Here is a 56,731-nt window from a genome sequence, read left to right as displayed (position 1 = left end):
ATCCCAGGATTCCGGACCAGCGGCCGGTACGCCCTCGACGCGGCGGCCACCCCACGGGCACGGTCGTCGGCATGACGCCCCTGAAACCCGTACCCCCGACCGCCTGGCACCGTGTCCCGCACCGCTGGCCGGGCGCGCTCGGGCCGGCCGCCGCGGTTCTCCAACTCGCGACCGGCGTCGAGCGGGAGCCGGTGGCGATCGTGCTGTGTGGGGCCGCGCTGTGTTACCTCGGCGCGGCGGCATTGGACCGGCCATGGATCGCGTGGGCCGGGTCCGGGCCACCGGCCCGGCCTCAGCGTCCGGGCAGAGGTCCCGCGACCGTGTCCGGAAGCCTGCCTGGACAGCGGGCCGCGGGAGCCGGCCGGTACGGGCCTGGGATGGCTTCGCTCTTCGGGGGCATCCGGTGGGGCATGGCTACTGCAACGGCACAGGGACAGGTCCGCCGCGCGGCGCGTGGCAGAGCGATCACGACGGCGGCCCGTGCGGGATTCGTCGGCCGTGGAGTCATCTATGTGCTGATCGGCGTCCTCTCCCTGAGGATCGCCTTCTCCGGTGAGGAGGAGCAGGCCGACCGGGGCGGGGCGGTCGCCGAGATCGCCCAGAAGCCCTTCGGGACACCGCTGTTGTGGCTGCTGGGGATCGCTCTGGCCGGTATGGCCCTGTGGCGGCTGTCGGAGGCCGTCTTCGGACAGGCCGGCCCCGACGGGGACAAGCCGGGCAAGAGGGCGACGGCCGCGGGCCGTGCCCTCTTCTACGGATTCGTCACGTACTCGGTGCTGCGCTACGCGGCCGGTGACACGGGCAGCGGCAGCGGAGGTTCCGACGAGAGTTCCCGGGACTTCACGGCGAGGGCGCTGAACTGGCCCGGCGGGCAGTGGATCGTCGGCGTCGCCGGTGCCGCGGTGACCGCGGCCGGCCTGTGGATCGCCGTGCGGGCTCTGCTGCGGAGGTTCGAGAAACACCTCCGGACGGCGGAGATGTCCCGCCGGGTCCGTCGGGCCGTCTCCTTCGTCGGCGTGTTCGGCGGTACGGCTCGCGGCGTCGTCTTCGCCACGGCGGGCGGTTTCGCCGTCGCCGCGTCCGTCCAGCACCGGCCCGGCACGACCAAGGGCTTGGACAACACCCTGCGGACGTTCGCCGAGAGCCCGGCCGGCCCCTGGCTGCTGGCCCTGATCGCCGCCGGCCTCGTCGCCTTCGGGATCTTCTCCTGGGCGAGCGCGCGCTGGCGGGACGTCTGACCGGCGGGGCGAGCGAGGCGCGGGGCCGGTGAACGGGGGTGGACGCGCCCGGTGTTCCTGGTCACCCCTCGCGGTGTGCCGTGTAGACGGTCGCGGTCATCGGCGCCGTGACAGGTCCCGCGCCGAGGCGTCGCGTCATGCTCCGCACGACGGCGTCCCGGATGGTCCGCGCGTCCTCGCGGGCGTCCACGGTGGCGCTCACCGGCGTGCCGGTGAGAAGGCCGGTGGCGACGGAGGCGGCCGACTCCGCGACGCCGTCGAGCGTGACCTCCTCGGCGCCGGCCGGGGACAGGCCGGCGGCGGTGAGATCGGCGGCGACGACGGCCGGATCGGTGTAACCATGGGGGACGTCGCGCAGGAACGCGGGCGCGCCGTCCGGCATCGCCTCTTCCACGGCGGTCTGGAAGGCGGCCCCGAAGCCGTGCGAGGCCAGCGGGCCCCAGCTGTTGAACAGGAACCGTCCGCCCGGCGCGAGGACCCGGCGCACCTCGGCGTAGGCGGCGGGCCGGTCGGGGAAGAACATCACCCCGAACTGGCACACGACGAGGTCGAACTCCCCGTCCCCGAAGGGCAGCCGCTGGGCGTCCGCCTGCCGCCAGACCGCCCGCGGCTCCCGTACCGACCCGGCGCTCACCATCGCCTCGTTGAGGTCGGTCGCCACCACCGGGACCCCGGGCAGCGCGGCGAGCAGCGCCGAGGTCAACGCCCCTGTCCCGGCGGCGAGTTCCAGGATGCTTCCGGGGCGCGCCGCCGCCGCACGCGCGGCCAGGTCCTCGGCGAAGGGCTGGAAGAAGACCGGCACCAGGTGGCGTTCGTAGGCGTCGGGCATGGCCCGTGTCCACCGCCGGTTCACGTCGTCTGCGTTCACGCGGCAGACACTAGCCACGCCGACGGCCCGTCACCGGGAACCCGCCGTGCCGGGGCCGCCGAACGCCCGTACGGCCGGGGCCCCTCAAGGCGTCGGTCAGCGCTGAAGGGTCAGCAGCCCCGGCCGGTACGGCAGCCTCTCGTACGGCGTGCCCTGCGGCGTCCTCGGGTCGTACCCCTGGTAGAGGAACTGGAGGTTGCAGGGGTCGACGGTCATGGTCTGGTCGGGGTTGGTGCGGACCAGGTCACCGTGGCTGATGTCGTTGGTCCAGGTGGCTCCGCTGTTGGCCTTGCCCGCGAAGGGGCTGCTCTCGCTGCCGGCCTGCTCGCTCCACGCGCCGTTCAGGTCGGTGGCGGTGAAGGAGCGGAAGTAGCGCCCGCCCGCCCCCATCGCCTCGACGATCATGAGGTACTGGTTCTGGCCCTGGACCTTGTAGACCTCGGGTGCCTCGAACAGCCGCTCCTTCGTGTCCCGCAGGACCGTCGTGTACGAGGAGCCGAAGCTGGCGGGGAAGTCGGCGAGCGGCATGGTCGACTTGTAGATGCTGCCGTTGTCGTCGGCGAAGAACAGGTACATGGTCTGACCGTCGGCGATCATCGTCGGGTCGATGGGGGCGCCGGAGGGGAGGCTGCCGGTGAACAGCGGCTGCGCGGCGGACCAGCTGTTGGGGTTGGTGGGGTCGCTGGAGGTGCGGTAGACGAAGGGCCAGGCGGTGCCCCAGCCGTTGGAGGCCAGCACCCAGATGTTCTTGGTGGAGAGGTGGAACAGCTTGGGCGCCACCGCGAGCTGGCTCATGGTGGTCTGGGTGGCCGTCGCCATGTCCGACCAGTTCGTGAAGGGGCTGAACCCCATCGAGTGCCACGATCCGTCGGAGCTGGTCCCGTAGACCAGGTGCTTGCCGTTGTACGTCACGGTGGTGAAGTCCTTCAGCGAGAGCTGTCCGTTGGCCGGCTGCGCGAGCGGCCCGGTCGAGCTCCACCGGTACGCCGCCGGAAGGGCGCAGCCGTTACCCGTCCCGGACAGGCCGGTCCACTTCTGGTTGCCGCCGCCGCTGCACGACCACAGCTGTACGGCCGTGCCGTTGGCGGTGGCGGCGCCGCTGACGTCCAGGCACAGCCCGGACTGGACGGCGGTGATGGTGCCGTCGGCGTTCGCCCGCCACTGCTGGTTGGCGCCGCCGTGGCAGGTCCAGATCACCACGCGGGTACCGGAGGTGGCCGTGCCCGGAACGTCCAGGCACTTGTTGCCGTACACGGTCAGCCGGCCGCTGTCCGTCAGGGTCCACTGCTGGTTGGCCGCGCCGGTGCAGTCCCAGATCTGGAGGTTCGTGCCGTCGGCCTGGGCGGCTCCCGGCACGTCGAGGCAGCGGCCGGAAGCGACCGCGCGTACGGCGGCGGTGGTGGCCGCGTGGGCCGGGACGGCGACGAGCATCGCCGCCAGGGCGGCCAGTGCCGCGAGCGTGGCGGCGAGTGCGGCGGACAGATGCGTGCGGCTGCGGAAACTGCGTCTGCGCATGAGGACCTCGTCATCCTTGACCAAGCGGCTCCGGCGAGCCCCACGCGGAGGCCGTCCGGGATGGCGTGTGGTGCACCTTCGAGTCGTTCGAAATGTCGCACAAAGGTCGGAGTGTCGATCAATTGGATGATAGGGACGGGATGATCAACGTCAACACTTCTCACAGGATTCGCGAGCGGGAACGCCAACGGGCCGAAACCCGCCGCCGTCAGGCGCTCGCGCGGGCGACCAGGCGGGTCGGGAGGATCAGCGGGGTGGGGTCCTGGCCGTCGATCAGCGCGACGATCATGCGGGCCGTCTCCCTCCCGAGAGCCGTGATGGGCTGGTGGACGGTGGTCAGCGGCGGGTCGGCGATCCGGGCCACGGCGAGGTCGTCGAACCCGACCACGGCGACGTCGTCGGGCACCAGGCGCCCCGCCTCGCGCAGGGTGCGCAGCGCGCCCGCCGCCATGTTGTCGTTGGCGGCGAACACGCTGTCCAGGCCGGGGTGGCCGGCGAGGAGTACGGCCATGGCGGCGGCCCCGCCGGGCTCGGTGAAGTCCCCCTCCACCGGGGGAAGCGGCGTCAGTCCCGCGGCGAGCATCGCGTCCCGGTAGCCGCGGTGACGGGCCCGCCCGGCCTCGGTGTCGAGGCGTCCGCAGATCACGGCGACCCGCGTCCGGCCGCGCGCGATCAGGCGCTCGGTCGCCTCGCGGGCGCCACCGACGTTGTCGACGTCCACGTACCAGCGCGGGGCGGGCCCCACCGGACGTCCGCCGAACACGACGGGCAGCTCCGCCTCCTCGGCCATGCGCACCAGCGGGTCGCCCTCGCGCAGCGCCATCAGCATGACGCCGTCGACGCCACGGGAACGCAGCAGCGCCGCCACCCGTTCACGGCCCCGCTCGGAGGCGGCCAGACACAGCATCAGATGCAGGTCCGCCTCCTCCAGCGCGGCCGACGCCCCCACGATCACCTGGGCGAAGAAGGGGTCCGCGAAGATCGACGGGTCCTCTCCCGAGACGACCAGGGCAGCCGCTCCCGTCTGCCGGGTGGCCAGCGCCCGGGCCCGCGGATTGGGGACGTAGCCGAGTTGCCTCACGGCCCGCTCGACCGCCTGGCGCTTGACGCGGCTGACGTACGGGGCGTCGTTGAGGACGCGGGAGGCCACGGAGCGGGAGACTCCCGCGAGTTCGGCCACGGCTTCGAGCGTCGGCCGGCGGCGGGCTCCGTCTGCTGCCATGGACCGTGGACCTCCCGCGTCTGGAAGCGCTTCCAGGAACAGGACTGTAGATCCTCGCCCTCGCCGTGTGAAGGGCGGGTCGTACGGCTGCTCTTGACAGCCCCAACGGCTCCCCACACGATATCCACCACACCAGGAGGGCCTCGACACGACTGGAACCGCTTCCACTTTGGGAGCGCTCCCACACCGAGTCGCCGGTCGTCCGACGTGTCGTCCCACCGGAGAACTGCCGGAGAGCCGCCGGCACCGAGGGACGTGTACCGCCGCACTTCCTTACCGCGTCGCCCGTCCAGGACGAGGGCGGGCGACGCTCCCCCACCAGGAGGTACCTCCATGCGCCGAAAGCTCCGCGCCCTGACCGCGGCCCTGCTCGCCCTGCCGCTGGCGCTCGCCGTCGCTCCGTCCGGCCACGCGGCGGGCCCGGCCGTCAAGGCCAACGGGTTCTACGTGGACCCCAACTCCAGCGCGAAGCAGTGGGTCGCCGCCAACCCCAACGACGGCCGCGCCTCCGCCATCAACAACTCCCTCGCCAACACCCCCGCCGCCCGCTGGTTCGGTTCCTGGAGCGGGTCGATCGGCACCGCCGCGGGCTCGTACGCGGGGGCGGCGGCGAACGCGAACAAGCTGCCGATCATGGTCGCCTACAACGTCTACAACCGCGACTACTGCGGCGGCCACTCCGCGGGCGGGGCCGCCTCACCCTCCGCCTACGCCACCTGGATCTCCCAGTTCGCCGGCGGGATCGGCAGCCGCCAGGCCGTCGTGATCCTGGAACCGGACTCGCTCGGCGACTACGGCTGCATGAACCAGGCCCAGATCACCGAGCGCCAGAACATGCTCACCGGCGCGCTCTCCACGTTCAGCCGCCAGGCCCCCAACGCCTGGGTCTACCTCGACTCGGGCAACCCTGGCTGGGCCGATGCCGCGACCATGGCCCAGCGCCTGCACAACGCCGGACTGCGCCAGGCCCACGGCTTCTCCCTCAACATCTCCAACTACTTCACCACCGCCGAGAACACCAACTACGGCAACGCCGTCAACCGTGAACTCAGCGCCCGCTACGGCTACACGAAGCCGTTCGTCGTCGACACCAGCCGCAACGGCAACGGCTCCAACGGCCAGTGGTGCAACCCCGCCGGCCGCAAGATCGGCACCCCCACCCAGATGGGCGGCGGCGCCGAGATGCTCCTGTGGATCAAGACCCCCGGCGAGTCCGACGGCAACTGCGGCGTGGGCAGCGGCTCCTCGGCCGGACAGTTCCTCCCCGAGGTCGCCTACAAGATGATCTACGGCTACTGACCGCAGACAGCCGTGGCCCGGCCCGCCCGCACCGCGCGACCGGGCCACGGCGCACCCCTCGCCGCCGCCGGAAACCCGGGCCGGCAATTCGCCAGCACGCTCCGCGCACGGCCTACGCCGCCGTCGCGAACTTCTGGGTCCTGAAGCGGGCCTCAGCAAGGGCGTCGCGCGGGCCGAGGGCGGGGCAGGCTGCTCCTCATGCGCGTGCCGATGGTGGAGGACGACGAGGCCGAGGGGCTGGACACGGGGGCGGACAGCTGTCTGTCCAAGCCGTTCTCCTGCGTGGTCCTCACCGCTCGCCTCACGGTGCTCGTCCGCCGTGCCGGGCGACTCGCTCGCGCAGGTCATGCACGACACCCGGCCGCTGCCGCGCGCGGAACACCCGCACGGGATGGGCGACTTCGAGTACGACGGCCTGTTGACCGCCGACGCGTCGAAGCCGTGCGGTCAGCCGGTCACCGGCTGCCAGTGGTGTTCGTCGGTGGGGTGCCTGCCGTTGAGCCAGACCAGTGTCCCGCCGACGAGCCCCGGTCTGTCCCGGGTGGCGAGGGCCGGTGCTTCGAGCATGTCGGCGGTCTCCTCCAAGTAGGTGACGAGGGTGTCGAGTTCTTCGCCGGGGGGGTTCGTTGTACCGGGACCAGCGGCCCAGGTATCCGGTCGCGGCGTCCAGGTACAGGCCCGACGTGGTGTCGGCCGGCCCGAAGGCGACCACCGGGATCCGGGTGGGCGCCCATGCGGTGATCCGGTCCTCCTCGCAGAGGCCGGCGTTGTCGACGTCGAGCCCGGCCTGGATGTCCGTCTTCAGCCGGTGGACGTCGGCCACGGCGTCGACCGGCATCAGCGCGCGGTTGCCGGGCAGGCAGCCCCCGTCGTCCCCTGCCGTGAGCGTCCACAGGACGCGCAGTTCGACGGGCAGGCGGATGCCCAGCTCACCTTCCAGCGCGGCCAGGGTGCCGAGGCCGGCGCCGGGGCGCAGCGCGGCGTAGGAGTCGGGGGCATGGTCCCGGAGCCAGCTGGTGATACGCCGCCAGGCGTCGGCGACCTGGCGTGCAGTGGTCGCCTCGGCGACGGGGTCGGGGCGCTCTTCGGGTTCCTCCTCGGGCTCGGTCTCGGTCTCGGGAAGGGGTTCGGCGGGGCGGGCCAGGGTCAGGAACCGGATCTGTATCCGGTCGGGCTCGCGGATGTAGCCGATGGCCAGGGCCGGGCAGTCCTCGATCACGTCGTCCTCGATCCTCACGGTGAGGATTCCGGGCAGGCCGGAGGGATGCCCCAGGTCGGGATCATCGACCAGTTGTCCCGCCACCGCCTTCAGCGCGTAGGGGACACCGCCGCCGAGTCGGGTGGCGATGTCGTGTACGTCCTGGGGGATCTCGACGTCCACAGTCCTGTGCTCCTTGCCGGTCGAATACCTGAACGACGCTCAGCACACCGTAGAACGTGGGGAGTTGACCGCACCGCCTGACTTCCGGTGCCGTTCCGTCGGGTTCCGCCCTCAGCCCCGCCCCGGCGCCCCCGCGCGCAGGCCGTCCATGACGATGTCCAGCAGCCGGGTGGCCTGGGGGTGCCAGTCGCCGCTGATGTCGATCTGCCAGATGCCGGCGATGGCGCGCAGGAAGTCGCCGGCGGTCACGCCGGGGCGGATGGTGCCGGCCTCGTGGTTGGCGGCGAGCAGGTGCTCGATCGACCCGAGGACCATCGCGTACCCGGACGGCTCCGCGCCCTCCGTCGCGCCGGCCGCCTGGCGCAGCGCGTCGGCCAGCCCGGTCTTGGCCATGATGAAGCGGGCGAGGCGGTCCATCCACACGCGAAGGGCGAGGTCGGGTTCCATCGTCTTCAGCAACTCGGCCGCGCCGTCGGTGAGTTGCCGCACCTCGTGCTGGTACGCCTCCAGGACGAGCGCCTCGCGGTTGGGGAAGTTGCGGTACAGCGTCCCCTGCCCGACGCCCGCCTTCTTGGCGATCGTGCTCAGCGGGACGTCAGCGGAGCGCGACAGTTCGACGAGCGCCACCTCCAGGATGCGCTCCCGGTTGCGCTGCGCGTCCGACCGCTGAGGCGCGCCGGTCCTCGACTCCACTGCCCCTCCTCCTGCTGGACGGCTGTCCGCTTACTCCTCCACCCTAACGCCCGCACGCGTACGCCGTCACCGGCCGATGCGGCACACCCCAGCGCCCCGATCTCACCCACGAAACCGCAGCTCACACCACTCCTCGGCGCCACCCGTACAGATCCCCCCTGCACCTTCGGATCTCTTGTGCGCACCTTCATCCCCGCAAACAAAACGGACAGCCGTCCATTTCTGACCCCTGATCCAGTACGGTCCGACCTCCAAGAACGGGTCGCCGCTGCGCGTCACGCTGGTCCGCTCCGCCGAGGCGCGGCCGGCCTCGCCCGTGCCGACGTCGTCCTGACGGCGTTCGAGACCGACGAGTACGTCGTACGGGCGCTGCGTGCCGGGGCGGGCGGGTTTCTCGGCAAGGCCGTCGAGCCGGGCGCCCTCGTCGGCGCCCGGTACCCGCACCGAGACCGAACTCCCCGTCAGTTCCCGGCTTTCTCCCCGGGTTTCCCCTGCCTCACCGGTCAGAGTCGATGCGTGCGCGGCCCAAGGACCGGGCGCGTACCGGAGCCGCCCCCATCGACCCTCACCTCCCGAGGAACCCATGACGCGGACATTCAGTGGCACGCGTACGGCCCGGACCCCCCAGCAGCCCGCCCCGGACGTCACCCGCACGCCGACGGTCGAGGTCGTCATCCCTGTCCACAACGAGGAACGAGCGCTTCCGGGCTGTGTCCGGACCCTGCACGCGCGATTACGCGACGAGTTGCCCTACACCTGGCGGATCACGGTCGCGGACAACGCCAGCACGGACACGACCCTCGCCGTGGCCCGCGAACTCGCCGAGGAGCTGCCCGGCGTCGGTGTCGTCCACCTCGACCGCAAGGGGCGCGGGCTCGCGCTGCGCACGGTGTGGGGGGCGAGCGACGCGGAGATCGTCGTCTACATGGACGTCGACCTGTCGACCGGCCTCGACGGGCTCCTCCCCCTGATCGCCCCGCTCGCCAGCGGCCATTCCGACCTGGCGATCGGCAGCCGCCTGGCCTCCGGCGCGCGGACGGTGCGCGGCCCGCGCCGGGAACTGATCTCGCGCTGCTACAACGCGTTGATCAGGCTGACGCACGGCGCGCGTTTCAGCGACGCGCAGTGCGGGTTCAAGGCGGCCCGTACGGACGTCCTGCGCCCCTTGCTGTCGAAGGCCCGGGACGACGCCTGGTTCTTCGACACCGAGCTCCTCCTGCTGGCCGAGCACAACGGCCTGCGCATCCACGAGGTGCCCGTCGACTGGGTCGAGGACGTCGACACGCGGGTGGACGTCGTCCACACCGCTGCCGACGACCTGAAGGGCCTGTGGCGGATGGCCCGCCTCAAGGCGTCCGGCAAGGCCCGCGTCGCCGTCCCGGCCCGCCCGCGCCCGGCCGCCGAACACCCGGACGCGGTCCTCGCCCCGCACCAGGACCGGGCCCGACTCACCTGGCAGATCGCCTGTTTCGCGGTGATCGGCGTCGCCTCGACGGCGGGCCAGGCGCTCCTGTACTGGCTGCTGCGCGGCTGGTGGCCGCCGGCGGCGGCGAACTTCGTCTCCCTGCTGGTGCTGACGCTCCTCAACACGGAGGCGAACCGCCGTCTGACCTTCCGGCACTCCACGGCCGGGGCCGGCCGCGCCCACCTCGGTGCCGGTGTGCTGTTCGTCGTCGGCTACCTCGCCACCTCGGGGGCCGTCCTCCTCTTCCGCGACGCCTCCCCCGACGCCTCGACCGGTGCCGAGGCCCTCGTCCTCGCCGTCGCCTCGGTGCTGGTGACCGGCGTCCGCTTCCTGGTGCTGCGGCTGGCCGTGTTCCGCCGTACCGCCGGGGACCTCTGAGAGGAAGCCTTCCGTGACCCACACCACCGAGGTGACGCCGGGCCCCGCCGTACGGCTCCCCGTCGCCGTCCGTGTCCTGCCGCGCCGGGCGGCCCCCGCCGCGCTCGCCGCGATCCTGCTCCTGTCCGCGCTGCTGTACGGCTGGGCGCTGGGCTCGCTCGGCTGGGGCAACGGCTACTACTCGGCCGCCGTGAAGTCGATGGGCGGCAGCTGGACGAACTTCCTGTTCGGTTCCTTCGACCCGGCCGGCGTCGTCACGGTCGACAAGCCGCCGGCGGCGCTGTGGCCGCAGGTCGTCAGCGGCAAGATCTTCGGGCTGCACGGCTGGGCGCTGATCCTGCCGCAGGTCCTGGAGGGCGTCGCCGCCGTGTTCGTCCTGCACCGGACGGTACGGCTCTGGGCGGGCGAGGGCACGGCGCTGCTCGCCGCGCTCGTGCTGGCCCTGACGCCCGTCACCGTGGCCATCAACCGGTACAACAACCCCGACACCCTGCTCGTGCTGTTCCTGGTCGGCGGCGCGTACGCGCTGACCCGGGCCGTCCGGTCGAACAGCACCCGGTGGCTGTGCGCGAGCGGATTCCTGGTCGGGTGCGGGTTCCTGGCCAAGATGGCGGCGGCGTGGATGGTGCTGCCGGCGTTCGCGGCGGCGTGGCTGGCCGGTGCGAGTGTCCCCTGGCTGCGGCGGGTCGGGGCGCTGCTCGCCGCGGGCGCGGTGTGTGCCGTCTCCTCGCTGTGGTGGGTCGCGGTGGTCGGCTGGTGGCCGGGGCGGCGGCCGTACATCGGGGGCAGCGCCGACGGCGGGGCCTGGCAGCTCGTCGTCGGGTACAACGGGCTCGGCCGGATCTTCGGGGAGAGCGCGGGCGGCAGCGGCGGGGCCGGGCTCAGCAGGGCGTTCAGGAGTCAGCCGGGGCCGCTCAGGCTGTTCAGCGAGCAGGTGGCCGGGCAGATCGGCTGGCTGCTCCCGGCGAGCACCGTGGCGCTGGCCGTCGCCGTGACCGGGGCGGTGCTGCGGAGGCGCGGCAGCGGTCCGGCCGGGAAGCGGCTGCCGGGGTCCGGGTGGGTGCTGTGGGGGACCTGGCTGGTGGTGTGCGGGCTGATGTTCTCCGTCCAGGAGGGGACGTTCCACGTCTACTACACGACCCAACTCGCGCCCGCCGTCGCCGCGTTGACGGCCGGGCTGGTCACGGCGCTGGTGCGGGCACACCGGGCGGGGGCGCGGTGGGCGCTGCCGGTCGGGGCGGGGACCGTGCTGGTGAGCGCGGCGTGGGCGGTGGCCGTGATCCGGCGGGTGCCGTCCTGGAACGGGTGGCTGGGCTGGGTGGTGGCCGCGGTGGCGGTGGCCGCGCTGGCGCTGCTGGCCGGGGCGGCGCTGAGGCCCCGGCTGTCGGTGGCCGCGCTCGGCGGGGCGGTGGGGGCGGTGCTGCTCGCGCCGGGCGTGTGGGCGGTGAGCGTGCCGGCCGAGGCGGGGTCGGTGGCGGCCGGGGTGCCGCCGTCGGCGGGGCCGGTGTCCTTCGGCGGGCGGACACTGGGCGGCGGCGGACCCTTGCCGCAAGGGATCGAAATCCCCGGCGACGGGAGCCTCCCCAAGGGGTTCGTGCTGCCGCAGGGCTTCGGCGGCACCGACCTCACCGCCGCCCACCGCGAGATCCTCGCCTACGCCGCGGCCCGCTCCGGGGGCGCCCGCATCACCCTCGCCGTCGACGGCGGCGCCGTCGCCGCGGGCGCCTTCGTCCTGAACACCGACGCCACGGTCATCGGCATGGGCGGCTTCGTCGGCGCCGACGACGTCCCCTCCGTACGGCAACTGGCCGAATGGACCGGTGACGGTGAACTCCGCTACGTCCTAGGCTCGTCCGGCGGGATCGCCGCCCTGCAAGGCGGCGACGCCGGTGCGGAGCGGACGAGGTGGCTCGCAGAGAACTGCGCCGAGGTCCCCGCGAAGGACTACGGCGGGAGCGGCTCCGCTCAGGGACGCATGGCGGGCGGTGCCGGAACGGTCCTGTACGACTGCGCCCCCGGGAGTCGCACCCCGTGACGTCCTCCGGCAGAACGGAGCCCCGCCATGCCCGACGCCCCGGTCCCCGCGCACCGCCTCCTCGTGGTCGAGGACGACCCCGGTATCCGCATGCTGCTGGAGTCGGCGCTGCGGCTGTCGGGGTACGAGGTCCTCGGCGTCGCCACCGGCCGGGAGGCCCTGCGCGCGGTGGAGGCGAGCCGTCCCGACCTCGTGCTGCTCGACATCATGCTGCCCGACCTGGACGGCATCGAGGTCACCCGGGGCCTGCGGGCGTCCGGGGTGCGTACGCCGGTGCTGTTCCTCACGGCGCGCGGTGAGCTCGCCGACCGCATCGCGGGCCTCAGCGCGGGCGGCGACGACTACGTGCCCAAGCCGTTCAGCATCGAGGAGGTCCTGTTGCGCATCCGCGCCATCCTGCGCCGCACCAGCCCCGAGAGCCCGGACGGCGCGGGTGCCGGGGTCCTGCGCTTCGCCGACCTGGAGGTGGACGAGATCGCGCACGAGGTGCGCCGCGCCGGCGAGTACGTCCCGCTGTCGCCGACCGAGTTCAACCTGCTGGTCTACCTCATGGAGAACACGGGCCGGGTGCTCAGCAAGCACAAGATCCTCAACCAGGTGTGGGGCTACGACTTCGCGGGGGACGGCCGCATCGTGGAGACGTACATCAAGTACCTGCGCCGCAAGATCGACCGCTTCGATCCGCCCCTCCTGCACACCGTGCGCGGTGTCGGCTACTGCCTGCGGCTTCCGCAGGGCCATGGTGCGGGAGGCGGCGGATGAGCCCGCGGTGGACGGCTCGTCCCCGGTCGCTGCGCGGCCGGCTCGTGTGGGGTGTGTCCCTCCTCGCCGCGGTCGTGGTCCTCACCACGCAGGCCGTCGGGGTCGCGGGCATGCACTCCTGGCTGCTGAACCGGGTCGACCGGCAGCTGAGGCATCTGGAGTTCTCCGACCAGGTCTTCGCCCCGACCACCGAACCGGTCGTCAGGTCGACGCCGGGCGCGATCACCCTGCCCTCGGACTTCCGGGTCACCTTCTACAACGCCTGGGGCGCGAAACAGAGCACGCTCGGCGAAGGCGACAGGCCAGGCCCCCGGCTCGCCTCGACCACCGCTGAACTGGGCCTGAAACTGGGGCACGTGACGACCGTTCCCGCCGAGTCCGGGGACGGCCGCTGGCGGGTCCTGCGGCGGGAGAGCCCGGCGCGCAGCACGTACGTCGTCGCCCTGCCGTTCGACAGCCCGCAGGCCGTCCTGTCGAAACAGCTGCTCCTCAGCACCCTCATCCTCATCGCGGCCGTCGCCGTACTGATCGTCGTCGTCCGGGCCGTGGTCCGGCTCGCGCTCCGGCCGCTGACCCGGATGGAGCGTACGGCGCAGGGCATCATCGCCGGGGACCTCGGCCTGCGGCTGTCCGACACCGACCCGCGCACCGAGACCGGGCGCCTGGGCACCGTGCTCAACGACATGCTCGACCGGCTCCAGCAAGCCATGCGGCAGCGGGAGTTCTCGGAGGAGCGGCTGCGGCGCTTCGTCGCCGACGCCGGGCACGAGCTGCGCACCCCCCTCACCACGGTCCAGGGCTTCGCCCAGCTCGCCCTGCGCCACCCCGACCGGCCCGCCGCACAGCGCCGCGAGGCCGACGAACAGCTCGCCCGCAACGCCGAACGCATGAACCTCCTCATCGACGACCTGCTCCTGCTCGCCAAGCTCGACCAGGAGCCCGCCTACCGCCGCGACCCCGTCGACCTGCTGTCCCTCGCCGCCGACGCGGTCAGCGCGGCGGCCGTCCGCGCGCACGGCGAACACCGGGTGACGCTCAGCCCGCTCGACGCGGACACCGAGGACGCGGAGCTGGAGGTCGTCGAGACGGTCGGCGACCCCGACCGGTTGCTCCAGGTCGTCAACAACCTCCTCTCCAACGCCCTCGTCCACACGCCGCCGGGGACGCCGGTGGACGTACGGGTGGGGACCACGCTCCGGGGTCCGCGAGGCGACACCGGCCGTGCGAACCGTACTGATCACGCCGACCGCACCCCTGTCGCCGTGATCGAGGTCGCCGACCGAGGGCCCGGGCTCTCCCCCGCCGACGCCGAGCGCGTCTTCGAACGCTTCTACCGCGCCGACCCCTCCCGCTCCCGCGCACGGGGCGGCAGCGGCCTCGGCCTCGCCATCGCCTCCGCGGTGGCCCAGGGCCACGGAGGCCGCGTGGAACTCGACACGGCCCCCGGCAGAGGCTGCACCTTCCGCCTCGTCCTCCCCCTTCCCGTCCAAACTTCGACGGCACCTGAGCACCGACCGGGGAAGGAGACGACGTGGACCGGATGACGACGTGCAAGCAGTCGGGCAACGGGCAGAGGCCGTGCCCTGACATCTGTCAGGGACGGGAAGCCTTCGGTGCGGCTTACAGTTCGATGCGCCGACGTCGGGGTTCTCCGGTCCGTTGCCGGGCCTGGAGTCGGTGATGTCCATGTGCTGCATCTCTGGGAGATCACCATGCTGAAGCGGAGTTCCGCGGCCCGTCCTCGGCGCCCGGACGGAGAAAGTGCCCTCCGGTCGGACAGGAAGGCACTTTCGTAGGTCCGTCTCGCTCACACCGTGATCAGGTGCGACAGCGACGTCAGGGCACGTACTGCACGTCGACCAGCGTGATAGTCGTGGGAATTCGGCAGTAGGCGTGGGACTGAGTGCCGTCCGCCGCCACCCACGGCCCGTAGTTGACGTTCACGCTGGAGCCGCTGCCGCAGGTGAGTACCACGCGCTGCTGGCCGCTGCCCCCAAAGCATTGCGAGTGGCCCCAGCCGGGGCTTTCCTTCGTGACCGTGCACGGAGGCGGTCCGGCTGCGGAGGCTCCGGGGGCCGAGAGCAAAACACCGCTGGCAGCAAGTGCGAGAACACCTGCTCCGGCAAGGAAACGAGATTTCATGTCTTCTCCAAATTTCTGCGCCCAATGATTCACAGCACAACCACGCCACTGACTATCGCATGATCCACACGGGGGTGTCATCGAATCAGAGGCACAGAATGCATGGCGATCAATAACATGCTCGTTATGACAGCAAGGCACGTATGAAAGGTTGGCCTTCTCCATGAGGGCATCCGTACCGAAGGAACCGAGCATTCATCAGCTTCGGCTCTATCTCGCATTGAGCGAGGAACTCCATTTCGGACGCGCTGCCGCGCGCCTGTTCATCACGCAGCCGGCGCTGAGTCAGCAAATCAGAGAACTGGAGAAACGCTTGGGGGTACCGGTGGTCGAGCGCACCAGCCGGACGATCACCCTCACCGAGGCAGGACAGGCCCTGCTCCCCGAGGCCAGGGCCGCGGTCGCGGCGGTCGACCGGCTACGGCACGTCGCCGACGCACAGGTGCGCCAGACCTCCGGACGGCTCGTCGTGGGAACCATGGGAGCCGAGGCGTCCATGGCACACACCCGGGCCGTACTCGGCCTGCTGCAAACCCGTCACCCCGGGACAACCGTGCAACTAGTCGACCTCGGCCTGGGCGATCACCTGGCCGCGCTCGCGCAGCAGGAGGTCGATGTGGTCTTCCTCCGTCCGCCGGTGACGGACGACATCGAACTGCACCACCTGGCCACCGAGCCACGAGTGGCCTGCCTCCCCGCCGGGCATCCCCTGGCGGCCCTGCCCCGGCTCACCCTGGCCCAGCTCTCCGGCGTCCCGGTGGTCTCCATGCCTGAGCAGGTTCCGCGGCTGTGGTGGGACTTCTGGGCCGTCGATCCACGGCCCGACGGCAGCCGCGTCCAATACGGCCCGATGGTCACCGACATGGAATCGCTGCTTTACACGGTGGCCGCTGGAGAAGCGATGTGCTTTCTCCCCGCAGCCGCCCGCGATTACTTTCCCCGCCCCGGCATCAGATACCTCGACGTGGTCGACCTCGCCCCCTCCACATCCGCCCTCGCCTGGCTGCGGCGAAGACGTTCCGAATCCACCATCGAAGCCGTTCGGCACGCTGCGCACGAAGCCACCAGACAGGGCCTCACCGACGCCCGACGGCACACCTGACGCTCCGAACCCCACCGCCCGCCACGCCCGCCCGGACAGCCCAAAGCCGCTCCAGGCCGTTTCCCGGCATGGAGCGGCCAGAAGGCACCAGCGCTTATCGCCTGATGTTCAGGCAGGCGGGGCTGGTCGACGAACCGTCCGAGTAGATCCACGCGGAGCAGACCGAGTCTCCGTCCGGCAGGTCCCAGCTGCCGTTCCAGTCGAGGTGCGAAGCCTCGCCCGAACGCAGGGTGACGGTCGGCCCGTTGAGGTCGATGTGGCCCCACTTGCTCCAGACGTGAACGTGCCCGGTGACGGGGGTCGGGGTCCCGAGGAGCGCGACCTCGAACTTTCCGCTGGCCCGGTAGACATGTGTGCTGGACCCGCAGACCCACACCGTGTTCCGGCCGCCGCCGATGTTGTGGCTGCCGTTCTTGCAGTCGCTCTCCGCGGCGGCCCGAGTCGTGGAACCCGTCGTTTCCGCGTGAGCGGTCGAAACGCCGAAGGAAGCGGTGAGAGCAGCGGCGGCGAGAACGCCGGCCGCCGCACGGAAGATCCGCATGAAAACCCCCGTGGGTCGGGTGGTGAATGGTCGGAATCGCTGCCGGGAAGCCCCTGTCGCGCACGAAGGGATTTCCCACTCGGACCGGTTTCCCGGTCCATTGCGATGTGCAAACCCTCGCACAGTGGAGTTCCGATTGTCAGCATCGACAAGCGTGAGGATCTCCATTCGATCGATAAGGCGCCCCTTATGACTGGAGGAGAGTGCGAGAGACATTCGCCAATTGCGCTTGGGAGCTCGTCTCCCGACTGCTCGCTCCGGCCGAGACATCCCCTCCCCCCTGACCCGCCCCTGAGCGATCCCCGACCTGACCCGGAAAAACCTCCGGCGGAGGCACCGCACAGGCACCAGTGCACCTAACGTGACGACGGCACCCCGGCCGGGTCCGCATGTCTGACGCAACCGCTTCCTTCACGAGGAGGATCCATGCCGTTGAGGGGCAGATCCGCCGTGCGGCGCATCGCCGCGCGGGGCACGGCCGGGGTGGTGGGTGCCGCCATGGCGGTCATCACCGGCCTCGCCGCCGCTCCCGCCGTCCACGCGTCGCCGTCTGCCACCGGGGCCCTGCGGTGGGCACCGTGCGCCGGCCCGGCGGAGCCAGGGGCCGAGTGCGCCAGTCTTTCGGTGCCGGTCGACTGGGCCCGCCCGGACGGGCCGAGACTCGACCTGGCCGTGGCCCGCCGCACGGCCGGCGACCCCGGCGCACGCGTCGGCTCGATGGTGTTCGGCCCGGGCGGGCCGGGCGACTCGGGTGTGGAGATGGTGGTGGACCGTATCGGCCGGTTCAGCACAGAGGTCCGCCGCAGGTTCGACATCGTGAGCTTCGACCCGCGCGGCGTGGGCGGCAGCAACCCGGTGGCCTGCTCCGGCGGCCTGCTCGCCGAGCGGCCGTCACCGGAACTGAGGAGCCAGGCGGACTTCGACGCGACCGTGGCGTACAACAGGCGGCTGCGCGCCGACTGCCGGGCCCGGACCGGCCCCGTGTTCGACCACCTCGACACCGCCCAGACGGTCCGGGACCTGGACGCCCTCCGGGCCGCCCTGGGCGAGCGGAGACTGACCTTCCACGGCAGCTCGTACGGCACGCTGCTCGGGGCCCAGTACGCCGAGACCTACCCGCGCCGCGTACGCGCGATGGTGCTGGAGAGCGTCATGGACCACAGCGTCCCGACCACCCGTGACTTCCTGCGGTCCGAGGCGGCCACGGCAGAGGATTCGTTCCGGGAGTTCGTGAAGTGGTGCGACGGTGCGGAGGAATGCGTACTGCACGCCCGTGACGTCCGCGCCGTCTGGCAGGGCCTGTTGGCCCGGGCCGGGCGCGGCGAGCTGGCGGACCCGGCGCGGCCTGGCACCCCGCTGTCGTCGTCGGACCTGGTCAACAAGGTCGCGTTCCGGAAGTTCTACCAGGCCGACTTCGCGGGCCTGGCCACGGCGATCGCGGAGATGGACGCGAGCAGGCCGCTGCCCGCGTCGTCCACCTCGGTGGCGCCGCTGCCTCCGGCCACGCCCGTCTTCTGCTCGGACTGGCACCTGCCGGTGCGCGACTACGCCGAGTACGCCTCGCTCGTCGCCATGATGGGCACGACCGCGCCCAACCTTCCGTACCTCCTGCCGATCCACATGGCCGCAGCGTGTCTGGGCACGCCGACCGCGAACCCGCAGCACCGCCTGGACGTACACGGTGCCCCGCCGATCCTGCTCGCCAACGCGCTGCACGACCCCGCCACCGGCTACCCGTGGGCGGTCTCGGTGGCCCGGCAGCTCGGCCGCGGCGGCGTACTCCTCACCTACGAGGGCCACGGCCACGGCAGCGTCACCAGCGGCCCGTGCATGGAGAACACCGTGGACACCTACCTCACCGACCTGGCAGTCCCACCCCACGGCACCCGCTGCCCCGCCGTACGGTTCTGACGGCCTGTACGTGAGTCGGCGCGGGGCGTCCCCACCGGTCGGCCAGGAGACCTGGAGGGTCAGCCGGGTCACCGCCGACTGCCGGGCGTCGGTGGGGCGTTGGGCGGTGAGCGGGAGGCGGAAGCCCCTGTCCTCGCGACCCTTGCCGGACGGCATGGACACGGCGGGGGCCTTGCCGCCGGGCCGGGGGCGCAGGGTGGCCCGGTCCCCGGTGATGGGGCCCGGTTCTGGCCGTTCCCGCGTGCTGCCTCACGGGCGCGGTTTCGGGGGCCACGGCCTGCGCGACCGGTCCCGGCGCGGCGAACGCGAGGGCGGGGAGCATCCCCCGCCTGACCGGCTTGGGTGGCAACGCGTACTCCTCCGGTGTCCGGCTCCGCGCCGGAATCCGACGGTTCGGCAACCGGGCCGTCGGCCAAGGGACTTGGGCCGCGGTGGCGCTGGTCGCGAGCGTCCAGGCCGGAAGGGTTTTCAGCGACGGAACAGACCGACGCCCCCTACCGGCGCGCCATGCTGCTCACCGCCCGCGCCATCACCCGGTCCGAGCTCGCCTGGCTCTATGAGGCACTGGACACCCGGCCCACCGAAGAGACATGACCACGCGCCCTCGGAGCGGGCCGGCTCAGGACTCCAGCCGCACCCTCACCCTCCGGTTCTGCCGTCCCTTGCTCTCCACCTTGACCACCTTGATCCGCCCGATCTGCCGCGTGGAGGCGACATGCGTGCCCCCGTCGGCCTGGACGTCGAGCCCGACGACGTCGACGATGCGGACCTCCGCGAGGTCGGGCGGCGCCTTGAACTGGGTGCGGACCAGGTCGGGGATCTCCTGGGCCTCGTCCTTGGGGAGGACCCGTACGACGATCTGGCGGTCGGCCTCGATCTCGGCGTTGACCCGGTCTTCGAGGCTCTGTTTGAAGCCGGCCGGCACTTCGGGCAGGTTGAAGTCCATGCGGGCCTCGCCGGGCTCCATGTTGTTGCCGGTGACGAGGGCGCCGAAGTCGCGGAAGACCGTGCCGCACAGGACGTGGAGCCCGGAGTGGGTGCGCATGAGGGAGGAGCGGCGTTCGTCGTCGAGCGCGCCGGTGACGGTGGTGCCCGCCACCGGGACGGGGTCGCCGGGGGCGGGGAGGAGATAGAGGTCGTCGCCTTTGCGGGTCCCCACGATGCGGGTCTGGACGCCCTGCCAGATCAGGACGCCGTGGTCCGGGGGCTGTCCGCCGCCGCCCGGGTAGAACGCGGAGCGGTCCAGGACGATGCCGGCCTCCGGTTCGGCGGGGTCGGACCACAGGACGGTGCACTCCCATTCCCTGAGGGTGACGTCCTCCCAGTCGAGGCGGTGGGTACGGCCATGATGATTGATCCCCATAGCTGAGTGGAGGGACGAGCCCGGCCGGGCCTGTTCCCCGGTCTCCTTCCTGGTTGTGTCGTCTATACCGAGCGGCCCCCGTCCCACGTCACGGCCCGCTCACCACAGGAACCGTACGAGGGCCGCGGTGGCCGCGCCGAGGGCCACCACGAGCAGGAAGGGCGCCCGCAGGAGCGCCGCGACGAGGGCGACGCCGAAGCCGAGGGCGCGGGCGTCGAGGACGAGGCGGTGGTCGGTGGTGAAGGTCTGGATCGCGACGAGGGCGGCGAGGACGGCGACGGGCAGCAGCGCGGAGATCTCCTGGACCTGCCGCTTCTCCAGGACGGACGCGGGGACGCAGAGCCCGGCGAGTTTGAGGAGGTACACCCCGGCGATGCCGAGGATGATCGCGGTCCACATCAGCGCTTTCCCTTCGGGTCCTGGTCGTTGGCGGTCCGGCCGCGCGCGGCGAGGGCGACGAGGCAGGCGACGAGCCCCGCGACCAGGACGGGGAGGCCGGCGGGCAGGACGAGGGCGGTCACGATGGCGGTGGCCGCGGCGCCGGCGGCCACCGCCCAGAGGCGGGGTGTCCGCAGCCGGGGCATGAGCAGGGCGACGAACGCGGCGGGCGAGGCGACGTCGAGTCCGAGTGCCTCGGGGTCGGGCAGGGCCTCGGCGCCGATCGCGCCGGCGAGGGTGGCGAGGTTCCAGCAGACGAACACGGCGGTGCCGGTCGCCCAGAACGCCAGCCGGGCGGCGCGGCGGGTGGGCTGTCCCATGGCCATGCCGGAGCTCTCGTCGAGCACCAGGTGCGCGGCGAGGACCCGGCGGGCTCCGTGGACCCGCAGGAGCTGGGAGAGGGCGAGGCCGTAGAGGCTGTTGCGTACCCCGAGCAGGACGGCGGTGGCGGCGCCGGTGACCGGGTTCCCGCCGGAGCCCATGACGCCGATCACGGCGAACTGCGACGCTCCCGAGAACATCAGCAGGGACAGGACGCAGGACTGCGCGGGGCTGAAGCCCGCGAGGACGGCGAGGGCTCCGAAGGACAGTCCCAGGGCGCCGACGGCCAGGCCGACGCCCACCGAGTCACGGATGACCGCGGTCCTGCGGCGGGGCCAGTCCTCGTCGCCGTCCGGGACGGTTTGCGGCTGGGGGTCGGGTGCGATGGTGCCTCCGCTCATCGGGGGTGCGGTTCTTCCAGGACGACGGTGAGTTCGGCGTGGGCCTTGGCGCAGGCAGCGGTGGCCTCGTCGGCGGTCGGGGCCCAGGAGATCACGTGTCCGAGGCGGTGGTAGGCATTGCGGGCGGGCTGGACCCGCTGTCCGGGTACGGCGGTCACGACGACCTGCCGGACGGCGTCGACGGCGCGCGCGGCGTCGGCGCCGTCGACGCGGGCGAGGGTTCCGGCGCGGTCGGTGAGCAGGAACTGGATGACGGCGACGCCGTCGGGGGGTGCCGCGGTGTGGGGGCGCAGGCCCAGTGCGATGCGCAACTGCTGTTCCTGGAGGGTGAGTCCGGTCGTGAGCCGGATCAGTTCGGGGATCATCCCGCCGGCCGGGCGCCCGTTGATCTCGATGACGACCGGGCCGTCCTGGGTGAGGCGGACCTCGGTGTGCGCGGTGCCGTCGGTGAGTCCGACGGCGTCCAGGGCGCGCCGTACGGTGTCGGTCAGTGCGTGCGCGGCGTCCGGGGCGAGCGGTGCGGGGAAGACGTGCCGGTGTTCGACGAAGTGCGGGTGGCCGGTGAGGTGTTTCTCGACGATGCCGACACACCGGGTCTCGCCGTGCCGGGTGATGGTCTCGACGCTGTACTCGGGGCCGTCGAGGTACTCCTCGATCAGGGCGGCGCCGGCGGTGGACTGGCCGCGGACGTTGGTCTCCTCGGCCAGGATCCGCCGTACCTGGGCGCGTACCTGATCGGGGGTGGTGCAGAGCAGGACGTGGTTGGAGCCGCTGTCGTCGACGGGTTTGGTGACGCACGGCAGGCCGGTGCGGGCCGTCGCCGCGTCCAGGTCGTCGGCGGCGGTGACCGTGGCGAAGCGGGGCTGGTGGATTCCGGCGTCGCGCAGGGCGTGCCGGGTGCGGGACTTGTCCCGGCAGCGGGCGACGGCGTCGACCGGGCTGCCGGGCAGGCCGAGCCAGGCGGCGAGTTCGGCGGTGGCGGTGAGGTAGAAGTCGCTGGTGGTGGTGATGCCGGCGATCTGTTCGCGGCGGAACTCGCGCAGGATCGTCTCGCGCAGGGCCGGGAGCGCGTTGGTGTCGCAGGTGAGGACGTCGGCGCCGGTGTCCGTCAGGCCCCGGTAGCGTCCGGGGTCGTTGGTGAGCAGGACGGGGCGCGGGCCGAGGCCCCGGGTGAGGCCGAGGGCGAGCATGCCGGTGCCGGTGGTGTTGGACTCGATGAACAGCAGGCGCTGCCCGCTGTGCGAGCGGTCGATGTCCTCGGCCCGCGACCAGGTCTCGGCGGTCTGTCCGGAGCGGGCCGAGATGGTGGCGGGGGCCGGGGCGGCGGTCTGGGCGTCCAGGGCTTCGGCGGCCCAGTAGCCGTCGTCGTAGATCGTGTCGACGTACCGGTCCCCGCGGTCGGGCAGGATGCCCACGATGCGGGTCCCGGGCTCGGCGCGGGCCGCCAGGTGCCGCACGACCCGGTAGACGGAGCCCGAGGTGTTGCCCGCGAAGATCTGCTGTTCCCGGGCGAGTTCGCGGGCGGAGGAGAGGGCTTCGCGGTCGTTGAGCCAGTGCACCTCGTGGATGAGGCGCCGGTCGAGGTTGCCCGGCATCAGGCTGTTGCCGAGCCCGCTCTGCCGGCGCCCGGGCCGGTCGGGCTGCCCGAACAGGACGCTGCCGACGCTGTCCACGCCGACCACGCGCAGGCCGGGCAGGGTGTCCTTCAGCGCGCGTGCGGTGCCGCAGAGCGATCCGCCGCTGCCGACGGAGCCGACGAGTACGTCGAACTCGCCCAGGTCGTCGGTGAGTTCTGCGGCGAGCAGCCGGTAGGCGGCGGGGTTGTCGGGGTTCTCGTACTGGTCCGGCCAGAACGCGCCGGGGAGGTCGGCGCGCAGCCGGTGCAGGAGTTCGAGGCGGGCGCTCTGCCAGCCCTTGCCGGTCATCGCGTCCACGATGTGCACCTCGCAGCCGAGGGCGCGGAGTTTGGCGAGGGTGACGCGGTCGATGCGGGGGTCGGTGACGATGTGGACGCGGTGTCCGAGCGCCGCGCCGACCAGGGCGACGCCCAGGGCCATGGTGCCGGAGGAGCTTTCGATGATCGGAGCGCCTTCGGCGAGGGTGCCGCGCCTGCGGGCTTCCGTGATGATGTTCCGGGCCACGCGGTCCTTCATCCCGTACAGGTTCTGGAACTCCAGCTTCAGGTAGGTCTCCACGCCGTCCGCCGCCTCGACGGGGGCGCGGATCACAGGGGTGTGTCCGATCGCTGCTGTGACGCTCTCAAAGAGCATAGTCGCCTCCGGCAAGTCCGGTTCGCCGCACGGTGGATGACGGTTCGTCACAGGTGCGGAACACGGTGATGGCGCCGGGCAGTTCGGCGCATTGGGCGCGGGCCCGTTCGACGCGTTCCCGGTGGCCGGCCGGGTCGGTGCGTCCGTCGATCAGGATCCCGAGGTAGGTGCCGCTGTGCGCGACGGCCAGGCCGAGCCCGCCGACCTCCCGGCAGATCTTCCGCATCCGCTCGAACCGCAGACCGGGTACGGGGCCCAGGTGCAGTTCGGCGCTGCGGGTGGCGATCTGTCCGACCGCGGCGAGGTCGCGGGCGCGGACGGCGGTGGAGAGCGCGTCGAGGAGTACGGCGTACTCGCGGCGGGTGCGGCGGTCCGGCGCGGGGGCGGTGCGGTTGAAGCGGACGGTGTCGACCGTGCCGCCGCTGTCGTGGGCGACCACGGTCAGCGCCGGCAGGAAGCCGAGCCGTTCGCGCAGCCGTACCTGGCGGTGGTAGTAGCTGACGACGCCCGCGTACATGACGCCGTCGGACGGTTCGATGCCGCGCAGGAAGCGTTCGGTGGTCTCCTCGTCCAGGGGGACGGCGAGGGCGTCGGCGACCGCGCGGGCGGTGGCGACCAGGTCGGCCGAGGAACTGGCGAGGCCCTTGCCCTCGGGGATGCGGCCGGTCAGTTCGAGGACGCCGCCGTCGTGGCCGTAGGCGCGCAGCATGCGGGTGGCCAGCAGTTTCGCCTTGGTCTTGCCGGGCGGGTGGACGGAGACGGTGGCGCCGGCGGTGGGCCGGAACGTGGCGTGCGCCCAGGCGTCGAGGGGGAGGGTGACCAGGAAGCGCCGCCCGTCGGGCAGCATGCCCTGGAGGAGTTCTCCGAAGGTTCCGTTGGCGGTGCCGAAGCCGGTGGTGGGGCTCATACGAGGCCCAGCAGGCGGTCGGTCCCGGTGAGCGCGTCGTGCACGCGGGCGTCGCGCGCGTCCCAGGCCGATGCCGCGTCCTGGAGGGCGTCGGCCTGGGCGGCGAGCAGGCGGCGTACCTCGGCGGGGTGGGTGGAGCCGGCGGAGCGTTTGCGGTGGATGCTGCCGTGCACGTCGAAGGCGGTGGCGAGGGCCTGTTCGGGTGCGGTGAGCGTGTGGCCGTGGTCCTGGGCGGCGCGGCGCAGCAGGTCCGGGCGCGGTTGGCGGGGGGTCAGGCCCTGTTCGAGGGCGGTCTGGATGTAGGTGCCGGCCACCACCTGCGCGGTACGCCAGGGGATGCCCTCGGCGAGGGTGAGCTGGTTGGCGAGGGTGAAGCCGCCGACGTACTCGCGGGAGCAGGCCGCGGCCATCCTGTCGGTGCGGAGGTCGAGGTGTCCGGCGACGGCGGTGGCCAGGGCGAGGACGGAGCGTGCGGTCAGGAAGGCGGACAGGAGGTGGGCGCCGGCCTCCTTGGAGACCTCGACGGAGTTGGCGTAGGCGGTGTTGCGCTGTCCGGCCAGGGTGTCGACGTGGAAGGCCGTCAGGTGCGCGGTCCGGCCGCGGATGCGTTCCAGCAGCGGGAAGTTCTTCTTCTGGGGCATCGCCGACGAGATTCCCGCGTAGGCGTCGGGCAGGTCGAGGAAGCCGTACTCGCTGCCGCCCCAGGTGATGAGGTCGGTGGTGAAGCGGCTCAGGACGGTGCCGAACAGGGCGAGTTCGCCGGTGATCCGCATGGCCCAGCCGCGGGACGCCACCGCCATCAGGGCGTGGCGGCGCGGGGTGCGGAAGCCGAGCAGGCGGGCCGCGCTGTGGCGGTCCCAGTCCAGTTCCTGGCCGGCCATGGCGCCGGCTCCCAGGGGGCACTGGTCGATGTCGTCGTAGGTGGCCAGGAGGCGGCCCGCGGTCTCGACGACTTCTTCGGACAGGGCCGCGAGGTAGTAGCCGGCGGTGATGATCTGTGCCGCCTGGGCGTGGGTGTAGCCGGGCATGACGGTCTCGGTGTGCCGGGCGGCCGTCTGGCGTACCGTCTCGCCGAAGGTCAGCAGGGCGCGGGCGGTCAGAGCCAGCTGGTGGCGGGCGAACATGAGTTGGGCGCAGGCCTGGAGGTCGTTGCGGCTGCGGTCGGCGTGCCAGGCGACGACCGGGTCCGTCAGCCGGTCCGCCACGTGGCGTTCGACGGCGAAGGCGATGTCCGACAGGTTGCGGTCGGGGTCGGCGGTGAGGGTGTCGGCGGTGATCTCGTGCAGGGCCTCGCCGATCCGGCGGGCCTCGTCGGCGGTGATCAGCTCCATCCGCCGGTACTCGACGGCCAGGACCTTCTCGATGGCCACGTACCAGGGCAGGAGGTGTTCGGTCTCGAAGGCGAACTGCGGGGCGAGGACCTCGTCGTGGAGCAGCCGGTGCGGGCCGGCGGAGACCCGTCCGGACAGGGGCGTGCTCACGGGTCATCCCTCGTTCTTGCGGAGGGTGAAGGCGAGGCTCTCGTGCTCGTGGAAGTACGGCCGGTATCCGGCGTGCGGGGGTTCCATCCAGCGCAGTCGCTCGATGGCGACGACCTCGTCGGCCACTCCGCACTGCGCGAGGTAGGCGTCGAGGTCGGGGCGGTCGTAGAACTTGCAGTAGAAGTCGGCGTGGTCGCGGTACTCCTTGGGGCCGATGGCCACCATGCCGGGGTCCGCGACCTGGCAGTCGGCCATGGTCCACATGTTCGCGACGATGTGGCCGCCCGGGCGGCAGATCCGGTACAGCTCCTGGAGCGCTTTGACCGGTTCGGTGAGGTGGCCCAGGAGGTCCCAGCAGAAGATGCCGTCGACGCCGGCGTCGGGCAGGCCGGTGGCGAAGACGTCGGTCTCCTGGAACAGGACGTTGTCGGCGCCGGCTTTCGCGGTGACCGTACGGGCGATGCGCATCGCGTTGTGGGAGGTGTCGCCGGCCAGCACGATCTTGGCGGCCTGGGCGAGGGGGGCGAGGTTGCGGCCGTCGCCGCAGGGGAGGTCGAGGACGATGAAGGCGGCGTGGTCGGCGAAGAGTTTGGCGGTGTTGACGACGTACGGGACCGGGGGGTCGCCCCAGAGGTTGGCGTGGCCGTCGAGGAGGTAGGCGTCGTTCCACTGCCCTTTGGCCAGCTCGTCGGAGGTGGTGTCGGTGGTCACGGGCGGGCCCTTTCTTCTGGCGTGGTGCGGGTGAAGTGCTCGTACATGTCCGTCACGCAGCGGTGTGCGTCGACGAAGGCGCGTGAGTAGCCGGGCGTCGGGATCAGGTGGTTGTAGAAGGTGGCGCCCTCGCACAGCGGGCCGATCAGCCACAGCCGCGGGTCGCCGGTGCCGTCCGGTCCGACCGGGTGGAGCGAGGGGTCGACGTCGGCGGCTGTGACGCTGCCGCTGTCCGGCGCGTACGGCGTCAGCAGCCGGCGCCGGCGCAGCGAGCGGACCAGCGGGCTCGCCGAGCCGGCGAGGTCGGGCCAGGGGGCGTTGCCCGCGCACAGCCAGTCCACGCGCTCCCGGTACGGGACCTCCAGGGTGGTCGACGACACGGTCCAGCCGGGGCCCGGTTCCGCCGGGGCGACGCGGGGAGCCGCGCCGAAGGGGAAACGGACGATTCCGCTGTCGGCCAGGGCGAGGAGTTCGGCGTACCTCTCCTTCTGCGGGCCGACGACCGCGCGGTTCATCAGCGGCACGGTACGGCTCATGAACGTGTCGAGCGAGGCCGAGGTCAGGCCACGGAAGTTGACAGCGTCGCGCAGAATGTCACGGACCTCTCGTACGGCTTCCGCCGCCGCTTTGAGCGGGCTGCCGGAAAGGCCCTTCTCCGCCTCGGTGAGATCGTCGCCCACCGTCCTGGTCAGCCATTTCTGATAGTCGTGGCTGTCGTGCAGTTCCATGCTTTGGGACGGGTCCCACAGGGTGGTCGGGTCGAAAGACGTGTCGAGTGCGTCGAGCACCTCGGGGAGTTTTCCCGAGCGGACGGCTTCGGCGAGGTCCGCCGCCAGTTCCTCTTCCGCTTCGTGCCCTTCCTCGACCAGGGTCCGGCATCGGAGGTGGGCGATCCGTATGTCGCTCAGCATCAGCGGCATGAGCTGCTCGTCGAAATCCAGCGGGCCGGCCGACCTCAGTGACGCGACGGTCTCGCGGGTGAGGGCCATCGGCTGGAATCGGCTCGTCATCTCCTCGCGCTTCGGCCGGACCCGGAAAGGCATTCCGGATCGGGAGTACAGCAGAATCCGGGGTTCCGCTCCGCTGGGCCGATAACGGACCTCGCCGGATTTCCGGGAGAACCGTCCGCCGCGCCCGATGGTCAGGGCGGAGACCACGTCCATCGCGGAGAGCCCGAACCCTCCGACGGCCACCGATTCCCCGGGCGCGATGGCCTCGACGCTCTCGGGCAGCGGATAGGGGTCGGCGACGGCACGCGTCCCGGTCCGCCGGCCGTTTCCGACGTGCCCGAGCGTGAGGAAAGCGTAGTCGCTGGTGAGCGCCGTCCCGTCGGCCAGGGTGATCCGTACGCCGGTCTCCTCGTGCGACTGGACGTCGACGGCCTCGGAGCGGTGCATGTGCAGGCGCATTCCCTCCGGGGCCCTGCGGCACGTCCACTCGAAGAACCAGCGCAGGTATTCCCCGAGGATCCGCCGGGGCAGGAAATCACCGGGGACGATGGGACGCCCGCCCGACCGGGTCACCGTATGGCCGTCCTCGGCCAGCCGCAGCCCGCGCGCCGTGACCCAGTCGAAGAGTCCTGGCCCGCTCTCCGCTGCTGCGGCGCCCACGGATTCCGGGCCCGGGAACATGGATATCTCGCCGCAGAGCGTATTCAGGAGCAGATAGTCCGGTTGATCGGTGGCGTGCAATCCTTGACCTGATGACGTGGGGTCGACCAGGTCGACTCTCACGGAAAAGGGGAGGGTTTCATTCCGAGCCAATGAGACGATCCGCTCCAGAATGCTGCACCCTCGGGACCCCAGACCGATGATCCCCACTCTTAATTCGGAGCCCACCCGCAACCCCCGTAGGCAGCGTGTTATTGAACGCGTCCCAGCCTAACCTCCACCACCATGGTCACCACACCCCGATTCGACAATGGCGCATTCCTGCTCCGATTCCCGCCACCGGAGACACCCCCTCCGCTCGCGGAACGCCCCGAGCAGCGCCTACGCCAGTCGCCCACTCCCCCACACCGCCGAGAATCGGCCACACCCATCGAATGATCGACTTTCCGAATCTCCGGCTCCGGCACGCGAATGCGATTCCCTCTCTTTCCGTCGCCCGTATATATCCAGCGCCGGTGAACTCCGCCTGGATGTCCAGGCGGAGGTGCCGGGGCCCGCGTCAGAAGGTGAGGTTCCAGGCGTCGATCTTGCCCGTGTCGGAGGCGGCGTTGTCGTTGACGCGCAACTTCCAGGTGCCGTTCGCGGCCTCCGAGGAGGCGTTCACGGTGTAGGTCTGGGCGATGTTGTCGGCGCCGCTGCCGGTGCGGTTGTGCAGCGTGTAGACGGTGCCGTCGGGCGCCACCAGGTCGACCTTCAGGTCACCGATGTAGGTGTGCTTGATGTCCACGCCCACCTTGAGGGCGGCCGGGGCGTTGCCGGTCACGCCGGTGACGGCGATCGGGCTCTCCACGGTCGCGTTGTCGGCGATGGCGACGTCCGCGAGGTTCTCGAAGTACGCGCCGGGCGGCGGGGTGGCCCCGACGGCCTTGAGGGCGTCGACCTGGCCCTCGCCGAAGAACCCGTTGTTGGCCGTCGTGCCCGTGCAGCGGCTGTCCGAGGGGCAGGCGATGTCGTTGGCCTGGGCGGCCAGCTTGGCGCGGATCTGCGCCGGGGTGATGCCCGGGTCGGCGCTCGCGATGAGTGCCGCGACGCCGGCCACGTGCGGACTGGCCATCGAGGTGCCGCTCTTGCTGCCGTAGCCGCCGCCGGGGAGGGTGGAGTACACGTTGCTGCCCGGCGCCGAGACGTCGATGACGCCCTGTCCGAAGTTGGAGAACGATGCCTTGGTGACGCCCGAGCCGTTGGCGGCGACCGTCACCACGCCCGGCAGTTCGGTCGGGATGTCGAGGCAGGCGTTGGTGATGGTGCGGGTGACCGGCGTCGAGTCGTTCGGGCTCGCGGAGTCGGTCGTCTTGTGGGCGAGGTCGTAGTTCTCGTTGCCCGCCGCGGCGACCTGGAGGGAGCCCTTGCTCTCGGCGTACTCCTGGGCGCGCTTGACGCCCTCGATGATGGCGGCCTGGTCGATGTTGTCCGGGCAGTTGAACTGCCACGGGTCCGTGTAATAGCTGTTGTTGGTGACCTTGAAGCCGTGGTCACCGGCCCAGACGAAGCCGCAGATGGTGTTCTCGGCGAAGAAGAAGGAGTTGCCCGGCTCGGCGACCCGGACCGCGGCGATCTTCACCCCGGGTGCCACGCCGACGACGCCCTTGCCGTTCTTGGCCGCGGCGACGGTGCCCGCCACGTGGGTGCCGTGCGTGTCGACGTCCCGCCAGGCTCCGGTGCGGGTGTCGGGCTTGCCGTAGGCGCAGGAGACCGAGTCGGCGGCGTCGAAGTTGGGCGCCAGGTCCTGGTGCTGGTCGTCCACTCCGGTGTCCAGGATGCCGACCGTGACGGAGGCGGAGCCCGGGTTCACGGCCCAGGCCTGGTCGGCCTTGATCTGGCTCATGTCGGCCCGGACCGGTTCTCCGGCCGGGGTGGAGGACTGGGAGGGGCTGGTCGGGAGCGCCGGGCTGTAGGCGTCGGCGGGGACGTCCGAGGTGCGGGTGGCGCCGACCTGCTGCACGCCGGCGACGGCGCGCATGGCGGTGGCGAATCCGCTGGACGCCGAGTGGGCGACGATCACGCCGATGGCGTCGAAGCCGGAGAAGACGGTGCCGCCGTTGGCCGTGATCGCGGTGCGGACCGCCGACGTGTTACCGGGGGCGGTGATCACGAGGTAGGCGCGCGTGCCGGCCACCCAGTCCGCGCTCTGGGCGGCCGGGGCCGCGGCCGGGGCGTGGGCCTTGGCGGCCTGCGCGGTGGCGGGGACGACGGGGAGCGTGCCCGCGAGGGCGCTCGTGGCGCCGAACGGGAGGGCGACGCCGAGGGTGACCGCCAGCGCGAGGGTGCGTCTGGTGCGGCTGGATATGTGGGGTGTCAATGCGTCCTCCGGAGACGGCCCGGCCATGCCGAGGGCACCGGCCGGACCGTACGAAACGAATGGTGGATGCAAAATGTCAGGTGCATGACCTTGAAGGGAAGTACCTTTCCGTACAGGACACGGCATGGCCGAAAACAGACGCGCTGCAGGTGCCGGGAAGTGGCCTGTCAGCCCGCGCCCCCCGGAGTGACCAGCCCCGTCTCGTAGGCCACCACCACGGCCTGCGCCCTGCTGCCCAGGTCCAGTTTGGTCATCGTGCGGTTGAGGTGGTCTTGACCGTCGCCTCGCTGATGAACAGTTCGCCGGCGATCTCCAGGTTGGACAGGCCGCGGGCGGTCAGCCTCAGCACCTCCACCTCGCGCGCGGTCAACGCGCCCAGATCGGGCGGCGGTTCGTCCGACCTTCCGGCGTCCGCGGCCTGGTGGGCGAACGCCTCGACCAGGCGGCGCGTGACGCTGGGCGCGAAGAGCGCGTCTCCCCCGCCGACCGCGGCCACCGCGGCGAGCAGCCGGTCCGGCCCCGAGTCCTTGAGCAGGAAGCCGCAGGCACCGGCGCGCAAGGCGCCGTACACGTACTCGTCGAGGTCGAAGGTGGTCAGGACGAGGACCCGGGGCGGCGGGTCGGGGGCTTCGGCGAGGATCTTCTCGGTGGCCGCGACGCCGCTCATGCCGGGCATCCGGATGTCCATCAGGATGACGTCGGGACGGGTCCGTGCGGCCAGGGCGACGGCCTCCTCGCCGTCGCCCGCCTCGCCGACCACCTCGATGCCGGGTGCCGCGCGCAGCAGCCCCACCAGGCCGGCGCGGATCAGGAACTGGTCGTCGACGACGAGCACCCTGGTCATCCCGATGGGTCTCCCCCTTCGCCCACGGTCGGTGCGGAGGTGGGCAGCGTCAGACGCACCGCGAAACCCCCCTCGCCGCGCGGGCCGATGTCGACCCGCCCACCGTAGAGCTTGGCCCGCTCACGCACGCCCATCAACCCGTGCCCGCTGCCCGGCGGAACCTTGTCCGGAATCACCCCCTGTCCGTCGTTCACGACGCTGACCTCCAACTGGCGTGGCCCGTAGCGCAGTTCCAAGCTCGCGGCGGCTCCGGGCGCATGCTTCAGCACGTTGGTCAGCGCCTCCTGCACGACGCGGTACGCGCACAGTTCGACGCCGGGCGCGAGCGGGCGGACCGTGCCCTCGGTCCGCAGGCCGACCCGCACGCCGCCGGACCGTACGCGCTCGACCATCTCCCCCAGGCGCGCGAGGCCCGGCATGGGCGTGGCCGGGGCGCCGTCCTCGTCCGAGGCCCGCAACACCCGCAGCATGCGGCGGAGTTCGTCGAGGGCCTCCGCGCTGGTGCCGGAGATCGTGGAGAGCGCGGCGCGCGCCGTGTCGCGGTCCGAGTCGAAGACGAACCCGGCCAGGCCCGCCTGCACCGAGATGACCGACATGTGGTGGGCCACCACGTCGTGCAGTTCGCGCGCGATCCGGCCGCGCTCCTCGGCCACTTCCCGGCGGGCCCGCTCGGCCTGCTCCGCGCGGAGCCTGCCGGTCAGTTCGGCGCTGCGGCGGGCGATGACACCGAAGCGCCACAGCACGGCGCGAAAGACGACGGCCTGGCCGGCGACGGACGCCATGGAGCCGCCGTCACTGACCAGTCCCGCGTCGATCCAGACCCCGGCCATCGCGACGGCGCAGACGACGGAGGTCCGCACGGGACGCAGCGACGCCACCGTGTAGACGGCGAGCATCGGCCCGAAGGAGTTCACGACGGGCCAGTAGCCGGCGGTGACGTAGCAGAACCACACGAGGTGGACGACGGCGCAGACGGCGACCGGCGCCCGGCCGCGCAGCGCGAGCGGCAGGTTGACCAGCCCGACGAGCGCGTACGCGGGCGCGTCGAGGGAGGACCATCCCTGGCTCACGGCTTCCTGCCCGAGGAGCACGGACACACCGGCGAGTGCCACGGCGATCAGCACGTCGGCCGCCAGGCCGGCCCGGACTGGGGGGCGGATCCGCATTGCCGCAGCGTAGCCGGGGGTCGGGCGGCGGGACGTCAAACTGCCGCGGTACCGCGAAAGTTGGAGGAACCGGGCGTCTACCGCCGCGGGTCCGCCGGGAGTTCAACCCGCTGCCGGACGCGGCCCGGCACGGACCGTCCGTAGTTTCTTGCATCAGCACGCCGGCGCCGCGGCCGACCACCGGGCGCCGCACGGACACGGTCGACACGGGGGCCCGACGGGGGAACCCGGCCGGTGGTCCGGGAAAGGATTCGACACGATGACGGCGCGAAAGAGCCTCGCCCTGGCGACGGCCACCGTGGCGCTGGGCACCGGGCTCGCGGTAGCCGCTCCGGCCGCCCAGGCGGCGCCGGTGGCTCCGGTGGCGCAGAGCACCGCCACTTCGCAGACCGGGGCCGCCGCCGCGAAGGCGAGCTGGCACCTGATCTGGGGCCCGAAGAGCCACAAGCCCACCAAGTACTGGGCCACGCCCGACTTCGTTCCGCGCAGCAGCACGCTCGGCGTCAACGCGCGCTGCTGGAACGGCGGTGACGGCACCAAGTACAAGATCGACGTGGTGCGCACCCGTGACAAGAAGGTCGTCAAGAAGGGCGGCTGGGGCTACTGCACCGGCAACTGGATGACGGTGAAGACGAAGGCGTCGTCCGGCACGGCGTACTACATGCGCATCTGCCTGAAGGGCAAGGCGCACACGGTCGAGGCGAAGGCGTACTACTACCGCTGAGACGGGGGACGGTCGTCGCCGGGCAACCGCGTGACACGACCGGAAAACCCGCCCGGCCCCCTCTCCACGGGAGAGCCGGGCGGGACCCCGGTGCGCTCAGCCTCCTCCGAGCGGGGTGAGCACCTCGCGAGCGACGCGCTCGCCGCTCTCCAGGTACCCCTGACTGTGCGTGCTGGTGTGTTCGCCCGCGAAGTGCAGCCGTCCCTCGCAGCGGCCGGTCCACCCCCCGTACTTGGTGTAAGCGCGAGGACGACGCGGTCGGCGATCACCTCCCGGCGGACGCCGCCGAAGCTCAGCCGGTAGGCGTCGCCGGTGCGGCGTACGGCGAGCAGGGGCGCGCCGACGTGCAGGGCGGGCTTGGCAGGCGGGCGGCCAGTGCGCCCGGGATCAGGTCGTTGCCGCTTCTCGACCAGGTCCATGTCCGTGGAGACCACGGCCTCGCCGCGTACGGCGCCCTGGAGCCGGAGGACCGAGCGTTCGCCGTGCCGGCGGCCGGGATCGTCCTCCTCAAGACGCAGGCCGAGTTCGTCCGCGAGGTTGCGGATATGGGTGTGCCGGGTGTCGATCCGTTCGCGGCGCTGAGCCCGGCGAGTCCGGCGCCGACGACGACCGCCCCCGCCGTGGCGAGCGCACCGCGCAGGACCGTACGCCGGGACGTGTCGTGGGGAGCGCGCGAGGCTCTCGGCGGACGCGGGCGATCCTGGTCGAGAACCCGTCTGTCAGGAGTCCTCGTCGTTGCGCGGGACAGCCCACCTCACGGCCGGCGCCGCCGAGACGTCGCCGGCCTCCTGCCCGTCCGCCGTAGCAGGCCCGCCGGATTTTCTCAGTGTCCGGTTCGCACAGCCGGTGTGCTGGGCTGTTCCGGCTGTTCGTGTTTGGCTCGTTGGATCTGCGCGTAGACCCGCGCACGGAGCTCCGCGAAGCGAGGGGTGGAGCGGGTGTGGAGTTGGTCGCGTTCGTCGGGGAGGTCGATGCGCAGGTCTTCCTTGACGACGGTCGGCGATTTCGACAGGACGATGGTGCGCTGGCCGAGGTAGACGGCCTCGTCGATGTCGTGGGTGACGAACAGGACGGTGACGCCGAGGTCGCGCCACAGGCGTCGGACGAGGTCCTCCAGGTCGGCGCGGGTCTGGGCGTCGACGGCGGCGAACGGTTCGTCCATCAGGAGCACTTCGGGCTGGTAGGCGACGGCGCGGGCGATGGCGACGCGTTGCTGCATGCCGCCGGAGAGCTGCCAGGGGTAGGCGGCGTGGGCGTCGCTCAGGCCGACGACGTCCAGGGCGTGTTCGACCAGTTCGGCCTGGCGTGCTTTGCCGAGCTTCTTCCCGCGCAGGGGCAGCGCGACGTTCTGCCGGACGGTCATCCACGCGAACAGGGAGCGGCCGTACTCCTGGAAGACGACGGCCATCCCGGGCGGTGGTCCGGTGATCGGCCTGCCCTGGAGGCGCAGTTCACCGCCCGTGGGGTCGAGGAGTCCGGACACGCACTTGAGGAGGGTGGTCTTGCCGCAGCCGGACGGCCCCACCAGGCAGACGAGTTCGCCCGCGTCGAGGGAGAAGGTGACGTCGCGCAGTGCCTCGACCGTGCGGCCGTGCCCGGTGTAGGTCTTCTGTAGATTCCGAATGTCGAGCAAGGACATGGGCACCTCCGGGAGAGCCTGTCGGTCAGGAGTCGCGCTGGGCACGGCGCGCACCGTGGTACCAGGCCAGGGCCCGGTTCTCCACGAACCGGAAGAGCTGGGACAGCAGGAAGCCGAGCAGGCCGAGCAGCAGGACGCCGCTCCACATCTCGGGGATGGCGAACGAGCGCTGGAACTGCACGATCGTGAAGCCGAGGCCGTTGGTGGAGGCGAACATCTCGCTGATGACCATCAGGATGATGCCGATGGACAGGGCCTGCCGCATGCCGGTGAGGATCTGCGGGCTCGCCGAGCGCAGCACGAGGTGCCACAGCCGGGACGGCCCGGTGATCCCGTAGGAGCGGCAGGTGTCGTCGAGGACCTCGTCGACGGCGCGGACCCCTTCGGCCGTGTTCAGCAGGATCGGCCAGACGCAGCCGCTCGCCACCACGATGATCTTCATGGTGTCCCCGATGCCCGCGAACAGCATGATCACGGGAACGAGTACGGGCGGCGGAACGGCGCGGAAGAGTTCCAGGACGGGCTCCAGCACCTCGCGCAGCACCCGGACCGCGCCGACGGCGAGGCCCACCGCGACGCCCACGGCCGCGGCGAGCAGGTATCCGGCCGTCAGCCGCAGCAGGCTGGGCAGCACGTCCGATTTCAGCCGGTCGAGGGTCCAGACCTCGGTGAACGTGTCCAGGATCGTGGAGAGCGGGGGCAGGTAGAAGTCGGTGCTGCCGGCGCTGGCGAACCACCACACGGCGAACAGCACGGCGGGCAGGGTGACGGCGAGCAGGACACCGCGTACGGCGCTGCGCACGGACATGTGCGTCTACCTCCCGGTCCGCTGGGACTGGTGCCAGTGCAGCACCCGGCGCTCGACCGCCCGCGCGGCCAGGTTGACGGCGACGCCGACGAGACCGGTCGTCAGCACCAGGGCGTACACCCTGGGTACCGCCCCGGAGGTCTGGGCGACGGCCAGTTCCTGGCCGAGGCCGGGTGAGCCGATGACGAGTTCGGCGGTGACGGCGAGCACGAGCGCGACGGTCGCGGCGAGCCGTACACCGGTCATGACGTAGGGCAGCGCCGTGGGCCACAGGACGTACCTGATCCGCTCCCAGGCGCTCAGCCGGTAGCTGCGGGCGGTGTCCCGGGCCACCGGGTCCACGTCGTGGAGGCCGGCGAGCACCTGGACCAGCATCTGCCAGAACGAGGCGTACACCACCAGGAGCAGTTTCGAGCGCAGGTCGGTTCCGTACAGCAGGACCGCGACGGGGATCAGCGCGACGGAGGGGATGGGCCGCAGGAACTCGATGGTGGAGGCGGTGGCCGCGCGCAGCAGGGGTACCGATCCGATGACCACGCCGACGACCGCTCCGGCCACGACGGCGATGGCGAGGCCGATCCCCCAGCCGGTCAGGGTGTCGCCGAGAGCGGACCAGAAGCCGCCCTCGCCCAGCATGTTCCAGAGGGCGCGGACCGTCGTGGAGGCCGGGGGGAGGTAGTCGGGGGAGACGAGCGAGGTGCGGGGCAGCGTCTCCAGTACGGCCGCCAGCCCGGCCACCCCGGCCAGTCCGCGCAGGACGGACGGGGCGGGCAGGGGCACGCGCCGCGCGGTCGCGGGGCTCTTGATGTCCGCGAGGGTCATGAGAACAGTGCTCCGATGTCCGGCTTCTTGTCGCCGAAGACGCCGTCCTGGCCGCCGAGTTGGGCCAGTTTCTCCAGGGAGGCGCGGTTCACGGCGGTCGGCCAGCTCGGCAGGATCAGCTTGTCCAGCACGTCACCGCTGATCTTGGTGTAGGTGGTGAGGGTCTGGCGGGCCTCGTCCGGGTGGGCGGACGCGTACTCCAGGGACTCGTTCATCGCCTCGGTGAACTTCTTCACGAGGGCGGGGTTCTGCTGCGCGATCTTCGTCGAGGTGAAGTACGCCGCCACGGTGAGCGCGGGGTCGGTCTCGGCGAAGGGCGAGGCGATGACGCGGGCCCCCTGGCCCTTGGCGATGGTCTGCGAGGGCTCCCCCATCCAGGCGGCGTCCACCCGGCCGTCGTCCAGCGCGGCCGGCATCTGGTCGAAGGGGATCTCGACGAACTTGACCTTCGAGGGGTCTCCCCCGGCCCTGCGCACCGTCTCACGGACCGTCGTGTCACCGATGTTCTGGAGCGTGTTGACGGCCACGGTGCGTCCGGCGAGGTCCTTGGCCGACTTGGCTGGGCTGTCCTTCTTCACCAGTACGGCGGTGACGTCGGAGCCCACCTTGCCGTTGGAGGCGGCTCCGTTGGCGACGGCCTTGATGGGCACGCCCTTGGTCTGGGCGAGCAGCAGGGAGGTGGTGTTGCTGAAGCCGAACTGGAACTGGCCGCTCACCACACCGGGGATGATCGCGGCACCGCCTTGCGCGGTGACCGTCTTGAGGCGGATGCCGCGCTTCTCGAAGAAGCCTTGTTTCTGGCCGAGATACAGGGGCGCCACGTCGACGATGGGGATGACGCCGACGGTCACCTCCGCGGTCTTGCCACCGGAATCCGGCGTCCCCTGGGCGTCGCCGGAGTCCGACGAACCGCACGCGGTGAGTCCGGCGACGGACAGCACGACCAGGGCGAGACCCGTCATACGCCTGTGCATGAGCTCCTCCTTGAGCAAGAACGGATAACGAGACGCGCTGCCGCACGGGGAGAGAGGTGAAGGGACGAGCCGGTTGGGTCCGTGGGGCTCGGCCGACGACAGCCATGGGGTCCGGGGGAACCGCTCAGGCGCCGAAGCCGGAACGACCGAGCCCATGCTGTGCACTATCTTGACGACCGCAATCTACACACCTAACTTCGCCGTGTCAGTGCCTGCGACGAAGGAATCCGCCACCGATCCTCCACCCGCCATTCCACGACGACGAGGAGTCCCGGCCCATGCCGCACCGCACCAACGCCCGCGCCCTCACGGCTCCCACCCCGCCCCCGTCACCTGCCCTCGTCCGGGCCGGTCGGCCGTGACCTCGCCCAGATGGACGTGAACGCCCCGCACGACCGACCGCCACCGGCCGCCCCGAACCGGTCCGGGGGGTCACCGGTGCGTCCGCAGTCGCTCCTGCTCGCCTTCTTCGGCAACCACGTCCTGAACGAGGGCCCCCTCTACGTCTACTCCGGGAGCATCATCGACATCCTCGCCCGGACCGGAGTGGGTGAGCAGGCGGTGCGTTCCACGCTCAGCCGCATGGTCAACCGCGATCTCCTCGCGCGCCGGAGGAACGGCCGGCGCATGTACTTCGGGCTCACCCCGCTCGCCACCGAGATCCTCCGCGACGGCAAGCGCCGCCTCTGGCGGACGAGCGTGGTGAACGAGGACTGGGACGGCACCTGGACGCTGCTGGGCTTCTCCCTCCCCGACTCCTGGCACAGCCAGCGCCACGACCTGCGCTCACGTCTGGGCTGGCTCGGTTTCGGACCGCTCTACAACGGCCTGTGGATCGCCCCCGGCCACGTCGACCTCACCGCCGTCATCGACGAACTCGGCGTCTCCGCGCACGTGAAGGTCTTCCACGCCCGCGCCGACGAGGCGACCGACATCCGCCTGATGATCAGCGACACGTGGGACCTGGGCTCCCTGGCCGCCCGCTACACCGCCTTCTCGCAGCGCTGGTCCGCCACCGAGTGGTCCGCGTCGGACGCCATCGCCGTCCGGCTGCGTCTGGTCAGCGAATGGCTGGAGATCATCCGCTCCGACCCCAGACTCCCCGGCCCCTACCTCCCCGCCGACTGGCCCGCCCGCCCCGCGGAGGACACCTTCCGCCGCATCGCCTCCGGCACGGCGACACCGGCCCGCCTCATGGCCGCCGCCGTGCTCGACACCATTCCCGGGACGCAGGCAGGGTGCTGAGTGACCGTGACGGCCTGTGGGCTCGCGGAAGCGGGGCTCAACGGAATCGGAAACGGGTGCCGGGAGCAGCGGCGAAGCACGGAGGCGGCCCCCGGCACGGGGACGGCATCGGCCGGACGTGATCGCCAGGGGCTCAGCCGCACTTGCATGTGCCGTAACGGCATGTGGTCCAGTAGGCGGCGAGCACGCCACCGAGAGGTTCCCCGTATGCCCCTTCCCGTGACTCCCCGCCGGGTCAAGATCGGCGATGCCGCCGCGCTCGCCGGGACCACGCCCCGCGCCATCCGCCACTACCACGCCCTCGGGCTCCTCCCGGAACCGGAACGCGGCAGCGACGGCCGCCGCCGCTACCGGCACGACGACATGGTCCGCCTGCTGTGGATCCGCAAGATGGCCGACGCGGGGGTCGCCCTGGACGACATCCGGGCCGGCTTCGAGGAAGTCACCGACGTCGAGGAGTCCCTGGCCCGGCTGGAGGCGTCCCTCGCCGCCAAGGCCGCCGCCCTCGAAGCCCAGCCGCCTCCGCGAGGCCGGCAGCCGGCTGGGCCTGCTCTCCCCCCTGGTCGGCGAATGCCTCCGCGCCCTGCCGCCCGGAGCCCTCCGCCCGGCCGACCTCGACACCCTCCTGATCACGGAACGCACCCTCGACCCCCTGGTCGCCGCCGCCCAGGCCGACCGCTTCCTCATCCTCGCCACCCACTCCGAACTGCGCGCGGAGGAGGACCGCCTGGCCGAGGCAGAGACACACCTGGACGACACCCTGTCCCCCGACGACCCCCGCATCGAAGACCTGGCCACCCGGCGATGCGCCCATGAGACCGCCCTGGCGGCCACCATCACCGCATCCGGCCTCGACGAATCCCTCGACACCCTCCTGGACCAGAACCACGACCACCCGCACGAGACGGGAACGACCACACTGGAGGCCCTCGCCAAGACGCCGTACGACTTCTCCCCGGCCCGCATCCGCTACGAGGAACGCGTCATCGAACTGCTCCACCCGGCCGACCAGGACGACGGCGACACCCCACCAAGCCGCTGACGGACATCGGCGCACGAGCCGAGCCCGTCGGGATCGCCGAGTCCCGGCCCCTTCCTCGCGCTCGCGGCGGTCGCCTGCGCGCGGGCGTTCCCGGCTCGGCGGCCGGGGCTGACGGCCCATCAGGACCAGGGCCCGCAAACGCGATTGCCGGCCGCCGGGCACGTTGACACGATGGTGGGCGTGACAACTTCCGAGAGGCCGGACTGCCTGATCGTGACGGGGATGCCGGGTGCCGGGAAGTCGACGGTGACGAGGCTCGTCGCGGAGCGTCTGGCGCGCTCCGCCCGGCTGGACGGGGACTTCGTCAGCAGGCTGGTCGTCAGCGGGCGCGTCTGGGCGCTTGGTGAACCCGCCGACGAGGCGGCGCGGCAACTGGAGCTGTGCAACCGCAATCTGTGCATGCTGGCGAACAACTTCTCCGACGCCGGCTTCACGCCCGTGATCGACTGGGTGATCCCCGACCGCGGGCAACTGGACTTCTTCGTGTCCCTCCTCCCGGCCCGGCAGGTCCTCTTCGTCGTTCTCGCACCGGGCATCGAGGCATGCCGGTACCGCAACACGCTCCGTGATCCACGAGAGCGGTTCGACTTCGACGGCTACGAAGACCTCGATGCCGGCATGAAGCGCGAACTCGGCGATGCCGGCTGGTGGTTCGACACCGCGGCCCTCACCCCCGAGGAGACCGCCGATCGCGTCGTCCGGGAAGCACGCCGGCGCGCCAGGGTGAACTGACCGCACGCCGCGACAAGTTCGCGCGGGTCGCGGCCTGCTTCCGCGTCACACGGCCCGGCGGCCTCGTCCGGGGCTGAACAGCCCCCTCACGCCCCGGGGTCGGCCAGGACTGCGGCGGTCACGGTCAGGTGCCGGGTCAGTACGTCGGCCGCGGTGTCGGCGTCGCGGGCCAGGGCCGCCGCCTCCAGTCGACGATGTTCGTCGGCGGCGTCACGGCCGGGGGTGTGGTGTGCCGACCAGCGGCGGCCCAGTTCGCTGGCGGTCCACATGCGGTCGAAGGTGTCCAGCAGGACGGGGTTGCCGCACCCCTCCAGCAGGGTGCGGTGGAAGGCGCGGTGGGCCTCTGACCACGCCCCGCTGAGGTAGTCGCCCTCGTCCGGCGCGTAGAGAGGGGTGCGGGCGAGGCGGTGGTGGGCAGCGCGTACGCGGGCTTCCCAGTCGAGGTCCCCGCGCTCGATCGCCAGTCTCAGCACGACGGGTTCGATCGTGCGACGGGCCTCGGCGATCTCCTGCCAGCGGCGGTCGGAGAAGGCGGGGACAGCGAAGCCGCGGTTGGGCAGCCGCTCGGCGAGACCCTCGCCCACCACCCGCACCAGGGCCTCGCGCACGACCGCCAGGCTCACCCCGTACCGGCCGGCCAGTTCCTGGGGCTTCAGGGGCTCGCCAGGTTTGGACTCGCCGCGCAGGATCGCCTCCCGCAGCTGGTCGTAGACCTGCTCGGACAGCATTCGCTTCCCCGGAGCCGGAGTGGAGGGGTCTTCGGACGTGTGAACCATGCGCTCAGTATAGATCGGCGGACAGATAATCGATTATCTGTAGTATCGTCGATTAAGAAGACGGGCTGAGCCGCTGCGGCGTACGCCCTCGTCGTCCTGTTCTCGCAGATCACCCCAGGGAGAACCCCGTGAGAAAGTCCTTCCGCGCACTCGTCACGCTGGCCGCCACCTCGACCGCCCTCGTGGCGGGACTCGGTGCGACGGCAGCCGCCGGGAACGGCCACGCCCATCACGCGCACCACGACAGCTACGGCCACACCAGGATCCGCAGCGGGATTCCGCTGGCCGCCGAGCGGTTCCGGCTCTCCAGCCCGGACGTGCGCGACGGGGGCCGCGTCCCCGAGACCGCCTGGGCGAACGGCTTCGGCTGCACCGGGGGGAACCAGCCGATCCGGCTGCGGTGGGAGGGGGCGCCGAAGGCCGCGCGCGGCTTCGCGGTGTCCATGCAGGACCTGAACGCCCCCACCGGCAGCGGCTTCTGGCACTGGATGGCCTGGGACATCCCGGCGGACGCCACCGGCCTGGGCCGCGCCCTGCCGGCCGGTGCGGCCTCCGGCACCAACGACGGCGGGCTCACCGGCTACGCGGGCCCCTGCCCGCCGGCCGGGGACATCGCCCACCACTACCGGATCACCGTCTACGCCCTGGACACCCCGAGCCTGGGCCTGCCCGCCACCAGCACACCGGCCATAGCCGCCTTGACGCTGAGCAGCCACACCATCGGCTACGGCCGCATCAGCGCCACCGCACAGCGCTGACCCGACCCACCCCCTGCTCGGACCGCCGCCCCGAACGATCGGCCACGGCGGCCCGGGAAACCATCAAGGAAGGAAGCGACACCATGAGCGCCAACGATCCGTTCGCCAAGCTCCCCGAGGTGCCGGGCTTCACCGTCACCAGCACCACCGTGGCCGACCGAGGCACCTGGCCTCTCGCCCAGCTGTCCGGAATCGTCGGTGTCCCCGGCGGCAAGGACATCTCCCCGCATCTGTCGTGGAGCGGCGCCCCCGAGAACACCAGGAGCTACGCCGTCACCGTCTACGACCCGGACGCCCCGACCGGCTCCGGCTTCTGGCACTGGGCCGTGGCCGACATCCCCGCCACCGTCACCGAACTGCCCGAGGGCGCCGGCGACGACACCGGCTCCGGCCTGCCCGAGGGCGCTTTCCAGCTGCCCAACGACGCGCGGCTGGCCCGCTTCGTGGGCGCCGCCCCGCCGCCCGGACACGGCCCGCACCGCTACGTCGTCGTCGTGCACGCCCTCGACGTGGACCGCATCGGCGTCCCGGCCGACGGCACCCCCGCCTACCTCGGCTTCACCATGGCGGGCCACATCCTCGCCCGCGCGGTCCTGACCGTGACCGCCGAGACGCCCGCCTGATGCCGCCCGAGGACAGCCGCGCGTACGAGGTCAGGGCCGGGCACCCGGGCCCGTGGCCGGAGCTGCTCCGCCCGGCGCCGAGCACGCCGTTCGCGGGGGTGCGCAGTCACCTGGACGTGCCGTACGCGGTGTCACCCGGTTTCCGGCCCCTCGTCCTCGACCTGCACCTGCCCGACGACGGCCGGCGCACCGCACGCCCGGTGGTGGTGTACGCCCACGGTGGCGGATTCTTCACGGGGACCAAGGCGATGGGGCCGTGGCGGTTCCTGCTGGACGCGGGCTACGCCGTCGCGTCCGTCGCCTACCGCCTCTCCGGGGAGAGCCGCTTCCCCGGCCCCGTGCACGACGTGGCCGCCGCCGTCCGCTGGGTCCGCGCGAACGCGGACACCTACGGGCTGGACGCGGACCGTGTCGTCGGATTCGGCTCCAGCGCGGGCGGCTACCTCGTCGGCGCCGTCGCACTGGGGGCCGACGACGCGTGGCTCGTGGGGCGGCTCGGGCCCCACGCGCGGACCCCGTGCACGCTGGCGGCGGTCATCGACCACTGCGCGCCCAACGACTATCTGCGCCTGGACGACGACGTACCCGACGACGTCGTCGAGGTGTCGAACGGTCCCGGATCGTCGGCCGCGCGTTTTCTCGGCTACGTCCCCTCCGACCGTCCGGCCGAGGCCGACCGGGCCCGGCTGTCCCGGTACGTCCGCCCCGGCAGCCCCCCGTTCCTCATCGCCCACGGGGACGCGGACCGGCGGGTGGGCGTCGGGCAGAGCCGTCGGCTGCACCGTGCGCTGCGGGACCGGGGCGTACCGGCGGAACTGGTCGTGCTGCCCGGTGCCGGTCACGCCGACGCGGCCTTCGACACGGCGTCGCTGCACGAAGCCACGCTCGCCTTCCTGAGCAGGGTGTTCGAGCAGTCATGAAGATCCCCCCGGCGGCCGGCAGACCGCCGGACAGTGAGACAGGAGCTTGTACATGCGCATCGCGAACCTTGACGGCCGGCTGGTCCTGGCCGTCGACGGCGCGGCCCTCGATGTGGAGAGGGCCAGCGCCGGCCGCTTCGGCCCGTCGCCCCAGCACATCTACGGACAGTGGGACGAGTTCCGGCGGTGGGCGGCGACCGCACCGCTGGAGCATGCGGTGCCGTTCGAACCGGAGCGGCTGCGCTCGCCCGTGCCGGCCCCCGGGCAGGTGATCGCCGTCGGCCTCAACTACCACGAGCACGTGGACGAGGCGGGCCTCGCCGCCCCCGAGGGACTGCCGCCGGTGTTCACCAAGTTCCCCTCGTCGGTCACCGGCCCCTACAGCAGCGTGGAGCTGCCCGACGGGAACGTGGACTGGGAGGCGGAACTCGCGGTCGTCATCGGCAGGACCGCCTTCCGCGTCGGCGAACACGAGGCGTGGGACCACGTCGCCGGCCTGACCGTCGCCCAGGACCTGTCCGAACGCATCCTTCAGATGTCGGGCCCCGCCCCCCAGTTCGGCCTCGGCAAGTCCTACCCGGGGTTCTCCCCGCTGGGCCCCTGGGTGGTCACCCCGGACGAGTTCGACGACGTCGACGACCTCACGCTCACCTGCACGGTCAACGACGAGATCGTGCAGCGGGCCAGCACCCGGGAGCTGATCTTCCCCGTCCCGACGCTGATCGCGCGGCTGTCCGCGGTCGTCCCCCTCAACGCCGGCGACGTCATCCTCACCGGCACACCCGGCGGTGTCGGGCTGTGCCGTACGCCGCCGCGGTTCCTCGCGGCCGGGGACACCGTCGTCACCGCCATCGAAGGCATCGGCCGCATCCGCCAGCGGATGGTCGCGGCACCCGGAAAGGAAGCGGCATGACACCGTCCCGCGTCGTCCGACGGAGCCTCGTCGGGGCGGCGTTCGCCGCCTCGGTCGCCGCCGTCCGGGACTACGAGCGCTGGCGCGCCCTGGGCCGAGGAGGCATCCCCCACGGTGCCCGAGGCTGGCTCCAGGTCACTTACCTGCGGACCCGCATGCGCGAGACGAAGGACCCCGCCGTCCACCACCCCTTCATCGGAGAGGCCGGAGACGGGCGATGGCTGCCGCAGCTCCCCCACCGCGACGGGGAACGCCCCGGCATCGGCCGCTACCCCGTGCCGCACCGCCAGCTCGACCAGCCCGGCTCGCTGCACGCCCGGGTCGCCGTACTCGACCACTTCGACACACGCGCCGCCGGCTCCCCCGGAGTCCTCGGCTACCGTCTCAGCGCCTTCGAACGCCACCATGACGCGATCACCCTGCTGGACCTGGACAAGGCACCGGCCGCCACACGCATGGCCAAGGGAGAGGTCGCCCACATCCATCCGGGTGACGGCTCGATGCACATGATCCTCAGCCCGTCGGACGCCGTCACCGCGCTGGAGGCCGGGTGGGCCGAGCGGCACCCTCTGGCCGGGATGTACGGCGAGCCTCTGACGTATCTGATGGTCTACTCCCCGCGCAGCCCGGAGGAGGCCGAGGTCGTCGGACAGCTCCTCGACGCAGCCGTCGGCTACGCCACCGGCGCGGGCCCGGCCTTGTGATGGGGTGCAGCCCCCCGCTGTGCCTGCTACTGCCAGACATACCAACGGCAGTGGTACGTACCCGCGTCGTCCCAAAACCGTCTCCTCGTTGTCCGGCGCCGGATCCCGCAGAGTGGACGCCGTACCGCACCGATGGCCCGGTGAGGCGGCTGCCGACCGTGTTCCACCCCCGGCTGCCGCGCTCCTTCCGGGCCGATGGGCGGCCTCGCCCGCCGCGGCGTGGACCGTGTCCGAGTCATCGGGGACCCGGCAGCCACGAAGCCGCCCGGCGGGAAGACCGGGCGCGGCGCCCCCTGGTCGCGGCCCCCCTGTCCTTCGCCGACCGAGAGAGTGGACATGTCCATGGAACCCCCCGCGTCAACGGTCGCTCCCCCCGAGGAAGACCCCGGGGCGACGTCGCCCGACCCGTCCCGGCGTACGTTCATCGCGGCCACCAGCGCCATCGGCGGTGCGGTCGTCGCGAGCGGCCTCGCGGCGGGAGCGTCCGTGTTCGGCGCCGAGGCGGTGCCCAGCAGCCGGGTCTCCCTGACCGTCAACGGCGAGCGCCGCACCGTCACTGTCGACAACCGGACCTCGCTGCTGGACCTGTTGCGTGAACACCTCGGCCTGACCGGCTCCAAGAAGGGCTGCAACGCCGGGGCCTGCGGCGCCTGCACCGTCCTGGTCGACGGCCGCAGGGTCAACTCCTGCCTGACGCTGGCGATCCGGCTGGAGGGCGCCGAGGTCACCACCATCGAGGGCCTGGCGAAGGGCGAACGGCTGCACCCGCTGCAACAGGCGTTCATCGACCACGACGCCTTCCAGTGCGGCTACTGCACCTCCGGCCAGATCATGTCCGGCGTCGGCTGCATCCAGGAGGGCCACACCGGCTCCAAGGACGAGATCCGGGAGTTCATGAGCGGCAACATCTGCCGCTGCGGCGCGTACGTGAAGATCGTGCGGGCGGTCGAGCAGGCCGCGCACGGGAATTGAGGCACGGTCCCCATGCACCCCTTCTCCTACACCAGGCCCGCCACCACCCGGCAGGCCCTCGACGAGGGCCGCGACGGCGGCCGTTACATCGCCGGCGGCACCACACTCGTCGACCTGATGCGTGAGACCGTCGAACGTCCCCGCACCCTGGTCGACATCAGCGCCCTGCCGCTGCGCGAGATCGTGGTCACCCGGCGCGGGGGCCTGCGCATCGGCGCCCTGGTGCGGATGTCCGAGGCCGCCGGCCACCGGGGCGTACGCGCCCTGTACCCGGTCATCTCCGAGGCCCTTGAGCTGAGCGCGTCGGCGCAGCTGCGCAACATGGCGACCATCGGCGGCAACATCATGCAGCGCACCCGCTGCACGTACTTCCGTGATGTGGGCGCCGACTGCAACAAGCGTGCGCCGGGCTCCGGTTGTGCGGCGCGCGACGGTTTCAACCGCACCCACGCGATCCTCGGCACCTCGGACGACTGCGTAGCCACCCACCCCTCCGACGTCGCCGTGGCCTTCGCCGCGCTGGAGGCGACCGTGGTCGTACTCGGGCCGGACGGCGAGCGCGGCGTGCCCTTCGCCGACTTCCTGCTCCGGCCGGGCAGCACACCCGACCGCGAACAGGCCCTGCGCCGGGGCGAGTTGATCACCGGCGTCGAGATACCGGCACTTCCGCGCCCGCTCAGGTCGGGCTATCTGAAGGTGCGCGACCGGCAGTCGTACGAGTTCGCGCTCACCTCGGCGGCCGTCGCCCTGCACATCCGCGCCGGGGTGATCCGCGAGGCCAGGGTCGCCGCCGGGGGTGTGGGCACCGTGCCCTGGAAACTGTCCGCCGTCGAGCGGGAGCTGATCGGGCGGCGGCCGTCCGCCGCCCTGTGGGCCAGGGCCGCCGAGCGGGCGGCGGACGGAGCCCGGCCCCTGCACCACAACCGCTTCAAGGTCGACCTGCTCAAACGGACCGTCGAGCGCCAACTGCGCGTCGTAGGAGGTGGCAAGTGAGCCCGCAGCCGCAGGCAGCCGTCGGAGCGCCGCTGTCCCGGGTGGACGGGCGGCTCAAGGTGACCGGCCGGGCCCTGTACGCCGCCGACCACGACATCGACGGCGTCGTGCACGCCGTCGTCGTGGACAGCGCTGTCGGCCTCGGCCGGATCACCGGCATCGACACCCGCGCCGCCCACGCCCAGCGCGGAGTCCTGGCTGTCATCAGCCATCTCGACAGACCGCGGCTGGCCTACCGCGAGAACCGGGTCGGCAACGCCTTCCCCGGGGAGCGGCTGCACGTCTTCCAGGACGACGCCGTCCGGTTCTTCGGCCAGCCGGTCGCCGTCGTGGTGGCCACCACCCTGGAGGTCGCGCAGCACGCCGCGAGCCTGGTGGAGGTCTCCTACGACGCCGAACAGCCGGCGACGGACCTGACCCGCAGTCCGGCCCAGGACGGGCCGGCGCCCTTCGCGCGGCCCTACGCGCGGGGCAACGCCCAGGAAGCGCTGGAGGCGGCGGAGGTCCGGCTGGAGATGACCTACCGGCTGCCCCGCAACCACCACAACCCGATGGAGCCGCACGCCACCATCGCCCGCTGGGACGGCGACGAGCTCACCCTGTGGGACAAGACCCAGTGGGTGATCGGCACACAGACCGAACTGGCGGCGGTGTTCGGCATTCCGCTGGAGAACGTGCGCGTCCTGTCGCCGTTCGTCGGCGGCGCGTTCGGCGGCGCCCTGCGGGCCTGGCCGCACGTCACCATCGCGGCCCTCGCCGCCCGCGAGACCGGCCGTCCGGTGAAGCTCGCGCTGACCCGCCGGCAGATGTACTTCACGGTGGGCTACCGGCCGGCCTACGAGTACCGGCTGCGGCTGGGCAGCACCCGGCGCGGACGGCTGACCGCGATGACCCACGCCATGACGTACGAGACCTCCCGCTACGAGCAGTTCTGGGAGGCCAACCTGGCCCTCGGGCAGATGCTCTACGACGTACCCGCCGTCAGCCAGCGGCCCCGGATCGTGCCGCTGGACGTGAGCACCCCGCTGTGGATGCGCGGCCCCGGCTACAGCAGCGCCGCCTTCGTCATCGAGACCGCGATGGACGAACTCGCCCACGAACTCGGCATCGACCCGATCGAACTGCGGCTGCGCAACGAACCCGGCGAGGACCCGGCGACCCGGCAGCCCTTCTCCACCCGGCGGCTGCGCGAGTGCTTCCGCGTCGGCGCCCGCGAGTTCGGCTGGCGGCGGCGCAACCCCGCACCGCGCTCGACCCGGGACGGCGACTGGCTGATCGGCACCGGCGTGGCCACCGGCTGCTACGACGTGTTCCGGGGCGCGGCCCAGGCCCACGCCCGCCTCGACGCCGACGGCACCGCCGTGGTCCGGTCCGCGACCCACGACACGGGCACGGGCACGTACACCTCCATGACCCAGGTCGCCGCCGACGCCCTCGGTCTGGCCGTCCCCAGCGTCACCTTCCAACTCGGCGACTCCGCCATGCCGCCCGCCCCGGCGCAGGGCGCCTCGCAGACCATGCTCAGCGTGGGCTCCGCCGTCCAGGACACCTGCGACAAGCTGCGGCGGCAGGCCATCGAGCTCGCGGTCGGCGACGAACGCTCGCCGCTGCACGGGGCCGCCCCCGACGACGTCGTGGTCCGCGCCGGCCGCCTGCACCTGCCCGGCGACCCCGCGCGCGGTGAGACCTACCGCCGGCTCCTGACCCGCAACCACCGCACCCACCTGGAAGCCCGCGGGTCCTACACACCCGACGAGGGGAGCCGGTTCTCGATGTACGGCTACGCGGCGATGTTCGCCGAGGTCGCCGTCGACGCCCGGCTCGGGCTGGTCCGGGTGCGGCGGATGCTCGGCGTGTACGACGCGGGCCGCATCGTCAGCCCCAAGCTCGCCGAGAGCCAGGCCGTCGGCGGCATGGTGGGCGGCATCGGCGCGGCCCTGCTGGAGCACACGGTCACCGACCACCGCGACGGCCGGATCGTGAACGCCAACCTCGCCGACTACCTCGTCCCCGTCAACGCCGACATCCCCGACCTCAGGGCCGTCTACCTCGACGGGGAGGACTACGAGGCCGCCCCCATCGGCGTCAAGAGCCTCGGCGAGCTGGTGCAGATCGGCGTGGCGCCCGCCATCGCCAACGCGGTCTTCCACGCCACCGGACGCCGCGTCCGCGACCTGCCCATCACCGCCGAAGCCCTGCTCTGACACGGCGGCACAGGGGCTCCCGCCCGCCGAACGGCCCGCCGACGCGCCTCGATCCCCCATGTCGGCGCGGCGGCGGGCTCCCCCACCTCCCCCGCCTCCCCCAGGAGAGCCACTCATGCTGAACATCGCGGACATGCTGTACCGCTGGTGCCGCGACGGCCGCCCCTTCGCCCTCGCCACCGTCATCCAGGTCAGCGGCAGCGCCCCCCTGCCGCCCGGCACCTCACTGGCCGTGGACACCGACGGCGCGGCCGTCGGCAGCGTCTCCGGAGGATGCGTGGAAGCCGCCGTCTACGAGCTGTGCCGGCAGGTCCTGACATCGGGCGAACCGCCGGTACGGGCCACGTTCGGCTACTCCGACGACGACGCCTTCGCCGTGGGACTGACCTGCGGCGGCGAACTGGAGGTCCTGGTCCAGCGGATCGACCCCACCGGCCGGCCCCACCTCACCGCCGCCCTCGAACAGGCACTGGCCGGTGTGCCCGTCGCCGTGGCCCAGGTGATCGACGGACCGCAGCGCCTGATCGGCCGCACCCTGTCCGTCTTCGGGGGCGGCAGCGCGTACGACGGGACACTCGGCGACCAGCGGACGGACCGTACGGTGGCCGGCGAGGTGCGGGCGCTGCTGCGGGCGGGCCGGACCGCCCGCGTCGAGGCCGGCGGGGACGCGGACACCTGCCCGCAGAAGCTGACGCTCCTGGTCCACACCCATGCGACCCCGCCCCGCATGCTGATCTTCGGCGCCGTCGACTTCGCCGCCGCCCTCAGCCGGGCCGGCAGCTTCCTCGGCTACCGGGTCACCGTCTGCGACGCCCGCCCCGTCTTCGCCACCCCCGAGCGCTTCCCGTACGCCGACGAGGTCGTCGCCGACTGGCCGCACCGCTACCTGGAGCACACCGACGTGGACACCCGTACCGCCGTCTGCGTCCTCACCCACGACGCCAAGTTCGACGTACCCCTGCTGCGCGCGGCCCTCGGACTCCCGGTCGGCTACATCGGCGCGATGGGCTCCCGCCGTACCCACGAGGACCGTCTGGGGCGGCTGCGCGAGAGCGGCGTGTCCGAGGAGCACCTCGCCCGGCTGCGCTCGCCGATCGGCCTCGACCTCGGCGCCCGCACCCCCGAGGAGACGGCGGTCTCCATCACCGCCGAGATCATCGCCCACATCAACCACGGCACCGGTCTGCCCCTGTCCCGCCTCCCCGGCCCGATCCACGGTTCCGCCCCCGTCGCCCAGGCGCCGACGCAGGCCGGGCTCCTGGCCGTCTGAGGCCGCACGTCAAACCTTCACTTCGAACGGGAGTTCTTCTCATGAGCAAGATCTGGTTCATCACTGGTTCCTCACGCGGTTTCGGGCGCCAGTTCGTCACGGCGGCCCTGGAGCGCGGCGACAAGGTCGCGGCCACCGCCCGGAACACCGGCTCACTGGCAGACCTGGCAGCCGCGCACGGCGAGGCGATCCTTCCGCTGCCCCTGGACGTCACGGACAAGGCCGCCGTCACCGCGGCCGTACAGCGGGCGCACGAGCACTTCGGCCGCCTGGACGTCATCGTCAACAACGCCGGCTACGGACTGTTCGGCGCGGTCGAGGAACTGTCGGAACAGCAGGTCCGCGACCAGATGGAGACCAACTTCTTCGGCGCCCTGTGGGTCACCCAGGCCGTCCTGCCCCTCCTGCGGGCCCAGGGCAGTGGTCACATCGTGCAGATCTCCAGCGTCGGCGGTGTCGCCGCCTTCCCCAACCTCGGTGTCTACAACGCCTCGAAGTGGGCCCTGGAGGCCGCGAGCGAGTCTCTCGCCCAGGAGGTCGCCGGGTTCGGCATCAAGGTCACCCTCATCGAGCCCGGCGGTTTCGCCACCGACTGGTCCGGCTCCTCCGCCGACTTCGCAGGGCAGTTGCCCGCCTACGACGGCGTGCGCGCGGCCAACGCCACGTACTGGAGGAACTTCCAGCACGGCGACCCTGCTGCGACCGGTGCGGCTCTGCTGAAGGTCGTGGACGCCGACAACCCGCCCCTGCGGGTCTTCTTCGGTGCCTCCCCGCTCCAGATCGTCCCGCAGGTCTATGCCGAGCGGCTGAAGACCTGGGAGGAGTGGGCCGACGTCGCCACCGAAGCCCAGGGCAGCACCGCGTGATCGCAGGCCACGGGCGTCGGCGCTGCACCATGACCGCCGCACATCCAGAGCTCCACACCCTGATACTCGGTATCAAGATGAGTCCGTGATGCATTCTCCGCGCATGTCCGAGACAGCCCGTGCCGCCGGCCGGTCCGCACGCAAGCCGCCCGGTCTGCGCGAGCACATCCGTGCGACGGTTCAGGCGGAAGTGGTCGAGGTGACCCACCGGCTCTTCACCGAACAGGAGTTCGACCGGACCACCGTCGACCAGATCGCCGCCGAGGCGGGCCTGTCACGCGCCAGTCTCTTCCGGTACTTCGGCACCAAGGAGGCCATCGTCCTCGGACGTCTGGAAGGGACCGGCCGCCCGCCCCGACGACGAACAGCCCTGGGAGGCACTGCGCCGGTCCTTCGACGCCCTCACGCGGACCAACGAGGCAGCGCCGCCCGCGCAGGTCCTCACCTGTCTGCGGATGCTCCAGGAGACCCCGTCCCTGCGTGCCCGGCACCACGAGAAGCAACGGGGCTGGCAGACGCTGCTGGTGCCGGAGGTGGCCCGGCGGCTGGGGGCCGACCCGGACCGGCCCGAGGACACGAGGCCGAGCGCACTCACCGCCGCCGCGCTCGCCTGCCTGGACACGGCCTCCACGGCCTGGGTGGCCTGTGAGGGCACGGTCCCGCTGGCCGTGCTGCTCGACCGGGCGATGGACGCGTTGGCGAAGTAGCCGGCCCGGCCGTCGTCGCCGGGCGGCACCGGCGGAGCGCCTTCGGGGCCGGACGGCCGGACCTGGGCTGGAGAACACGTCCGCCCCATGGGCTACTCCTCCCCAGTGGGGTCGAGGGCGTCGAGTTGGCGCTGGACTCGTTCGGCGAGGGCGAGGCAGTGCTGGTCGGCCGTGCCGTCCGCGCCGCTCGACCGTCCCCGGCACCAGGAAGTCCGGACTTCCTCCCCGTCTGGAAGGCGCTGCGGCGGCGGCAGTGCGACACCGCGCGGCAGATCCTGGCGCGGGCCGCTGCCGAAGCTTCGTCCCCCTGTCCGGCTGCCTGATCCTCTCGCAGAAGGCGGGTGAGCCCGGTCCGCGTCGCGTGGCCGGGCTCATGGCCTGGAGCCGTCCTCGCCGCGGCGGGGTCACCAGGTGACGGGCAGTTCGGTGACGCCGCCGGTGAGCGTGGTGCGTACCTCCAGTTCGTCGAGGGCTTTGGCGAGCCGCAGGCCGGGCAGGCGGTGGGCCATGGCGGCGAACACGACACGCAGTTCGACACGGGCCAGGCTGGCGCCGATGCAGAAGTGCGCGCCGTGGCCGAAACCGAGATGGTTGCGTTCCTCGCGGTCGGGGTCGAAGGTCTCGGCGTCGGTGTAGACGGTGGTGTCACGGTTGGCGGCGTTCACGGAGAGGATCACGGCGTCGCCGCGGCGGATGGTGACGCCGGCGACGTCGAGGTCGGTGTGGGCGTACCGCAGCAGCCCGAGGTCACCGGGCGCGCCCATGCGCATGATCTCCTCGACGGTGGCGTTGACCCGGCCGTCCGGGTCGGCGCACATCGCCCGCCAGCGTTCGCGGCGGGTCAGCAGGAGGAGTGTGCCGAGGCCGATGCGGTTGACGGTGGTCTCGTGCCCGGCGAACAGCAGTCCGACGCAGAGGCGGATCATCTCGTCGTAGTCGTAGTCCGGGTCGGTGCTCTGGGCGCGGACGATGTCGGAGAGCACGTCCTCGCCCGGCCGCCGGCGTTTGGCCTCGGCGAGGCCGGTCATGTAGTGGCTGAACTCGTCGCGGGCGCGGTGGGCCTCGTCGCCGATGGCGTGGTTGGACATGCGTTCCGACAGCGAGGCGAAGTACGCGTGGTCGTCCTCGCGGACGCCGAGCAGCCGGCAGATGACCGCGACCGGCAGCGGGAAGGCGAGGCCGGCGTGCAGGTCCACCACGCCGTCGGGGGCGTCGGCGTGATCGGCGATCAGGTGGTCGATGCAGCGGTCGACGAGGTCCTGGACGTGGCCGGAGAGCATCTGCATCCGCTTGGCCGAGAACGCCGGGGTCAGCAGCCGGCGCATCCGGCTGTGGTCGGCCTCCTCGGTGTCGTAGTTGCCCGTGGGTCCGTCGAGTACGGCGGCGGAGGTGATGCGTGAGGCTCGTTCCGGTTCGGGGTGGGAACGGCCGAGCCGCTTGTCGCCGAGGAGGTCGCGGACCTCGTCGTAGCGGGTGACCAGCCAGGCGGGGTCCCCGGCCGGGGTGGTGACGGGCGCGACCGGGGCCTCCCGGCGCAGCACCGCGTAGAAGGGGGCGAGGTCGAGAACGTTCGGACGGGTGAGGGGCAGGTGCAGGCGCTCGGCAGCGACGCTCATGGCTCTCCTCCGGTGGTCCTTCCGGTGGCCCGACCGTAGCACTTTACTGGCAGCGACTGCCAATAATGTTCGCGCCAATCGGCCCGCGCGCGAGGAGCCACCTAAGATCGCCCGATGGAGGACTTCAGAGCGGGCGCCGGCCGCGCACCCCGTCGTGGCCGGCCGCCCGTGAGCAGCGAACAGCGCGAGCGGCAGCGCCTCGGCATCTCCCGCCATGCCGTACGGCTCTTCGCCGAACAGGGCGTGGCCGCCACGTCCGGCGAGGAGATCGCCCGGGCCGCCGGGGTCTCCGAACGCACCCTCTGGCGCCACTTCCGCACCAAGGAGAGCTGCGTGGAGCCGCTGCTCACCCAGGTGGTCGATGCCTTCCGGGCGGCCCTGCGCACCTGGCCGCCCGGCATCGAACTGACGGAGCATCTGCGCGAGGCCTACCGCCCCGTCCTCGACTCGTCCTCCGAGGCGGACATCGAGGCCGTCCACGCCGTGGTCCGGCTGACCCGGTACGAGCCCGCGCTGCGCGCCGTCTACCTCGTCCTCGGGGAGCGCGCCGAGGACTCCTTCGCCGAGGCGCTCGCGGCGCGGGCGGGTCTGCCGTCCGACGGGTTCGAGGTCCGCTCGCAGGCTGCCGCCATGAACGCCGTGTTCAAGGTGGCGACCGACCTCCTCGCCCGCGAGACGGCCGACACCGGCCTCACCACCGACCTGCTGCACCACCACCGCGAACAACTGGCGGAAGCCCTCAGCCTCGTCACCCGGGGGCTCTCGGCCAGACAGGGCGACTGACACGCGCGCCTCCGGCGCCGACCGCCGCGGTGCGGGTGTCGCTCCAGGCGCCCGGTTCTCCCGTAGCGGGAGCGGAGAGCGGGATGTGCACCTCGGCCGCGCGGGGGAGCCGAAAGAAACTGTTCCCCCCGGCTCCCCCGGTTCCTCACTCCGCAGTATCTGATCAGCCGCGTCTCACACCGAACTCCGTTCCCTCGCACCGCGCGGCCTCGGGCGTGGTCGGGGCCGGCGGCCCAGGTCGCGGAGCCGAGGAGGCGGCGTTCGTCGATGACCTGGCGGGCGCCGGCGTCCTGGGCGGCGCGGGTGAGGGTGCGGACCGAACAGCCGAGGAGGCGGGCGTAGTCGTCCACGTGGTGCAGTTCGCGGAAGCGGAGTTCCAGGGCGTCGAGGAACCGCCGATGGAGTGCGGCGCGGCGGGTGGCGGGCGCGGGGGTGGCCGGGGTGCCGGTGCTGTGGGCGAGGCGCAGGGCGTGGTGGAGGCCGAGGGGGCGCCGCCCCAGGGCGCGGTGTTCGTCGAGGAGTTGGTGGGCGGTGCGTTCGGCCCAGGGGGCGTCGTCGGGGTGAGGGTGAGGGCGGCGGGCGCGTCGTATGCGGTGGCGGGGGCGAGGAGGCGGGCGGTCGTGGTGTCCAGGACGTCCGGTCCGATGAGGATGAAGGGCCCAGTGACGGTGGTGGGCGGGTGCCAGCACTGGGTGTGTCCGCAGTTGAGGGCTCCGGGCGGGCTGGCGCGGGACAGAAAGGAGACGCACGGTATGGACGGCGCGGATGTACAGCGACTGACGGCTCACTACGCCGACGCCCTGCCCGGCACCGCGAGCTGCCGCCGTTCTCCCCCGGCCTGGAGGTCCGCGAGGTTGCCGGGAAGGTCTTTCTGATCGTCACCGACGATCCCGGCGAGCGGATCATCACCGTCAAGGCGGAGCCGGAACATGGGCAGCGGCTATACGCGGTGTACGCCACGATCAGCGCCGGGTGCTATCTCGACAAGACCCACTGGATCTCGGTAGGCGCCGGGCCCGGCGTCTGCGCCGCCCTGGTCGAGGAGTTGGTCATCGACTCCTACGACCTCGTACGGGGCTCGGCGGCCCGTCCGGGAGCGGGGTGAGGCCGGTTCTCACAGCATTCCCGTCCGGAAATCCGCGCTGCTCTTGAGGACAGCCGATTCGGCGGTTCTGATCCGGTCGGGGTGGATTTCGTCGAGCAGGGCGTAGTCCCTGGTGATGATTCCGCGTTTCCACACGTTCCAGAAGCCGGTGAAGTTGTCGCGGAAGCTCATGGTGCTCTTGTCGTGGGGATCGGCGTTGTAACCGGCGGAGCGATCGGTTATCCCCGTCAGGTCCGGGCTGTTCCAGTAGGTTTCCAGATCGGTGTCGATGTACTGTGCCGGATTCCTGGTGACTTTCTCGAAGGCCACGGCCATATCGGCGTATGTCATGTGCTCGATGGCGACGTGGGGGACGGCTCCCTCACCGAGCGGGACCCGCCAGGTGACGATGCCGTCCTCGATGTAGGGGCCCGGCGTGAAGACCGCGGCTCCCATCCGGTCGCTGTTCTTCTCGTTCTGGAACAGGACCCATTCGGCCATGCGCCCCTTGCCGTCGTAGTGGCCGGTGCGGAACCTGGAGTCGTAGCCGGACTTCTTGAGGGCGTAGTCGAGGTTTCCGTAGACGAAGAACTTGATTCCTTCTTCGATCGCTATCTCGTAACTGCGGATCACCCAGTAGGTCTCGATCTTCTCGCCGGTGTCGAATCCGCCGATGTCGACGAATGCGCCGTCGCAGCCGCGGAATCCTTCCCGCAGGACGTCCTCGTCGGCGAACGACCCTTCGAGGAGGGAGACATTGCCGAACGCGAGGAGTTCCTGGGCCGGGAGGGCATGGTCTTTGCCTCCTGGGTGGGGAATTCGGAATCGTGAGGAGAGTGCGGCCGATCGCGTTTCGTACGCGAATGTGCGAACGGGCCGCGATGAGGGTGGGCAGGTTCCGGTACAGGGCGCGGGGGCGGCGACGTCGCGCGGGTCGGCCCTCTTCAGAGCGGTCATGGCCGCCCCCGGAACGCGAGAAACCGATCAGTTTCCGATCGCAGGTCCGCCCCGGCCCAGTACAAGTCCGCCTCGGACTAGTGCCGCATCAGGCAACGTTCGCCCTGTTGACGACCTCGCGGAGGAGTTCGTCGGCGGCGTGCTTGTTTCGCCAGATGATGTAGCGGCGGATCATG

The 56,731-nt window shown here is 71.8% G+C and carries 49 protein-coding genes and 5 pseudogenes; 29 read left to right on the top strand and 25 right to left on the bottom strand.

The features are described 5' to 3' along the window. The first annotated feature begins 410 nt into the window (after positions 1–410). Positions 411–1,238 (top strand): DUF1206 domain-containing protein, encoded by an 828-nt coding sequence (locus PV682_RS17395; protein WP_319730722.1) that lies wholly within the window; start codon positions 411–413, stop codon positions 1,236–1,238. 61 nt (positions 1,239–1,299) lie between these two features. Here PV682_RS17395 and PV682_RS17390 read toward each other — a convergent pair whose 3' ends face one another. The 3 genes from PV682_RS17390 to PV682_RS17380 form a co-directional block, all read right to left on the bottom strand. After that, positions 1,300–2,067 carry a class I SAM-dependent methyltransferase gene (locus PV682_RS17390; RefSeq protein WP_319731043.1) on the bottom strand — a complete coding sequence of 256 codons (768 nt, stop codon included), beginning with the start codon at positions 2,065–2,067 and terminating at the stop codon, positions 1,300–1,302. Between the two features lie 135 nt (positions 2,068–2,202). Continuing rightward, positions 2,203–3,621: a non-reducing end alpha-L-arabinofuranosidase family hydrolase gene (locus PV682_RS17385; protein WP_319730720.1), complete on the bottom strand. Its 1,419-nt coding sequence runs from the start codon at positions 3,619–3,621 to the stop codon at positions 2,203–2,205. Between the two features lie 208 nt (positions 3,622–3,829). After that, the gene (locus tag PV682_RS17380) at positions 3,830–4,843 is read right to left on the bottom strand and encodes a LacI family DNA-binding transcriptional regulator (RefSeq protein WP_319730718.1); all 1,014 of its coding nucleotides are present in this window, start codon (positions 4,841–4,843) and stop codon (positions 3,830–3,832) included. 333 nt (positions 4,844–5,176) lie between these two features. Between PV682_RS17380 and PV682_RS17375 the strand changes: the two genes are divergently transcribed. Beyond that, positions 5,177–6,142 (top strand): glycoside hydrolase family 6 protein, encoded by a 966-nt coding sequence (locus PV682_RS17375; protein WP_319730716.1) that lies wholly within the window; start codon positions 5,177–5,179, stop codon positions 6,140–6,142. Between the two features lie 216 nt (positions 6,143–6,358). Beyond that, positions 6,359–6,478, top strand: a pseudogene (locus PV682_RS17370) (response regulator transcription factor); the annotation flags it as partial. On the opposite strand, the gene PV682_RS17365 reads toward PV682_RS17370, so the two are convergent. Continuing rightward, positions 6,444–7,523 carry an SMI1/KNR4 family protein gene (locus tag PV682_RS17365; RefSeq protein ID WP_319731070.1) on the bottom strand — a complete coding sequence of 360 codons (1,080 nt, stop codon included), beginning with the start codon at positions 7,521–7,523 and terminating at the stop codon, positions 6,444–6,446. The pseudogene PV682_RS17370 and the gene PV682_RS17365 overlap by 35 nt on opposite strands. A 111-nt stretch (positions 7,524–7,634) precedes the next feature. Beyond that, on the bottom strand, positions 7,635–8,216 hold the full coding sequence (locus tag PV682_RS17360) for a TetR/AcrR family transcriptional regulator (RefSeq protein WP_319730714.1): 582 nt from the start codon (positions 8,214–8,216) through the stop codon (positions 7,635–7,637). A gap of 583 nt (positions 8,217–8,799) precedes the next feature. Here PV682_RS17360 and PV682_RS17355 point away from each other — a divergent pair. From PV682_RS17355 to PV682_RS17335, 5 genes are all read left to right on the top strand, one after another. Beyond that, complete coding sequence (locus PV682_RS17355) at positions 8,800–10,059, top strand: bifunctional glycosyltransferase family 2/GtrA family protein (protein ID WP_319730712.1); 1,260 nt, start codon at positions 8,800–8,802, stop codon at positions 10,057–10,059. Positions 10,060–10,072: 13 nt separating this feature from the next. Then, positions 10,073–12,094, top strand: a complete 2,022-nt coding sequence (locus PV682_RS17350; RefSeq protein ID WP_319730710.1) for a glycosyltransferase family 39 protein — start codon at positions 10,073–10,075, stop codon at positions 12,092–12,094. Between the two features lie 27 nt (positions 12,095–12,121). Then, positions 12,122–12,856 carry a response regulator transcription factor gene (locus tag PV682_RS17345; protein ID WP_319730708.1) on the top strand — a complete coding sequence of 245 codons (735 nt, stop codon included), beginning with the start codon at positions 12,122–12,124 and terminating at the stop codon, positions 12,854–12,856. Then, positions 12,853–14,400, top strand: coding sequence for a sensor histidine kinase (locus tag PV682_RS17340; RefSeq protein ID WP_319730707.1), 1,548 nt, complete (start codon positions 12,853–12,855; stop codon positions 14,398–14,400). The genes PV682_RS17345 and PV682_RS17340 overlap by 4 nt, the downstream gene beginning before the upstream one ends. A 761-nt stretch (positions 14,401–15,161) precedes the next feature. Beyond that, positions 15,162–16,100, top strand: coding sequence for a LysR family transcriptional regulator (locus PV682_RS17335; RefSeq protein WP_319730705.1), 939 nt, complete (start codon positions 15,162–15,164; stop codon positions 16,098–16,100). 94 nt (positions 16,101–16,194) lie between these two features. Here the strand turns inward: PV682_RS17335 and PV682_RS17330 are convergent, their stop codons facing one another. Continuing rightward, on the bottom strand, positions 16,195–16,641 hold the full coding sequence (locus PV682_RS17330) for a hypothetical protein (RefSeq protein WP_055719449.1): 447 nt from the start codon (positions 16,639–16,641) through the stop codon (positions 16,195–16,197). A 426-nt stretch (positions 16,642–17,067) separates the two neighbouring features. Between PV682_RS17330 and PV682_RS17325 the strand changes: the two genes are divergently transcribed. Continuing rightward, positions 17,068–18,552: an alpha/beta hydrolase gene (locus tag PV682_RS17325; RefSeq protein WP_319730703.1), complete on the top strand. Its 1,485-nt coding sequence runs from the start codon at positions 17,068–17,070 to the stop codon at positions 18,550–18,552. 619 nt (positions 18,553–19,171) lie between these two features. Here the strand turns inward: PV682_RS17325 and PV682_RS17320 are convergent. The 11 genes and pseudogenes from PV682_RS17320 to PV682_RS17270 form a co-directional block, all read right to left on the bottom strand. Beyond that, positions 19,172–19,915: an alanyl-tRNA editing protein gene (locus tag PV682_RS17320; protein ID WP_319730701.1), complete on the bottom strand. Its 744-nt coding sequence runs from the start codon at positions 19,913–19,915 to the stop codon at positions 19,172–19,174. 99 nt (positions 19,916–20,014) lie between these two features. After that, positions 20,015–20,314 carry an AzlD domain-containing protein gene (locus tag PV682_RS17315; protein ID WP_055719446.1) on the bottom strand — a complete coding sequence of 100 codons (300 nt, stop codon included), beginning with the start codon at positions 20,312–20,314 and terminating at the stop codon, positions 20,015–20,017. After that, positions 20,314–21,075, bottom strand: a complete 762-nt coding sequence (locus PV682_RS17310; RefSeq protein WP_319730697.1) for an AzlC family ABC transporter permease — start codon at positions 21,073–21,075, stop codon at positions 20,314–20,316. The genes PV682_RS17315 and PV682_RS17310 overlap by 1 nt, the downstream gene beginning before the upstream one ends. Next, the gene (locus tag PV682_RS17305; protein WP_319730696.1) at positions 21,072–23,345 is read right to left on the bottom strand and encodes a pyridoxal-phosphate dependent enzyme; all 2,274 of its coding nucleotides are present in this window, start codon (positions 23,343–23,345) and stop codon (positions 21,072–21,074) included. Before PV682_RS17305 ends, PV682_RS17310 begins: the two co-directional genes overlap by 4 nt. Continuing rightward, positions 23,335–24,252 (bottom strand): GHMP family kinase ATP-binding protein, encoded by a 918-nt coding sequence (locus PV682_RS17300; RefSeq protein WP_319730694.1) that lies wholly within the window; start codon positions 24,250–24,252, stop codon positions 23,335–23,337. Before PV682_RS17300 ends, PV682_RS17305 begins: the two co-directional genes overlap by 11 nt. After that, positions 24,249–25,733, bottom strand: a complete 1,485-nt coding sequence (locus PV682_RS17295; protein ID WP_319730692.1) for an argininosuccinate lyase — start codon at positions 25,731–25,733, stop codon at positions 24,249–24,251. The genes PV682_RS17300 and PV682_RS17295 overlap by 4 nt, the downstream gene beginning before the upstream one ends. A gap of 3 nt (positions 25,734–25,736) precedes the next feature. Continuing rightward, on the bottom strand, positions 25,737–26,444 hold the full coding sequence (locus PV682_RS17290) for a class I SAM-dependent methyltransferase (protein ID WP_319730690.1): 708 nt from the start codon (positions 26,442–26,444) through the stop codon (positions 25,737–25,739). Next, entirely contained in the window at positions 26,441–28,264 is a 1,824-nt protein-coding gene (locus PV682_RS17285) for an FAD/NAD(P)-binding protein (RefSeq protein WP_319730688.1), read from the bottom strand. The genes PV682_RS17290 and PV682_RS17285 overlap by 4 nt, the downstream gene beginning before the upstream one ends. Positions 28,265–28,613: 349 nt before the next feature. Further along, a complete protein-coding gene (locus PV682_RS17280; RefSeq protein ID WP_319730686.1) occupies positions 28,614–30,413 on the bottom strand; it encodes a S8 family peptidase in 1,800 nt (599 codons plus the stop codon). Positions 30,414–30,580: 167 nt separating this feature from the next. After that, positions 30,581–31,257, bottom strand: a pseudogene (locus PV682_RS17275) (response regulator). Beyond that, a complete protein-coding gene (locus tag PV682_RS17270; RefSeq protein WP_319730684.1) occupies positions 31,254–32,423 on the bottom strand; it encodes a sensor histidine kinase in 1,170 nt (389 codons plus the stop codon). The pseudogene PV682_RS17275 and the gene PV682_RS17270 overlap by 4 nt, the downstream one beginning before the upstream one ends. Before the next feature lie 259 nt (positions 32,424–32,682). On the opposite strand from PV682_RS17270, the gene PV682_RS17265 reads away from it, so the two are divergent. Further along, positions 32,683–33,147, top strand: coding sequence for a hypothetical protein (locus tag PV682_RS17265; RefSeq protein WP_319730682.1), 465 nt, complete (start codon positions 32,683–32,685; stop codon positions 33,145–33,147). An 823-nt stretch (positions 33,148–33,970) separates the two neighbouring features. Here PV682_RS17265 and PV682_RS17260 read toward each other — a convergent pair. The 4 genes from PV682_RS17260 to PV682_RS17245 are packed head-to-tail and all read right to left on the bottom strand — an operon-like array spanning position 33,971 to position 37,390. Beyond that, a complete protein-coding gene (locus tag PV682_RS17260) occupies positions 33,971–34,786 on the bottom strand; it encodes an ABC transporter ATP-binding protein (RefSeq protein WP_319730680.1) in 816 nt (271 codons plus the stop codon). Positions 34,787–34,811: 25 nt separating this feature from the next. Continuing rightward, positions 34,812–35,594, bottom strand: a complete 783-nt coding sequence (locus PV682_RS17255; protein ID WP_319730678.1) for an ABC transporter permease — start codon at positions 35,592–35,594, stop codon at positions 34,812–34,814. 6 nt (positions 35,595–35,600) lie between these two features. Beyond that, complete coding sequence (locus PV682_RS17250) at positions 35,601–36,416, bottom strand: ABC transporter permease (protein WP_319730676.1); 816 nt, start codon at positions 36,414–36,416, stop codon at positions 35,601–35,603. Continuing rightward, entirely contained in the window at positions 36,413–37,390 is a 978-nt protein-coding gene (locus PV682_RS17245) for an ABC transporter substrate-binding protein (RefSeq protein WP_319730674.1), read from the bottom strand. Before PV682_RS17245 ends, PV682_RS17250 begins: the two co-directional genes overlap by 4 nt. Positions 37,391–37,762: 372 nt before the next feature. Between PV682_RS17245 and PV682_RS17240 the strand changes: the two genes are divergently transcribed. The 3 genes and pseudogenes from PV682_RS17240 to PV682_RS17230 all read left to right on the top strand — a co-directional run bounded on the left by PV682_RS17240 (position 37,763) and on the right by PV682_RS17230 (position 40,409). After that, positions 37,763–38,635 (top strand): PaaX family transcriptional regulator, encoded by an 873-nt coding sequence (locus PV682_RS17240; RefSeq protein WP_319730672.1) that lies wholly within the window; start codon positions 37,763–37,765, stop codon positions 38,633–38,635. A 207-nt stretch (positions 38,636–38,842) separates the two neighbouring features. Beyond that, positions 38,843–39,677 (top strand): annotated as a pseudogene (locus PV682_RS17235) (MerR family transcriptional regulator). A gap of 171 nt (positions 39,678–39,848) precedes the next feature. After that, positions 39,849–40,409: a zeta toxin family protein gene (locus tag PV682_RS17230; protein ID WP_319730670.1), complete on the top strand. Its 561-nt coding sequence runs from the start codon at positions 39,849–39,851 to the stop codon at positions 40,407–40,409. A gap of 86 nt (positions 40,410–40,495) precedes the next feature. Here PV682_RS17230 and PV682_RS17225 read toward each other — a convergent pair whose 3' ends face one another. Next, a complete protein-coding gene (locus PV682_RS17225) occupies positions 40,496–41,185 on the bottom strand; it encodes a GntR family transcriptional regulator (RefSeq protein ID WP_319730668.1) in 690 nt (229 codons plus the stop codon). 128 nt (positions 41,186–41,313) lie between these two features. Between PV682_RS17225 and PV682_RS17220 the strand changes: the two genes are divergently transcribed. The 13 genes and pseudogenes from PV682_RS17220 to PV682_RS17160 all read left to right on the top strand — a co-directional run bounded on the left by PV682_RS17220 (position 41,314) and on the right by PV682_RS17160 (position 52,438). Further along, on the top strand, positions 41,314–41,943 hold the full coding sequence (locus PV682_RS17220) for a YbhB/YbcL family Raf kinase inhibitor-like protein (protein ID WP_319730666.1): 630 nt from the start codon (positions 41,314–41,316) through the stop codon (positions 41,941–41,943). Positions 41,944–42,026: 83 nt separating this feature from the next. Then, positions 42,027–42,566, top strand: a complete 540-nt coding sequence (locus PV682_RS17215; RefSeq protein WP_319730665.1) for a YbhB/YbcL family Raf kinase inhibitor-like protein — start codon at positions 42,027–42,029, stop codon at positions 42,564–42,566. Further along, entirely contained in the window at positions 42,566–43,486 is a 921-nt protein-coding gene (locus tag PV682_RS17210) for an alpha/beta hydrolase (protein ID WP_319730663.1), read from the top strand. Before PV682_RS17215 ends, PV682_RS17210 begins: the two co-directional genes overlap by 1 nt. A 52-nt stretch (positions 43,487–43,538) precedes the next feature. Then, positions 43,539–44,399: a fumarylacetoacetate hydrolase family protein gene (locus PV682_RS17205; protein ID WP_319730661.1), complete on the top strand. Its 861-nt coding sequence runs from the start codon at positions 43,539–43,541 to the stop codon at positions 44,397–44,399. Beyond that, positions 44,396–45,103: a luciferase domain-containing protein gene (locus tag PV682_RS17200; protein WP_319730659.1), complete on the top strand. Its 708-nt coding sequence runs from the start codon at positions 44,396–44,398 to the stop codon at positions 45,101–45,103. Before PV682_RS17205 ends, PV682_RS17200 begins: the two co-directional genes overlap by 4 nt. Positions 45,104–45,439: 336 nt before the next feature. Continuing rightward, entirely contained in the window at positions 45,440–46,075 is a 636-nt protein-coding gene (locus PV682_RS17195) for a (2Fe-2S)-binding protein (RefSeq protein WP_319730657.1), read from the top strand. Between the two features lie 12 nt (positions 46,076–46,087). Further along, complete coding sequence (locus PV682_RS17190) at positions 46,088–47,068, top strand: FAD binding domain-containing protein (protein WP_319730655.1); 981 nt, start codon at positions 46,088–46,090, stop codon at positions 47,066–47,068. Further along, the gene (locus PV682_RS17185) at positions 47,065–49,272 is read left to right on the top strand and encodes a xanthine dehydrogenase family protein molybdopterin-binding subunit (RefSeq protein ID WP_319730653.1); all 2,208 of its coding nucleotides are present in this window, start codon (positions 47,065–47,067) and stop codon (positions 49,270–49,272) included. The genes PV682_RS17190 and PV682_RS17185 overlap by 4 nt, the downstream gene beginning before the upstream one ends. Positions 49,273–49,387: 115 nt before the next feature. Further along, positions 49,388–50,542: an XdhC family protein gene (locus PV682_RS17180; protein WP_319730651.1), complete on the top strand. Its 1,155-nt coding sequence runs from the start codon at positions 49,388–49,390 to the stop codon at positions 50,540–50,542. A 41-nt stretch (positions 50,543–50,583) separates the two neighbouring features. Next, positions 50,584–51,408 carry an SDR family oxidoreductase gene (locus PV682_RS17175; protein ID WP_319730649.1) on the top strand — a complete coding sequence of 275 codons (825 nt, stop codon included), beginning with the start codon at positions 50,584–50,586 and terminating at the stop codon, positions 51,406–51,408. An 88-nt stretch (positions 51,409–51,496) separates the two neighbouring features. Continuing rightward, positions 51,497–51,673 (top strand): annotated as a pseudogene (locus PV682_RS17170) (TetR family transcriptional regulator); the annotation flags it as partial. A gap of 115 nt (positions 51,674–51,788) precedes the next feature. Then, positions 51,789–52,115, top strand: coding sequence for an acyl-CoA-like ligand-binding transcription factor (locus PV682_RS17165; RefSeq protein WP_319731042.1), 327 nt, complete (start codon positions 51,789–51,791; stop codon positions 52,113–52,115). Between the two features lie 125 nt (positions 52,116–52,240). Then, entirely contained in the window at positions 52,241–52,438 is a 198-nt protein-coding gene (locus PV682_RS17160; RefSeq protein ID WP_319730647.1) for a hypothetical protein, read from the top strand. 81 nt (positions 52,439–52,519) lie between these two features. On the opposite strand, the gene PV682_RS17155 is transcribed toward PV682_RS17160, so the two are convergent. Continuing rightward, entirely contained in the window at positions 52,520–53,731 is a 1,212-nt protein-coding gene (locus PV682_RS17155) for a cytochrome P450 (protein ID WP_319730645.1), read from the bottom strand. Positions 53,732–53,845: 114 nt separating this feature from the next. On the opposite strand from PV682_RS17155, the gene PV682_RS17150 reads away from it, so the two are divergent. The 3 genes from PV682_RS17150 (at position 53,846) to PV682_RS17140 (ending at position 55,619) form a co-directional block, all read left to right on the top strand. Further along, the gene (locus tag PV682_RS17150; protein ID WP_319730642.1) at positions 53,846–54,514 is read left to right on the top strand and encodes a TetR/AcrR family transcriptional regulator; all 669 of its coding nucleotides are present in this window, start codon (positions 53,846–53,848) and stop codon (positions 54,512–54,514) included. 215 nt (positions 54,515–54,729) lie between these two features. Further along, positions 54,730–55,389 (top strand): hypothetical protein, encoded by a 660-nt coding sequence (locus PV682_RS17145; protein WP_319731068.1) that lies wholly within the window; start codon positions 54,730–54,732, stop codon positions 55,387–55,389. Further along, positions 55,332–55,619, top strand: coding sequence for an MmcQ/YjbR family DNA-binding protein (locus PV682_RS17140; protein WP_319731041.1), 288 nt, complete (start codon positions 55,332–55,334; stop codon positions 55,617–55,619). Before PV682_RS17145 ends, PV682_RS17140 begins: the two co-directional genes overlap by 58 nt. Positions 55,620–55,628: 9 nt before the next feature. Here PV682_RS17140 and PV682_RS17135 read toward each other — a convergent pair whose 3' ends face one another. Both PV682_RS17135 and PV682_RS17130 read right to left on the bottom strand, forming a co-directional pair. Beyond that, complete coding sequence (locus PV682_RS17135) at positions 55,629–56,555, bottom strand: Rossmann-fold NAD(P)-binding domain-containing protein (RefSeq protein WP_319730640.1); 927 nt, start codon at positions 56,553–56,555, stop codon at positions 55,629–55,631. A gap of 88 nt (positions 56,556–56,643) precedes the next feature. Continuing rightward, a pseudogene (locus PV682_RS17130) lies at positions 56,644–56,731 on the bottom strand (transposase); the annotation flags it as partial.

The organism is Streptomyces niveiscabiei, from assembly GCF_033794345.1.
Taxonomy (GTDB): domain Bacteria; phylum Actinomycetota; class Actinomycetes; order Streptomycetales; family Streptomycetaceae; genus Streptomyces; species Streptomyces niveiscabiei.
This window is presented reverse-complemented; position numbering and strand designations above follow the sequence as displayed.

What these genes read in the sequence shown, in the direction of transcription:
- PV682_RS17325 (WP_319730703.1), top strand. Translation starts at nt 17,068, where the DNA reads ATGCCGTTGAGGGGCAGATCCGCCGTGCGGCGCATCGCCGCGCGGGGC.
- PV682_RS17245 (WP_319730674.1), bottom strand. Translation starts at nt 37,390, where the DNA reads ATGCACAGGCGTATGACGGGTCTCGCCCTGGTCGTGCTGTCCGTCGCC.
- PV682_RS17205 (WP_319730661.1), top strand. Translation starts at nt 43,539, where the DNA reads ATGCGCATCGCGAACCTTGACGGCCGGCTGGTCCTGGCCGTCGACGGC.
- PV682_RS17135 (WP_319730640.1), bottom strand. Translation starts at nt 56,555, where the DNA reads ATGACCGCTCTGAAGAGGGCCGACCCGCGCGACGTCGCCGCCCCCGCG.
- PV682_RS17395 (WP_319730722.1), top strand. Translation starts at nt 411, where the DNA reads ATGGCTACTGCAACGGCACAGGGACAGGTCCGCCGCGCGGCGCGTGGC.
- PV682_RS17230 (WP_319730670.1), top strand. Translation starts at nt 39,849, where the DNA reads ATGGTGGGCGTGACAACTTCCGAGAGGCCGGACTGCCTGATCGTGACG.
- PV682_RS17315 (WP_055719446.1), bottom strand. Translation starts at nt 20,314, where the DNA reads ATGTGGACCGCGATCATCCTCGGCATCGCCGGGGTGTACCTCCTCAAA.
- PV682_RS17385 (WP_319730720.1), bottom strand. Translation starts at nt 3,621, where the DNA reads ATGCGCAGACGCAGTTTCCGCAGCCGCACGCATCTGTCCGCCGCACTC.
- PV682_RS17340 (WP_319730707.1), top strand. Translation starts at nt 12,853, where the DNA reads ATGAGCCCGCGGTGGACGGCTCGTCCCCGGTCGCTGCGCGGCCGGCTC.
- PV682_RS17255 (WP_319730678.1), bottom strand. Translation starts at nt 35,594, where the DNA reads ATGTCCGTGCGCAGCGCCGTACGCGGTGTCCTGCTCGCCGTCACCCTG.
- PV682_RS17320 (WP_319730701.1), bottom strand. Translation starts at nt 19,915, where the DNA reads ATGGGGATCAATCATCATGGCCGTACCCACCGCCTCGACTGGGAGGAC.
- PV682_RS17200 (WP_319730659.1), top strand. Translation starts at nt 44,396, where the DNA reads ATGACACCGTCCCGCGTCGTCCGACGGAGCCTCGTCGGGGCGGCGTTC.
- PV682_RS17260 (WP_319730680.1), bottom strand. Translation starts at nt 34,786, where the DNA reads ATGTCCTTGCTCGACATTCGGAATCTACAGAAGACCTACACCGGGCAC.
- PV682_RS17345 (WP_319730708.1), top strand. Translation starts at nt 12,122, where the DNA reads ATGCCCGACGCCCCGGTCCCCGCGCACCGCCTCCTCGTGGTCGAGGAC.
- PV682_RS17380 (WP_319730718.1), bottom strand. Translation starts at nt 4,843, where the DNA reads ATGGCAGCAGACGGAGCCCGCCGCCGGCCGACGCTCGAAGCCGTGGCC.
- PV682_RS17175 (WP_319730649.1), top strand. Translation starts at nt 50,584, where the DNA reads ATGAGCAAGATCTGGTTCATCACTGGTTCCTCACGCGGTTTCGGGCGC.
- PV682_RS17375 (WP_319730716.1), top strand. Translation starts at nt 5,177, where the DNA reads ATGCGCCGAAAGCTCCGCGCCCTGACCGCGGCCCTGCTCGCCCTGCCG.
- PV682_RS17335 (WP_319730705.1), top strand. Translation starts at nt 15,162, where the DNA reads ATGAGGGCATCCGTACCGAAGGAACCGAGCATTCATCAGCTTCGGCTC.
- PV682_RS17195 (WP_319730657.1), top strand. Translation starts at nt 45,440, where the DNA reads ATGTCCATGGAACCCCCCGCGTCAACGGTCGCTCCCCCCGAGGAAGAC.
- PV682_RS17225 (WP_319730668.1), bottom strand. Translation starts at nt 41,185, where the DNA reads ATGGTTCACACGTCCGAAGACCCCTCCACTCCGGCTCCGGGGAAGCGA.
- PV682_RS17310 (WP_319730697.1), bottom strand. Translation starts at nt 21,075, where the DNA reads ATGAGCGGAGGCACCATCGCACCCGACCCCCAGCCGCAAACCGTCCCG.
- PV682_RS17265 (WP_319730682.1), top strand. Translation starts at nt 32,683, where the DNA reads ATGACGGCGCGAAAGAGCCTCGCCCTGGCGACGGCCACCGTGGCGCTG.
- PV682_RS17300 (WP_319730694.1), bottom strand. Translation starts at nt 24,252, where the DNA reads ATGAGCCCCACCACCGGCTTCGGCACCGCCAACGGAACCTTCGGAGAA.
- PV682_RS17210 (WP_319730663.1), top strand. Translation starts at nt 42,566, where the DNA reads ATGCCGCCCGAGGACAGCCGCGCGTACGAGGTCAGGGCCGGGCACCCG.
- PV682_RS17355 (WP_319730712.1), top strand. Translation starts at nt 8,800, where the DNA reads ATGACGCGGACATTCAGTGGCACGCGTACGGCCCGGACCCCCCAGCAG.
- PV682_RS17180 (WP_319730651.1), top strand. Translation starts at nt 49,388, where the DNA reads ATGCTGAACATCGCGGACATGCTGTACCGCTGGTGCCGCGACGGCCGC.
- PV682_RS17270 (WP_319730684.1), bottom strand. Translation starts at nt 32,423, where the DNA reads ATGCGGATCCGCCCCCCAGTCCGGGCCGGCCTGGCGGCCGACGTGCTG.
- PV682_RS17240 (WP_319730672.1), top strand. Translation starts at nt 37,763, where the DNA reads ATGGACGTGAACGCCCCGCACGACCGACCGCCACCGGCCGCCCCGAAC.
- PV682_RS17150 (WP_319730642.1), top strand. Translation starts at nt 53,846, where the DNA reads ATGGAGGACTTCAGAGCGGGCGCCGGCCGCGCACCCCGTCGTGGCCGG.
- PV682_RS17155 (WP_319730645.1), bottom strand. Translation starts at nt 53,731, where the DNA reads ATGAGCGTCGCTGCCGAGCGCCTGCACCTGCCCCTCACCCGTCCGAAC.
- PV682_RS17390 (WP_319731043.1), bottom strand. Translation starts at nt 2,067, where the DNA reads ATGCCCGACGCCTACGAACGCCACCTGGTGCCGGTCTTCTTCCAGCCC.
- PV682_RS17190 (WP_319730655.1), top strand. Translation starts at nt 46,088, where the DNA reads ATGCACCCCTTCTCCTACACCAGGCCCGCCACCACCCGGCAGGCCCTC.
- PV682_RS17215 (WP_319730665.1), top strand. Translation starts at nt 42,027, where the DNA reads ATGAGCGCCAACGATCCGTTCGCCAAGCTCCCCGAGGTGCCGGGCTTC.
- PV682_RS17330 (WP_055719449.1), bottom strand. Translation starts at nt 16,641, where the DNA reads ATGCGGATCTTCCGTGCGGCGGCCGGCGTTCTCGCCGCCGCTGCTCTC.
- PV682_RS17250 (WP_319730676.1), bottom strand. Translation starts at nt 36,416, where the DNA reads ATGACCCTCGCGGACATCAAGAGCCCCGCGACCGCGCGGCGCGTGCCC.
- PV682_RS17305 (WP_319730696.1), bottom strand. Translation starts at nt 23,345, where the DNA reads ATGCTCTTTGAGAGCGTCACAGCAGCGATCGGACACACCCCTGTGATC.